The sequence below is a fragment of the Herbiconiux sp. 320_LB genome (genome assembly GCF_059691755.1).
Window position 1 is genome coordinate 597495 of the sequence record NZ_JCAWAD010000002.1, and the last position, 56992, is coordinate 654486.

Consider the following 56992-nt stretch of genomic DNA (forward strand, 5'->3'; position numbering starts at 1 on the left):
CGCCGGGTCGACGGCGACGGCGGTGCGGGGCGACAGCCCCGGCGCCTGGGCGGCCGGAACCGGCAGGCGCACGATCAGCGCGCCCGGGTCGACCCCGAAGCGGCCGGTCTTCGTCTCGCCGACCGGGTCGCCGTCGAGCTCGGCGAGAACCGGCTGGTCGAGCTCGAACTCGAACTCCCGGCCCGACCACTGCTTGAGCGAGGCCAGCCCGTTGCGGTTGCGGGTGGCGACGTCGATCGCCACGCCGAGCCAGCCCGCCACGACGTTGGGCCGCAGCATCACGAGCTCGAGGTCGCCGTCGTCGAGCACGGCGCCGGTGGCGAGCTCGATGTTCGCGACCACCGAGCTGCAGTTGCAGGCGAGCACCATCAGGCAGTTGGTCGGCTCCTCCGCGGCGCCGTCGATGGTGAGCGTCGCGTCGAAGCCGCCCTTGAAAAGGGCGGGCGCTCCGGCGGCGACGTAGGCACCCCAGCCGACCTTCTTCTTCAGCTCGTCGTCGGTGTTGTCCATGATCTGGGCGTCGAGGCCGACTCCGCCCATCACGACGAAGACGCGCTCCTCGCCGTCGTCGAAGGTGGCGGTGCCGACGTCGATCGCGCGGTCCTGGCCGAGCAGCGCGATCTCCACGGCGTCGTCGAGGTCGTTGAGCGGGATGCCGAGGTTGCGTGCGAGGAGGTTGCCGGTTCCGCTCGGCAGCAGTCCGTAGGGCACTCCGGTGCCGCGCAGCACGGCGGCGACCGCCCGCACCGTGCCGTCCCCGCCCATCGCGCAGACGACGTCCGCACCCGCATCCACCGCCGCTTCGGCGGCTGCGGTGCCGGAGTCCTCGACGCTGGTCTCGAACCAGAGCGGCTCGGCCCAACCGGCGCGCGAGGCGCCCGTGGCGACGGTCGCCTTGACCGCCTCCACGTCGGTGAACTTGCTCGGGTTGATCACGACGGCGACGGTGCGCCGATCGGAGGGGGCCTGGCTGGGGCTGGCGTCGTGGGTCATGGTCGTACTCTCTGCTGTCGGAAGCCTGGATGCAAGGGCGTGGCCGCCACCCCGTGGGGAGGTGACGGCCACTGGGGGTCGAGCCCGGTCAGTTCTTGAACGCGTCCTTCACGTTCTCGCCGGCCTGCTTCACGTCGGACTTGGCCTGGTCGGCCTTGCCCTCGGCGACGAGCTCGTCGTTGTTGGTGACCTTGCCGACGGCCTCCTTGGCCTTGCCGGCGATGTCCTCGGCTGCGTTCTTGATCTTGTCTCCAGCGCTCATGATGAGCTCCTTCCTGTTCGTTATTCGGGGGGGATGGCCGCCGCGGATCACGGGGCCGTGTGGGTCTGAGTGGGGTGGAGCCGCCGCGTCACTGCAACCTCGTGGTCGCGGTCACCCGGGAGCGGAAGCCCCCGCTGATCTGCACGAGCGCCGGCAACGGCCGCCCGAGCAGGTCGTCGAGCGCGATCACGGCGTCCTCGACGATCCGGGCCGCATCCCGGGGCGAGACGCCTCGGCGGCAGGTCACCGAGATCTTGAGCACCGGGGTGCGCTTCACCCTGTAGGTCGACACATGCGAAGCGACGAACTCCGGCCGGGCCGAGATGGCCTCCTCGAGCGCCTGCTCGGCGACCGCGGACTCGACCACGGTGGTGCCGTGCTCGCTGGTGCGCTCGGTCACGGCGATCGAGGTGCGGCCTCGGCCCTGCCGGGCGATGAAGACCACGAGCACCACGACCGCGATCACGAGCAGCACCAGCACGGCCGGCATGATCCAGCTCACGCCCGTGTCGCCGAGCGGGGTCTGCTCCAGCCAGTCCGAGACCTGGGCCGCGACGGCGCCGGTCGCTCCGGACCAGGCGTCGCGCACGACGGGGATCAGCACGGCGGCGACCGCCGCGGCGCCCACGACCAGGAGCACGAGGCCGATCACCAGCACGAACAGGCGGTTCGCCGCGCGATTGGTGCTGTTCATGCGCCGATCCTCCCGCTCTCGTCGATCCGGATCCGTGCCGACACCGGCGGCCGCAACCCGTAGCCCTCGAGCTGGCGGGTCACCGCCTCCTGCACGACCGAGCGGTCGACCGGGATGCCGGAGGTCGGCGTGAGGTGCACGACCGCCTGGCGGTGCGTCACCGAGACGGAGGCGTTGTCGGGGTCGACGTCGCCGGCGAGCGAGGCGTGCCGGGCGAGGGCCGAGGCGATCACCTCGTTGTCGACGACCACGGCGGTGCGTTCCGCCGAGAGCAGGTGCCGGGCACGACGACCGGGCGAGACTGCCGCGATCACCAGCACGAGCCCGATCACGGCGACCAGGATGCCGGCGGTCGCCACGATCCCGGCCGGTGCGTCGACGAGACCGAGCGCCCCGGCGAACATGTCGGCGGGCGCCACCAGCAGCGGCGGCACGCCGAGCAGGGCGAGCACGATCTCGGTGCCGACCCAGGCGAGGGCGAGGATGACGATCACGGCGAGCACGATCGCGAGGAGCGAGCGCGGCGAGTGGGTCTCCCGTCGCGCGATCCTGCGGTAGAGACCGGGGAAGGATGCCGCCGCCGGGGAATCGGGCCGCCCGGCGACGGAGTCGGTGCCCGCATCCGGAGCCGCCACGGGCGGGGTGAGTGTCGTGGTCATCGGACTCTCTCCTCCTTCTGGATGTCGGCGGCGGACAGCCGCACGGTGACCCGGCCGACGGCCGAGCCGGTGAGCAGGGTGACGCGATCGCGGATGGTCTCCTGCGCCCGCGCGGCCCGCGCGACGATCGAGCCGCCGGAGCGCTCGACCACACCGGGCACCGCCGCGGTCACCGCACCGGGCACCGCACCGGGCGCGGCTGCGGCCCGGTCTCGGTGCACCCGATCGAGCGAGACGACGCGGATGGGGGTGGTGACGGTCAGGGCCAGCAGGCCCTGCGCGTCGGCCAGCTCCACGGCGACCCGGGAGGCGTCCACGCCGAGCGCGTCGGCCGTGACCGCCCGGACCACCCGGTGGAGCGCACGGGAGGTGATGCGGTTGCGGCCGGCCGCGACGGCTGTCGTCGCGGCGGTCGTCATGACGAGGTCCGCTTCCCGCGGAAGACGTCGACGAGGGCCGAGACGCTGAGCTTGCCCTCGATGATCCGGCCGATCAGCGCCCCGATCGCCATGGCGATCGCGACGAAGAAGAACGGCCAGAAGCCGAGGACCACCCAGGTGAGGGCGAGGACCGCCCCGACGAGGATCCCGGTACGGGTGGCTGACGTGGTCACTGGACCCGAGCCTCGGGGGTCTCGTCGTCGCTGGGCAGGTGCACGTCGTTGACGGTCACGTTGACCTCGGTCACCTCGAGGCCGACGATGGTCTCGACGGCCTGGATGACGCCGAGGCGCACGCCGTCCGCGACGTCCTGCAGCGGCATGGGGTACTCCGCCACGATCGTGACGTCGACGGCGACCTGGGTCTCGCCGACCTCGACGCTGATGCCCTGGCTCTGGTCGGTGCCGGCGACGGCCTCGCGGATGGCGCCGAACGCGCGAGCGGCTCCGCCGCCGAGGGCGTAGACGCCTCGAGCCTCACGGGCTGCGATGCCGGCGACCTTCGCGACGACGCCGTCGTTGATGACGGTCCTGCCGAGCGGGGTGATGTCGTCGACGACGCCGGATGCGGTGCTGGTGGTCTGGGTGGCCATTGTCGAACTCCTTCGGGGTTGGCCCGGAGATCCGGGGGGTGCTGCGTTCTTACTGATGAGACGTCGGTGGTCGCCGATTCGTCACACCCGGCCCGAAGTTTTTTTCCAGAAGATCGCGACCCGGTTGTTCAGATCACCATACTTCTAGTCTGTCTAAATAAAACAGACGCGAATTACCGAATTCCGGCGGCGCTATCCGCGGTTGCCGAGGAGGTCGACGGCGGCCGCCCGGCCCTCGTCCGTGAACTCGTAGACCCGGCGTCGGTGGAGCTGCGTGGTGACCGACTCCTCCCAGACCGAGCTGATCCAGCCCTGCCGCTCGAGCCGCTCGAGGATGGGGTAGATGGTTCCCGAGGGGCGCCCGGAGCGCTTCATGAGGTCGAGTCCGAACACGGGCCCGGAGCTCTCGAGGATCGCCCGGAGCACGTCGACGGTGGGGGCGGTCACCCGCTTCAGCGGCTGCATGCCTCCCACCGTACCCACAGCATCCCGATCCCGCCGGGCTGTGGACTCCGCGCCCGGGATTGCTTAGCCTCTGAACACGTCCGAACACGTCCAGAGAGCGAGGTGGTCACGGTGAGGAAGCCGACGGAGACCAGCGTCATCGAGTACGACCGATCGGGTGCGGCCGAGGTGCTCTCCGCCCGGTCGCGACCGCTGGCCCCACCCGGGCCGGGCGAGGTCACCGTCGAGGTGGTCTGCGCGGGCATCAGCCACATCGACGGCTTCATCCGCAGCGGGCGCGAGGTCGCCTGGGAGGCCGAGCCGTTCCCCCGGGGATCCGGCAGCGACTTCGCCGGGATCGTGGTGGAGTCCGCCGATCCGCGGTTCCCGCGCGGCGCCGACGTGGTGGGCCACGTGCGCTCCGGCGCCCAGGCCACCTACCTCACCGTCCCGGCGGCGGCGCTCGTGACGAAGCCGAAGTCCGTCACCTGGGAGACCGCGGGCGGCGCCTTTCTCGCCGGGGTGACGGCGCTCGACACCCTCGACGAGCTGAGGATCGGCGCCGGCGACACCGTCGTGATCTCCGCGGCCGCGGGCGGCGTCGGCAGCATCGAGGCCCAGCTGGCGCGCCATCGCGGTGCGACGGTGATCGGCACCTGCGGCGACCGCAACTTCGACTACCTGCGTCAGCTGCGGATCATCCCGGTGCGCTACGGGGAGGGCATCGCCGACCGCATCCGCGCCGTGGCGCCGAACGGGGTGACGGCCTTCATCGACAACTTCGGGCAGGACGGGCACGAGCTGGCCCGCGCCCTCGGGGTGCCCGAGTCGCGCTACCGCTCGAGCGCCGACCGGCGGGAGGTCGAGCTGCGACTGCTGCAGGACGACCCGGAGTCGATCGCCCACGGCACGAAGCAGCTCGAGACGCTGATGGAGCTGGCCTCGACCCAGGCGTTCCACCTGCTCATCTCCGGCTTCTACCCGATGGAGGACGTCGCACTGGCCTACGCCGACCTCGAGAAGCTGCACTCGCGCGGCAAGGTCGTGCTCGGCACGCATCCGGTCTCGACCTACCGCATCCAGAAGGCCCGCGACGTCGCCGATCAGCGCGCCTGACGACGAACAGCCCGACGCCGAACAGCCCGACCACCAACAGCCCGACGACGAGAGCGGGCCCGGCAGCACGCCGGACCCGCTCGGGTCGTTCAGCTCGGGTCGGCCCTGAGGCCGCCTTCGAGGGGATCAGGCCTGGCCGATCCCCACCTCTTCGGGCGCGACGTCCGCACCCGGCGCGGAGGGCTCCAGGGCCGCGGCGACCCGCGCCGACAGGTCGGCGTCGACGTTCGCCCAGTACTGCAGCACCCGCTCGCGCAACGACGGGATCGTGACCTTCGAGACGTGCCCGGCGATGTTCTGCACCAGACGCTCGCGGGCGGCGTCGTCGAGCACCTCGCGCACGAGGGTGCCGGCCTGGCCGAAGTCGTCGTCCTCCGGATGCAGGGTCGCGGCCGCGCGCACGAGCTCGCCGTCCGACTCCCATCCGGAGTCGTCGCCGTGACGTGCCGGGTCGGCGTGCGGTCCGCCGAACGAGTTCGGGGCGTAGACCGGCTGCGACGCATCCTTGAACCCGAACCGCATGGCGCCGTCCTTGGAGTAGCTGTTCTCCTTCAGCGGCGCGTTCACCGGCAGCTGCGCGTGATTGGTGCCGACGCGGTAGCGGTGCGCATCCGCGTAGCTGAAGATGCGGGCGAGCAGCATCTTGTCCGGCGAGGCCGCGATTCCGGGCACGAAGTTCGAGGGGGCGAAGGTGGCCTGCTCGATCTGCGCGAAGTAGTTCTCCGGGTTGCGGTTGAGGGTCATGGTGCCGACCTCGATCAGCGGGTAGTCGCCGTGCGGCCACACCTTGGTGAGGTCGAAGGGGTTGAACCGGTAGGTCGCGGCGTCGGCGTAGGGCATGATCTGCACCGAGAGGGTCCAGGTCGGGAAGTCGCCGCGCGCGATCGCCTCGGAGAGGTCGCGGATGTGGAAGTCCGCATCCTCGCCGGCGATCTGGTCGGCATCGGCCTGCGACAGGATCTCGATGCCCTGGTTGGTCTTGAAGTGGTACTTGACCCAGAACTTCTCGCCCTGGGCGTTGATCCACTGGTAGGTGTGCGAGCCGAAGCCGTCCATGTGACGCCAGGATGCGGGCAGGCCGCGGTCGCCCATCAGCCAGGTCACCTGGTGCGCGCTCTCGGGCGACAGCGTCCAGAAGTCCCACTGCATGTCGTGGTCACGCAGGTGCGACCCCGGCAGACGCTTCTGCGACCGGATGAAGTCGGGGAACTTGATGCCGTCGCGGATGAAGAAGACGGGGGTGTTGTTGCCCACGAGGTCGTAGTTGCCCTCGTCGGTGTAGAACTTCAGCGCGAAGCCGCGGGGGTCGCGCCAGGTGTCGGGCGAGCCCTGCTCGCCGGCGACGGTCGAGAACCGGGCCAGCATGTCGACGGTCGCGCCGGGCTGGAACAGCGCGGCGCGGGTGTAGGCGCTCACGTCTCCGGTGGTCTCGAAGGTGCCGAACGCTCCGCCGCCCTTCGCGTGCACGACGCGCTCCGGGACCCGCTCGCGGTTGAACTGCGCGAGCTTCTCGACGAGGTAGTGGTCGTGGAGGGCGATCGCACCGTCGGGGCCGACGCTCTGCGAGTGGTCGTCGCTGGCGACGGGGGCACCGGAATTGGTGGTCGTGAAGTTCTGGTCGGTCATGTTCTCCTGTTTTCCATGGGGGTGTTCAGGTCGTCGATCGCGCGGCGAGGCACTCGGGGCACAGGCCCCAGAAGGTGACCTCCGCCGTCGTGATCTCGAAGCCGCCGGTCGAGGCCGGTGCGAGGCACGGCGCAGAGCCGTGCACGCAGTCGACGTCGGCCACGGCACCGCAGCGGGTGCAGACCACGTGGTGGTGGTTGTCACCGGTCCGTCGCTCGTACCGGGCGGGAGACCCCGCCGGTTCGATGCGGCGGAGGAGCCCGGCATCCGTCAGCGCGTTCAGCACGGCGTAGGTCGCCGGCAGCGAGAAGCCGGGGAACTCGGCCGCGGCGAGCCGGTGCACCTCGTCGGTGTCCGCGTGCGGGTGGTGCTCGAGCGCTCGCAGCACCGCCAACCGCTGGCCGGTGACCCGCAGACCGGCTTCCCGGATGCGTGACTCCAGCTCGATGGTCATGAGACGACCGTAGCCGGTAATCATGAACAGTTCATGATTACCGGCTACGTGCGCGTGTCGTGCGCTACCCGTGGTGGTGAACGATCGGATCAGCTCCGATCGGTTCGGATCAGCTGCAGGCCTTCAGGCTCGCCACCTCCGGGGAGAGGGTCTCGGCCCCACCCAGGAGCACGACGTCGGTCGCGCCGAGCGCCTTGATCTGGTCGATCGTCGCCTGCGGCACGCAGGTGCCCGGAACGGTGAACAGCGGCGACCCCAGTCGGGCGGCCAGCGCCGAGCCGGCCAGCGCGTCGGGGAAGGTGATCCCCGTCGCCAGCAGCACGGTGTCGGCCTGATCGAAGTAGAACCCGTTTAGCACGCGCGAGGTGTCGTACCGGTCGGTTCCGCCGAGGCGGGTGGCGCCGGCGATCCCGTTCGCGTCGGCGAGGATGCCGTCCGAGACCGAGTTCACGCCACCGGCGATCGCGATGCTCTCGGGCAAGAGCGCGTCGACGGCCGCCTCGGTGGCGTCGTCCAGGGCCTGCGCCGAGCCGTCGACCAGGATGACCGGGCCGTCGGCGCCGATCGCGGCACCCGCCGACAGCGCGTCGGCGAAGTTGCCGCCCGAGGCGAGCACCACGCTTCCGGCTCCGCTCGGGAACGCCGTGGCGGCGACCTTGCGGGCGGTGTCGTAGCGGTCGACGCCCTGGATGCGGGTGACGTCCGCGACCTGCTTCAGCGAGGCCTCCACCGTGGTCGAGACCGAGACCGGCCCACCCACGATGACGATCTTCGTCGGGTCGAGTCGCTCCAGCTCCTCCTTCACCGAGGCCGGCAGCTCGCCGCCCTGGGTGAGCAGGATCGGAGCGCCGTCCTTCGCGGCGGCCGGGGTGGCCGACAGCGCGTCGGGGAACACCTCGCCCGAGACGATGTAGACGGTGCCGGACCCGTCGGGCCAGCCCTGCTGCGAGGCCTGGACCGAGCTGTCGTAGCGGTTCTCACCCGACACGCGGTCGGTGGGGATGAACGGCTTCGTCGGGTCGACCGTGACGGCCACCCGCACCACCGTGCCGCTCGGCTTCGCCGTGAGCACCAGCACGCTCGACGCCGGGGCGTCACCCGGCACCGTCAGCGAGACCTTCGCGGCGCCGTTCGTGACCGTGATCGGCGCGAAGGTCGCGGCCGATCCCGTCCAGGACGCCTCGAGGGTGGTGTTCTGCGGGCTGCCCTGCGAGGTGAGGTCGAGCCCCGCCACGTCGAAGGACACGGTCGAGTTGGTCGCGACCGCAGCCGTCGGCAGGTTGGTGACCTGCACCGCGTGCCGGGCGAAGTCGGGCGTCAGGCCCGGATTCGCCTTGAGGTACGCGATCCACGCGTCCCGGTCGATCAGACCGGAGTCGCGGGCGTTCGAGCCCTTCGCCAGCTCGCGGAAGTTGTCGCCTCCCGAGGTGAGGAAGCTGAACGTCCCGATCCGGTAGCTGGCCGCGGGATCGATCGGCTGCCCGTCGACCCAGATGCCGGTGATGCGGTTGCCCGCGGTCGCCGCCGGGTCGAAGGTGTACTCGACGTTGTCCGAGAGACCGAGCTTCAGGAACGAGCGCGTCGGCACCGTGCCGTCGGCGTTCGTCTGCCACTGCTGCTCGAGCACGGTCTTGAACTGCGCGCCCGTGAGGCTCGTCGTCCAGAGGTTGTTCACGAACGGGAGCACCGCGTTGGCCTCGGCGTAGGTGATCGTGCCGTCCGGCGCGTAGGTCAGCTCGGCACGGAGACCGCCCGGGTTGACCACGCCGATCTGCGCGCCTCCGCGGTCGGCCGACGAGAGCGACGAGACCAGCGAGTCCGCGACCAGGTTGCCCAGCGTCGACTCGGAGCCGCGGTCGTCCCGCGTGCCGCCGACGTAGTGCCCGGCGGAGTAGCTCCCGCCGGTGAAGGCGGTCGTGATGTCGGCCGCGACCGACCCGACGGGCTGGCGGCCGATCACGTCGGCGGCGGCGATGGCCGCATCCGTGATCTGCTTGACCTCGGCCACGCGGGGGTAGGTCGCCACGAGGGTCGCGTCTGCCGTCGTCACGCGGGGCACGTTGCGAGCGGTGTAGCTCTGAACGTCACCCGTCGTGCCGTCGAGCGTGAGCACGACGTTGCCGATGTTCTCGCCGTACGAGCCGGTCTGCAGGATGGGACGCGTCTTGCCCTGCACACCCGGGATCGGGCCGTCCCACGCGTACTGCCTGTGCGTGTGGCCGGTGAAGATGGCGTCGACGGATGCGGCGGTCTTCGTCACGATGTCCGCGAACGCACCGCCCGCGGCGATCTCCTGGTCGAGCGTCGCCCCGTCGGGAGTGCCGAAGCCGGCGCCCTCGTGGTAGTTGGCGATCAGCACGTCGGCCTCGCCGTTGGCCTCGTCACCGTCGGTGAGCTGGGCGGCCACGCGGTTCACCGCGGCGACCGGGTCGCCGAAGTCGAGACTGGAGATGCGCTCCGGGGATACGAGCGTCGGGGTCTCCTGCGTGATGGCGCCGATGACGCCCACGCGGAGGCCGTCGACGACCTGGATCGAGTACTCGTCCAGCGCCGGGGTGGTCGTGCCCTTCAGGTACACGTTGGCACCCAGGTAGTCCCACTCGGCGTTGCGGTCCGAGTCCGGCCCGATGATGCGGTCGGTCAGGTCGGAGTAGCCCTGGTCGAACTCGTGGTTGCCCACGGCGCTCGCCTTGAGGTCGAGCGCGTTGAGCACGTCGATGGTGGGCTGGTCCTGCGCCGACGCGGAAGCGAAGAGCGAGGCTCCCACGTTGTCACCGGTCGAGACGAACAGCGAGTTCTCCTCGCCGCCCGCGGCACGGAGCTGCTCGATGGTTCCCGCGAACTTCACGGTGTTCGGGTCGATCCGGCCGTGGAAGTCGTTGATGTCGATCAGGTTGAGGTTGACGGTCGACGGCGCCGCGGCGATGTCGTAGCCGACGATCACCGGGTCGTGGTCGCTCGAGCGGTAGAAGCTCTCGTCGTAGAAGTTCGTCGCGTTGTAGTTGTAGCGGCTGTACTCCTTCGCGATCGACTCGCCCGAGTTGATGTTCCAGATGTCGACGCCCGTGATCTTCTTCTCGGCCGAGGGCGACGCGAAGACGTGGTCGAGCGAGCCGGAGGTGCCGGAGAACGAGTAGCTGTACTTGCCCGTCTTCGAGCCCTGGTCGACGTAGCCGGCATCCGTGATGACGACGGCCGGGTCTTCCTTCGTGTAGGCGTTGAAGTCGCCGATCAGGAAGACGTCGCTCGTGCCCAGCTGCGTCTGCAGCGAGTTCGAGAAGGAGACCAGCGCGTTCGCCTGCGCGACGCGCGAGGCGTTGGACGCGCCCTGCCCGTCACCGGTGTCGGCGTCGGCGCCGGTTCCGGAGCCCTTCGACTTGAAGTGGTTGACGATCGCGATGAACGAGGATCCGTCGGTCGAGCCGGCGGCCTTGAACTGCTGGGCGAGCGGCTGACGGGCGTTGGAGAACGCCGGGTCGATCAGCACCTCGGAGCCGCCGACCGGCTCCACGGCCGCCTTCTTGTAGATGAAGGCGGTGCGGATCACGTCCTGGCTCGAGAGCGGCGGCAGCTGGTCGGCCGCGGGCGAGGGCACGAAGGCCCAGACCTCGCTGCCGGCGGCGGCGTTCAGGGCGGTGACGAGCGTGCTGAGCGCGCTGTCGCGGTCCTTGCCGAACTTGACCGAGTTCTCGATCTCCTCGAGCGAGACGACCTCGGCGCCGAGGCCGTTGATCGCCGCGACGATCTTGGCCTGCTGGCGCGCCAGGTTCTCGGCGTTCGCCGCGCCTCGGGCGTCGCATCCGGTGTTCACCGTGATGTTGTTGCCGGCACGGTCGGTGTAGAACGAGCAGCCCGAGAGCTGGTCACCGGTGGTGGGGAAGTAGTTCAGCACGTTGAAGCCGGCGATCTGCACGGCGCCGCCGACCTCGGCCGGAGCCGCGTCCTGCGCATCGCTGAAGGTCGCCGGGGCGGTGCCGCCGACGGCGTACTGCGAGGTGGGCTGGAACTTCCAGGCACTGTTGCGGTAGTCGAGGACGACCGGGGCCGAGAAGGTCGCCTTCGCGCCCACCGTGATGTCCGGGTTCTCGGTCAGGTACGGCAGCGGGATGTTCTTGTTCGCCGTCGAGCCGAGGAAGTTGATGCTCGCGCCGTCGTCGAGGGTGACGGCCTTCGCGGCGTTGTCGGCCACGGCGGCGGTGTACTCGGCGGTGCCGGGGCGGGCGATCTCAGTCGGGGTGATCAGTGGCGCGTCACCGGCGGCGAGGCCGATCTCGGCGTACTGGTTCGTGGAGTAGGTGTTGCTCACCGTGTACGCACCCTGCGGGGCGACGAGCATGCTCTCGACGGTCTCGCGGGCGGCCTCGCCGAGCGGGAGGGTGAGCGAGACGGGCGTCACCGGGGCGACGGTCTCGGTCAGCTTCTCCAGGCCGGCGGCCGAGGTCACGTTGAACTCGGTCAGGCCCTGGAACTCGGAGATCGTGCCGGTCACCTTGACGTAGTCGCCGATTGTGACCGAGCCCGCGGTGCTGGCGGAGTAGACGAAGATCGCATCCGAGGCGGTGCGGCCGTCGACGGCGCCGCCGCCGGTGCCGGGGGTCTGGATGGTGTAGCCGTTGAAGCCGCCGGTCGCGTACGCGGCCGTGACGACACCGGTGGTGCTGACCGTCGCGGGCGTGGCCGTGGCGTAGGGCGAGGATGCGCCGGTGCCCTGGAGCTCGGCGATCGTGTGCGCCTCGCCCGCGGGCGGGTCGGTGGGGTCGGGATCCGGATCGGTCCCGCCACCGGCGCTCGCCTGCGGCGTGAGGGTGGTGGTGGTGCTGAAGTCGGCGGAGTTGTCGTCCGTGTCGCCGAAGTTCGTGCGCACGAGCGCGTTCGGAACGCCGTTGGCGCCCTCGACGGGCTCGACCGCGGTCTCGAAGGTGTTGGAGGTGCCGTAGCCGACGAGGTCGACGATGTCGGCGACGTTCGTGGCGGTGCCGACCGGCGGCGTCAGCGCCGTCGTGGTGTCGGCGAGGAAGAGTGTTCCGGTCGTGCCGGAGGGGTTCAGCTTCGAACCGAGGTCGATGTCCGGGGTCGGCAGGGCGGCGCCGACGGCGGTCGCGCCGCCGTTGCCGTCGATGGCGGCGAGGTAGTAGCCGCCGGCCTGGATCGAGCCGGTGAGGGCGCCGACGCCGTTCGCGGCACCGGTGCCGCCCGAGGAGCGGTACTGCAGCGACCAGCCGTCCAACGAGACGCTCGCGGTGCCCGGGTTGTAGAGCTCGACGAACTTCTTGTTGAAGAAGGCGTTGGCGCTGCCGCCCTTCGTGTACACCTCGTTGATGACCACGCCGGTACCGGTGACGGATGCGGATGCGGACGCGGCGACGCCGACGAGGGGGGCCGCGAAGAGAGCCCCTCCCATCACAGTCGCGAGGATCGCTTTCAACGATCTCGTGGCTTTTCGGGACATGACTCTCCTAGGACGAATGGCTCACACGGATCTGGCCATGCTAGGAGGGGAACGTGGCGAAAGAAAGACTGAACATTTCCATCAGGTTAACTTAGGATAACTGAAGGATTGTCACCCCCTCGGGGGACAAAAAGCCTATCGCCTACCTGTACCGACATGCAATCCTCACGGTGCCGTGTTCGGTCCCGCCGAGGCCGTTCCGAACGCGGCGTGCGCCACCGTCCCGCCGCTGAACGGCACGAGTCCGAGCCGCAGGGCGGTCACGAGGTACTGGGCGCTCGAGTCGCCGCTCGCCGGGATGTAGCTCGTCCCCGCGATCGGGTTCGGCTGGTCGGGCTGCACGTTCACGGCGAGCGACAGCACCTGCGGCAGCCGGCCGACGATTGTCCCCACCGCGGTGACGATCGGGGTGACCAGGCCCGCGAGCGTCGCCCCGAGTGTCGTGACCAGCGAGAGCACCGTCGTGGTGACGGCGTTGCCGAGCGGAGCCACGAGCCCGGTCGCGAGTCCGAGGATCGCGGTCGTGAGGGTCGCCACCGTGTTGCCCGCCCCGAGGATGCCCAGCAGGGTGGCGAGGAGGGTCCCGGTGACGAACTGGGGCGGGTCGACCGTGAAGGTCGCGGTTCCGTCGACGAGACCGCCGATCGTCGAGTTGAGGTGCAACCCGGTCGACACCAGCTGGATCCCGGCCACGTTGAGCCCCACCGCGAGATTCACCGACACGGTCGCCGCCCGGATCGCGTTCGTGATCGTGGTCGTCACCTGCGTCACGAAGGCGTCTAGCAGGGCGCCGACCCGCGTGACGATCGGATTGAGCACCGCCGCGTTCAGCACCAGCTCGGTGTTCGGCGGCAGATCGTTCAACCCACCGGCACCCCCCAGGATGGCGGCGAGGTCGGCGTCGATCCGGCCCGTCGCGAGATCCACCGACACGGTCCCGTCGGGGCTCGTCAGCTTCTGGGTGAGCAGGCTCGACACCGTCGTGGCGAGGTTGAGGTTGGACACCGTGACGTTCCCGGTGAGGTTCCCCACCGTGAGGCCCGGCACCAGCAGGTTGAGCTGCGCCCGGATGCGGTTCGAGAGCACGCCGTTCGTTCCGGTCAGACCGTCGAACGCCGACTGAATGGCGGGCAGGCCCGCCGAGACGCCGCTGACGAGGTCGCCGACCAGCGGACTGGTCAGCTGCACGCCGAGGCCGGCGATCCCGTAGTCGCGGGTCACCCCCGTGACCGAGCCGTCACCCCAGAGCGAGGAGCGCAGCGCCGCGCACCAGTCCAGCGACGAACTCGCGCCGACCGCACCCACCTGCGCCTTCGCATCCGTGATGCCCGTCACCGGGCCGAGGAGCGAGGTCAGGGAGATGGTCGCCGGCTGGGGCAGCTGGTCGTCGGGCGTCGAGGCCGAGACGAGCACCGCGCCCGAGTCGTTCACGAGACCGGATGCCCCCGTCGACGTACCGTAGCCCGAGACCTGCGCGTACTGGTTGACCGCACCGAGCGAGCCGATCGGGAGACCGACCTGAAGCCCGCTGAGGTTCAGCCCGGCGATCCCGCCGAGCGCGGAGATGTTCAGCGGGTTCGCGTAGGTCGAGGTCGGAGGCGCCGAGCCGAGGTTCTGCGCGTTCGTCGGGTCGACCGTCAGCGCTCCCGCGCCGTCCTGCGTCAGCGTCATGCCCGTGAGGGCGGCGACGTTGTCGAGGTTCGTGCCGAGCAGCGACCCGCTGAGGAAGCGGCCGAACCCGGTCGACGCGTATCCCTCATCGGTGCCGCAGTCGAAGGAGGAGGTGCCGACGTCGCCGTGCACCCACTCCTCGTCGGGCCAGGATGCGGTGGTCGCCCCGATCGTGGAGGGCACGAGGGCGACCGTCAGCGCGGTGGCGGTAAGGAGGCCTAGGGTGGTCGTGAGTCGTCGCATGTCAGTTGTCCTCGCCGCGTCGGATCGATCGTCTGTGCAGGCGCCCGGCGACCATTGCGAGGCCGAGCAGGCCGGCGGTCAGGGCGCCGAAGGCGAGCATCGCCGGGAAGCCGCCGTCCAGACCCGTGTTCGCGAGGGTGCCCTTGCGGGGCGTCACGGGTGTGATGGGGCGGTCGTCGATGGCGGTGGCAGTGAGTCCCACGCCCATCGTGCCGGTGAGCCCCATCAGGCTGTCGTCGGCCCGGGCCGCGGCGGAGTCCTCCACCGCGAGCGTCACGAGCAGGTGCTCGGGCGACCCCGCGGTCAGGGGTTGGAGCGTGAAGCTGGGGCTCGACGTGGCGTAGTCGTCGGCCGGCGTGGCCACGGCGATCCGCGCGTAGCCCTCCCGGCAGGTCGGGGCCGTCTGCGGGTCGGTCCAGGCGACCGAGCAGCGGTCGACCGTCATCGTGATGCCCCGGGGATGCTCGGTGACCGCGCCGTCCTTCCGCAGCTCGAGGCTGAGGGTGGCGCGCGTCGCGTCCTCGAGCCGTGCGTCCACCTGCCAGTAGGCGGGGTCACCGGGGCTGATGTCGAGGAATTTGGCAGGGTAGGGGTCGGCCGCCAGCACCAGGTGGCCGGGCGCGCCGGTCTCGGGGACGTCGACGAAGGCGGCCGTGGCCGCATCCGCCAGCACGAGCGAGCCCAGGGCCAGCGCGGCGACGGAGCCGAGGCCGATCAGCGCGGTCACGGCGCGGGAAGGCCGCCGGGCCGCTTCGGGATGGAGCATGTGATTCCCCTGTCGATGATTCTGTGCCGGTGGTGAGGCGGTGCCGGTGGTGAGACGGTTCCCGTGGTGAGGCAGTGCCGGTGGTCAGGCGTGCACGTGGTGAGCCGGTGTCAGTGCCGCGGCTTCGTGCGCCGGTCGCGGCGGGTGGGCCAGAACGCCCAGGCCGCGACGGCGGCGACGGCGACCGTGATCCCGACCATCGCGATCGGGCTCTTCAGCCAAGCGACCACCGTGCCGGCCCCCGGAACGGCGACGATCACCCGCCCCGCCTCGGCGACCACGTACTGCTCGCGGTCGGGCCGTTCGTTGTCGTCGCCCTTGAGGGTGAGCGAGCGCTGGTCGGCGCTCCCCGGCACCTCGTCGACGGCCACGATCCGGTGCGTGACCGGAGTTCCGCTCAGCGAACGGGGAATGGTCACCACGTCTCCCACCCGCAGCTCCGAGGCGGCGACGGTCTGGATGACGGCGCCGGTGCCGGTCGGCATCGTGGGAGCCATCGATCCGGTGACGAACACGATCACCGAGAGCGAGAACATCCACGACACCAGGAGCCAGACCACCGCGAGGATGCCGAAGGTTCCCACGGCCGTCACGGTCGCGTCGCGCAGCGACGGACGGTGCCGGACGGCCGTGGTCGTACTCGTGCTCATCTGTTCCCCCGCGGTGGTCTGGAGATCCGGTCGGTGCCGTCGGCGGATCAGTTCGCCTCGCCCGCGAAGTTCCAGGCCGGCGCTGCCGTCAGACCCATGTAGTCGTCGGCGTCCAAGCCGGCGGCGGGAACGAAGGGATCGGGCATCGAGACCTCGAAGCAGTAGTACTGGATGCTTCCGGCCGCGGGCGCGAGGGTCTGGGTGGCCGTGCCGCCCGCGCTTCCGAGCGCACCGTCGGCGATGACGGTCGGCGAACCGAGCCCGCCGGCGAACGCGGTGGCGTCGCAGGCCGCGATGGGTGTGGCACTCGTGGCCACCCGCACCTCGAGCGCATCGAAGAGCAGGTCGTCGGGGTCGTTGACCGCGATGCCCGCGGCCGGCACGGCCGGCTGGAGCTCGACGGTGCCGCCGAGCGAGGACGCCGTCGTGCGGAGCGACATCGCCGAGTAGACCGCGTCGCCGGGCGAGATGTCGAGGGCGTCGATCCCGAAGGTGATCTCGCCACCGGGGTTGGTGTCCTCGCTCACGAAGTCCGCGGGCACATCGAAGGGTGCCACCGTGTTCTGCTGCACCTCGAAGGTCGAGGTGCCGATGCCGGGTCCGCCGGCTCCGTCGCCGCCGAACACCCATTCGGAGTCGGTCCAGGCCGCGAGCGTCGCGCTGGCGCCGATCCCCAGCACGGCGCCGGCCGCGGCGAGAGCGAACACCTTGCGGCGGGTGCCGCCCTTGGTGCCGCTGGTCTTCTCCGTCGAAGCGTGAGATGTCATCTCGTTGTCCCCATTTCAGTCAGGTGCAGCCCGGGTCATCCAGCGGACCGCGATCCGATCGGATCTGCCTCCGCACGCTAGGGGCGGCGGGAACGCGTGCACCATGGGCGTCGACCGGCCTCGGTGGTTCCTCCGTGGTGGGGGTCTCGAGTCGTGCGGCTATCCCGGTACCGGACACCGTTGCGCGAGGCGGATCTCGGTAGTGCGGGGACGAGCGCTCGGCAGAAATCGGTAGTAGTCAACCGGGCGGGGAGCACCCGCTGAGTACCCGCCATGAGTAGATTGGAACCAGCCGCGGAGGGGGCGGACGACGCTGTACACCTTTCTCCAGGGCTTTTCGAATGTGAAGATGTGGTCGTGGGGGTCACAGATGACAGCACGGAGGGGCGGGATCCGACACGTCGGACCGGCTGAGAACTACAGGCCGAGCATGGTCGGCGTGGATGAGCGCGTCGAGGAGGTCGTCGCCCACCTGCGACGCGAGGGCAGCGTGACGCTCGCCGGAGCGCTCGGGTCGGGGAAGAGCTTCTTCGCCGCCGAGGTGGTGCGGCTGCTGCGGGCCCATCGACTCGACCCGGTGGTCGTCCGCGGCGCCACGGCCTTGACCCGGGTTCCGCTGGGTGCCCTGCGGGCGGCGGGCGACGAGCGCCTGAAGCCGCTCCTCTCCGAGCAGCCGGAGACCGGCGGCGACCCCGTGCTCATCGTCGTCGACGACGCTCAGGCGCTGGACACCTCCTCCCTGGACGCGATCGCCCGCGCCGTCTTCACCGGGTCGGCCCGCGTGCTCCTGGCGGTGGACGCCGATCCGTCGAAGGGGAACGCCCAGATCGTCGTCGACCTCTGGCTCGACGGCGCGGCCGCCCGCTTCGATCTCTCGCCGCTGGACCACGCCACCGCGGACGCCCTGATCAGCGCCTTCGTCGGTCCCGACTGCCTCGACACCGCCACCCGGGCCGCCCTGTTCACCCGCTCTCTCGGCTCCCGCCGGTTGCTGCACGAGCTCGCGCTCGACGCGGCGGCGGCCTCGGCGGCGGGGCGCGATCCCCTGGATCCGGCGCGCGAGCTGGCGCCCGGGTCGCGGCTGTCGGACGCCTTCTCGGTGACCCTCGGCGAGTGCACCGAAGAGGAGTGCCTGGCCTTGGCCGTGCTCGGCCGGCTGCGCGGGGTGGAGTACGCGACCGCCGCGCAGAACATCGATCCCGAGGTGCTGCAGTCGCTCATCCAGCGCCGCGCGATCTTCGCCGACTCGAACAACGCCCGCGGTCTGTACACCAACTCCGCCCTGGCCCGGGAGGCCGAACGCCGCGTGGCGCCGGAGAAGCTCGGGGCGGCGCTGGACGCGGTGGCGAACCGTGCGCTGGCCGCCGGCGCGCATCCGGCCGGCGACGTCGTCGACCGACTCGTGGCGAGCAAGTGGTACATCGCGAAGCCCACCGTGCCGTCGCCCGCCGAGGTCGACGCCGGCGTGCGCTGCCGGGTGCTCGCCAACGCGGCCCGCGCCGCGAACTCGCGGGGGCGCGCCGACCTCGCGCTGGCGTACGTGAACCTCGGCCGCCAGAACGACGGCTGCGCGACGCTGCACATCGAGGCCTCCCGCGCGTACGCGCGCCTGGGGCGGTGGCCCGAGGCCTACCAGGAGCTCACGGTGCACGACCCCGCGACGATGCCCGCCGCCGACCTGCGCCGGCTCATCCGCTGGTGGGGCACGCTGTCGTCGTGGATGCCCCAGGGTCGCCGACTCGACGAGATCGAGGAGTGGCTCGACGCGGCGGGCGTCACCGACCCCACGATCCGCTGCGAGGTCGACGTGCACCGCGCCGAGACGGCGTGCCTCGAGATGGACTGGTTCCACGCGGTCGAGCACGCCGCGAAGGTGCTCGCCGTGCCGGGCGCCGGGCCCCTCGCGCGAGCACGGGCCGGGGTGCTGGCCGGGTTCGCCGAATCCGAGCTGGGCCGGCTCAACGCCGGCGCCGCGAGCTTCGCGCAGGCCGAACGGGCCAATCGCGACCCGATCACCGGAAAGCCGGTCTCGCTGCTCGCGGAGCTGTCCATCCTCTGCTTCGAGTCGATGACGATCATCCTCGGCGGCGTCGCCACCCCCGGGCTGGCCGACCGGCTCCGCGCGGCGACCCTGCAGGCGGCGCAGCGCGACGACCGCACCGGGCTCGCCATGGTCGGTATCGCGGCCGGCGTGCTGCACGGGGTCGGCACCGGCGACGGGGCGCGGGCCGAGACCGAGCTCGCGGCGTCGTTGCGCCGGTTCGAACGGGTCGAGTTCGCCCTCTGGCGGCCACTGGTCGTCCACTCCCGGATCGCGGCACTGACCCAGATCGGTGAGCTGGCGGCCGCCCGGGCGTTCCTGGACGAGGTCGATCCCGGCCTGATGGCCGCGCACCGGCTCTACCGGGTCTCGGGTCTCATCGTCGAGTCGCAGTTGCGGGCCGCCGAGGGCGACCTCGCCGCCGCGGAGGAGGCGGCCTCACGGGCCCTCGCCGAGCGCGAGGCGGCAGGCGGGCTGCTGCCGGGGTCGATCGACATCAGGCGCCTGACGAACCTGGTCGCCGCACGGGCGGTGGTGCCGATGGAGACCTACGCGCCCCCCGGCATCCTCCGGGCCGACCTCCAGCCGACCTCGGGGCACCGGGCCGATCGGCGTTCGGACGTGCGCGGGCTCGCCCGGCGGGGCGGCGAGGTTCCGGATGCGGAGGAGCGGTCGACGGAGCCGGCCGGGGTGCGCCGGCGCCCCGCCGAGCGGATGTTCGGAGGCGAGTCGCGGTTCCCCGCCGGGCCCTCGGGTGGGCTCTCGGCCGGGTTCCCGGCCGGGCTCTCGGCCGGGCTGGAGCCGCGCCGCGGGCCGCAGCGGCACCGGGACGACGACTCCGACGACGGCGGTCGCGACTCGCGGGATGATTCCGCCGGTGCCGGACTCGACGAGCTGACCGACCGGGAGCACGAGGTCGCGCTCCTGGTCTCCCGGCAGCTGACGAACAAGGAGATCGCCCGGCAGCTGTTCCTCTCGGTGCGCACGGTCGAGTCGCACGTCTACACGGCGCGGGGCAAGGTGGGCGCGCGCACCCGCCGCGAGCTGGGCCGGCTGGTGGCCGAGGCCGACGGCGGCCCGACCGACAGCCGCGGCCGGCGCCTGGCGTAGAATGGCGGGGTCCGTCCCGCCCCGACCGCAGGAGCACCACGTGCCGAAGATCGTCGTCGACGTCATGCCCAAAGCCGAACTCCTCGACCCGCAGGGGAAGGCCGTCGCCGGCGCCCTGGCCCGGCTCGGTCGCTCGGAGTTCAGCTCCGTGCGAGTCGGCAAGCGCTTCGAACTGACCGTCGAGGGCGCCGTCGACGCCGAGGTGCTCGCGGCCGTTCGCGAGATCGCCGACGACCTGCTGTCGAACTCGGTGATCGAGGATGTGGTGAACATCACCGTCGTCGACGAGGCCGGCGAGCACAGCGCCGCCTCCGCATCCGGAGTGCTCGCGTGACCCGGGTCGGCGTCGTCACCTTCCCCGGCTCCCTCGACGACCGGGACGCCCAGCGCGCCGTGCGCTTCGCCGGCGCCGAGCCCGTCGCCCTCTGGCACGGCGATCACGACCTGCAGGGCGTCGACGCGATCGTGCTCCCCGGTGGCTTCAGCTACGGCGACTACCTGCGCTGCGGCGCGATCGCCTCGCACTCCCCCATCATGCGCGAGGTCGTCTCGGCCGCCGAGCGCGGTGTGCCGGTGCTCGGCATCTGCAACGGCTTCCAGATGCTGACCGAGGCGCACCTGCTGCCCGGCGGCCTGATCCGCAACGACCACGGCAGCTTCGTCTGCCGCGACCAGGTGCTCCGGGTCGAGAACGCCTCCACGGCGTGGACGAACGGGTACACGGTCGGCCAGGAGATCACGATCCCGCTGAAGAACGGCGAGGGCGGCTACATCGCCTCGGCCGAGACTCTCGCGCGGCTCGACGGCGAGGGCCTCGTGGCCTTCCGCTACGTCGGCGTCAACCCGAACGGCTCGCTCGACGACATCGCCGGCATCACGAACGCGCGCGGCAACGTGGTGGGCCTGATGCCGCATCCCGAGCACGCGGTCGAGGCCGGCTTCGGCCCCGACACCGCCGCGGCGATGCGCTCGGGAGTCGACGGGCTGACGATGTTCCGGTCGGCGCTGGAAAGTGTGCTGGCTGCCTGACGAGAATCGGTTTGACCCCTGTGCCATTTCGGGGGCGCGAGTAGGTTTCTTCGCATGAACGGTGCGGTTGAGGTTCGGGTGGCCGACATCACTACGGTGGCGGCGGATGCGGTGGTGAACGCCGCGAACAGCTCGCTGCTGGGTGGGGGCGGCGTCGACGGGGCGATCCACCGCGCGGGCGGGCCCGAGATCCTCGCCGCGTGCCGGGAGCTGCGGCGCACCGTGCTGCCGGACGGGCTTCCCGCGGGAGACGCCGTCGCCACCACCGCCGGACGACTCCCGGCGCGCTGGGTCGTGCACACCGTCGGGCCGGTGTACTCGGCCCGGGAGGACCGGTCGGCCGTGCTCGCCTCGGCCTACCGACGCTCGCTCGAGGTGGCAGGCGAGCTGGGCGCCGCATCCGTCGTCTTCCCCTCGATCAGCGCCGGGGTCTACGGCTGGCCGCATGCCGACGCCGCCCGGATCGCGATCGAGACGGTGCGGGCCGTGCCCTTCGCCGGCACGGTCGCGTTCGCGCTCACGGCGACGATGCTGCCGCACTTCGAGCGGGCTCTCGCCGAGTCGCTCTGACAGGCGCTGCTCAGGGCAGGCGGTGGCCCGCCGCCGTGAACAGGCGGTACCACTCGGGCCGGGTCAGCCGCAGGTCGGCTCCGGCCGCGGCCTCGCGCACCCGCGCGGGACTCGTCGTGCCGAGCACGACCTGGATGCCGGCCGGGTGCCGGGTGATCCAGGCCAGAGCGATCGCCGTCGGCGTCACCCCGTACGCCGCGGCGAGCTCGTCGAGCACGTCGTTCAGCTCGCCGTAGTGCTCGCGGTCGCCGAGGAACACCCCGGGGAACCGTCCGCTCTGGAACGGCGACCACGCCTGCAGCGTGATGCCCTCGACCCGGCAGTAGTCGAGCAACCCGTTGTCGCGGTCGACCGACTGCGGGTCGTCGGCCATGTTCGCCGCCACCCCCGCCGCGATCAGCGGTGCGTGCGTGATGCTCAACTGCACCTGGTCGACCACCAGGGGCTGCCGCACCGATCGCGCCAGCAGGTCGATCTGGCCCGGCGTGTGGTTCGAGACGCCGAACGCCGAGACCAGGCCCGACTCGTGCAGGGTGTCGAAGGCGGCGGCGACCTCGTCCGGCTCGACCAGCGCATCCGGCCGGTGCAGCAGCAGGAGGTCGAGGTGGTCGAGCCCGAGCGCCGCGATCGAGGCCTCGGCGCTGGAGACGATGTGCTCGGCCGAGAAGTCGAAGTAGCCCTCGCGGATGCCGACCTTCGACTGGATCATCACCTGCTCCCGCTCCGCCGGGGAGAAACGGATCGCCCCGCCGAAGCGGGCCTCACAGGCGTGCGGCGATCCGCCGTAGATGTCCGCGTGGTCGAAGACGGTGATCCCGGTGTCCCGGGCGGTGCGCACCAGCGTGCGGATCTCCTCGTCCTCGAGCTCGCCGATCCGCATCATGCCGAGGATCACGTTGGAGGCGGGGAGGTCGGTGCGCGGGAGGGTGAACTGCTTCATCCCCCGATCTTCGCAGGGTCTGGAGCCTCGAGAACGCCCGGACCGCATCCGTTAACGTTCAGACGGCATAATGCCCTCATGGCCAAGAAGACGAAGACCGCGTTGAAGGAGCTGACGAAGGCTCTCGAGAACCACGTCGAGGTGCTCAAGGACTCCAAGAGCAGCCGGAGCAAGCGCGAGCGTGCGACCGCGAAGGTGCGCGCCGCCGCCATTAACTACTCCTCGGTGCTGAACTCCCGTACCGGCAGCCAGAGCCCGTTCATCGACATCCCCGACCCCGCGCTCGACCCGACGACGGTGGCGTCGCTGAAGGCCGAGAAGGAGGCGCTCGAAGCGCGCCGGAAGGCCAAGCACTCGCGCGACGAGGGCTGAGCCCGCCGGTCGCCCGTTCCGGAGGCCGCACGCGCTGAACGCTGCCCGCCCCGGCGCCCTTCCCCTCAGACGGCGGTGCCGCCGATGTTCACGAGCCAGTGGATGCCGAACCGGTCGGTGAGCTGACCGAAGCTGTCCCCCCACGGCGCCTTCTCCAGCGGCAGCGTGATCTCGCCGCCCTCGGCGAGCGCGTCGAACCAGCCGTGCAGCGCATCCTCGTCGTCGCCGCTGAGTGAGACCGAGATGTTGTCGCCCACGGTGTACGGCATCGAGGAGGGCACGTCCGACCCCATCAGGATGAGACCCGTCGGCGTGACGAGCTGGGCGTGCATGATCAGATCGGCCTCGCCCGGCTCGGCCGGCATGTCGAACTCCGCGAAGGTGCTGCTGGTCAGCCGGCCGCCGAAGACCGATTCGTAGAACTCCATCGCCTCCTTGGCCTGGCCACGGAAACTGAGATAGGGGTTCAGGTTGATGCTCATGGCGCCTCCTCGGGCGGTCGGTCGGGGTCTCCCGTTGGCAGCACCGTAACAGAGGATGTGAACGCTGTACACATCCAGTGGCCGACCTCGGTGGTCGACCCGTACCGATCAGCCGATGCAGGCGCCCGAGGCCACCGGCTCGCTCGCCGAGAGCTGGCCCAGCACCGGGGCGATCTCGTCGAGGGTCATGGCGTAGCCGGTCTCGCCGTCGATCGTCGAGCGGGCGAAGACCACGCCGACCACGTCGCCGTTCGCGTCGAAGAGCGGGCCGCCCGAGTTGCCCGGCCGCACGATCGATCGCAGGGAGTAGATCTCGCGGGTCACCGCATCCTGTTCGTAGATGTCGCGGCCCATCGCATCCACCACCTCGCGCACGCGGGCGGAGCCCAGGGTGTAGGCGCCGTTCTCCGGGTAGCCCGCGACGGCGGCCGGGTCGCCCGCCGCCAACTCCGTGCCGAGCGGCAGCGGGTCGACGCCGAGGCCCGGCACCTCGAGCACGGCGAGGTCGCGGGCCGGGTCGAAGACCACGAGCTCGGCGGGGAGCAGTTCACCCTGGCCGCCGCGCTGCACGTAGAGCTGGGCGGATCCGGCGACGACGTGCGCGTTGGTGACGACCCGCTCGCCGGCGGCGACCCAGCCGCTGCCCTCCGAGTCCGACCCACATCCGGGGGCGGAGGAGAGGATGCGCACGACCCCGCCGGCCGCGGCGTTCACCGCGGCCGGCACGTTCGGGTCGGGCGCCGGTGCATCCTGGATCGCCTCGTCGCCGAACGCGAACACCTGCGGGAAACCGGAGTCGCCGAGGGTCGCCTCGAGCGTGCCGAGCGCGGTCGTCGCGGGCACCGGGGCGATCGCGTCGAGGGTCGCGACGACCTTCGAGGAGGCGACGAGCTGGGTGACGGGGACGAGCCCGGTGGTCTGCAGGAACCCTGCCACGAGCCAGACCACGACGGCCCAGGTGAGCAGGCCCAGGATGGCGCCGCCGAGCGAGTCGAGGCCGCGGGCGACGCGGATCACGCCGATCACCCGGCGGAGGAGGCCCGCCACGAGGCTGAGCACCGTGATCGCGAAGGCCATGCTGAGCAGCAGCACGGCGCCGGTCGCGACGGCCCGCTGCACCGGGTTTCCCCAGCCCAGACCGGCGAGCCACTCGACGATCGAGGGGGCGATCCACGAGGCGAGGAAGGCACCCGCGACGATGCCGACGAGCGAGGCGGCCGTCAGGAGCGCGCCACGGCGCCAGCCCCCGAAGACGGCGGCGACCGCGATGACGATCAAGACGATGTCGACGATGAGTTCCATGTGCCGCTCATGCTACGGAGGCCGGATCACGGCGACCTGGGAGACAGGTGTCGCGAGTAGAGTGACCCCCACCCGAACGTGATCGAAAGAGGCAGTTGTGGCCGAGAACCTGAACGACATCCCCCTGACCACCATCGACGGGAGCACGACCACCCTCGCGGAGTACGGCCCCGTCACGCTGATCGTGAACGTGGCGTCGCGCTGCGGGCTCGCGCCGCAGTACGAGAAGCTCGAGGAGCTGCAGAAGACCTACGGCGACCGCGGCTTCACGGTGCTGGGCTTCCCCAGCAACCAGTTCCTGCAGGAGCTCTCGGACACCGACAAGATCAAGGAGTACTGCTCGATGACCTGGGGCGTGACCTTCCCGATGTTTGACAAGGTCAAGGTCAACGGCAAGTCGGCCCACCCGCTCTACGCCGAGCTGACCAAGACGCCGGATGCGTCGGGCAAGGCCGGGCGGGTCAAGTGGAACTTCGAGAAGTTCGTCGTCACGCCCGCCGGCGTCCACCGCTTCCGCCCCACGGTGCAGCCCGACGACCCGGAGATCGTGGCCCTGATCGAGTCCTCCCTCCCCGCCTGACTTTTTTTCGAGCATTGCTCGATTAATCCTCACCGGTGAGCTAGCCTGAAGCTGCCTTCGGGGCCGCTGTGGCGGGGAAGGCCGATGGGGAGGTCGTCGCATGCGTGCGGAACGACGAAGTGCAGGCAGCTCGGGTGGATCGACAGGACGATCGGTACGACGGTCCGGAGGACGGTCCGGTCACCGGCGACGGTGCGCCGCGGTGTTCACGGCCGGGGTCGCCCTGGCGGTGTCGCTCGCGGCCGGCGGTGCCGCGAATGCGGATCCGGATGCGGGAGGCGCGCCTTCGCCCGGTCCCGTTCCGGCGTCAGCGCCGGCGCCTGCGCCTGCGCCTGCGCCAGCTCCCGTGCCGGAGCCTGCCCCCGCGTCACCGCCGGGTGAGCGGATCGTCGCGTCCGTGACGCGGGTGGCGGGGAGCGATCGGTACGAGGTGGCGGCGCGGACCGCTCGACTGACCAGGCCGACGGGGGCGTCGGTCGTGTACGTGGCGTCGGGCGCCAACTTCCCCGACGCACTCAGCGCCGGGCCCGCGGCGATGGCCGCCGGCGGGGCCCTCGTGCTCGTGCCGACCGACACGGTGCCGGCGTCGGTGCTCGACACGCTCCGGTTCCTCGATCCCACCAGCCTGGTGATCGTCGGCGGCCCGCTGACGGTTCCGGATGCGGTGGTCGCCCAGGTGACGGCCGCGGCCGGCCGGGCGTCGGTCACCCGCATCTCCGGCGTCGACCGCTACGCCGTCAGCCGGGCGATCGCGGCACGGGCGTTCCCGGCCGGAGCCGCGACCGCGTTCGTCGCGACCGGGACATCATTTCCGGACGCCCTCTCGGCGGGCGCCCCGGCCGGCATGGCCTTCTCGCCGCTCGTGCTCGTCAACGGCGCGCTCGGCACGGTCGACACCCCCACCTGGGACACCTTCCGCCGGCTCGGCACGTCCTCGATCGCGATCGTCGGCGGCCCCGCCTCGGTGCCGACGTCGCTCGAGAACGAACTGACCGGCGTCGCCGACGTGACCCGGCTCGCCGGCGCCGACCGCTACGCCGCCTCGGTCGCCGTCAACGACGCCCTCCTCTCCGACTTCAGCACCGTGTACCTCGCCACCGGCGCGACCTTCCCCGACGCACTTGCCGGTGGTGTGCTCGCGGGCACGCAACGGCATCCGCTCTATCTGGTGCCCGGCACCTGCATCCCGAACCCGGTGCTGCAGCGGCTGGCCGACCGGGGCACCAGTCGCGTCATCCTGCTCGGCGGCCCCGCCTCCCTCTCCCCCGCGGTGGAGGCGCTCACCCCCTGCCCCTGACGCCGACTGACAGCGGACGCTCGGGGATCGGCGGGTAGAGTGACGCCGATGAGCGACAGCGTAGAGGCGCGCACGGACGACGGCGTCCGGCAGCCTGGATTCTCCGAACGACCGGCCGGTTTCGACGGGATCGTCGCACGGCTCCGCGCGGCCGGATGCGTGTTCGCCGAGGACGAGGCGGCCCTGATCCTCGAGGCCGCCGGCGACGACCACGCCGCCCGCGAGCGCCTGGTCTCGGCGCGCGTCGCCGGCACCCCGCTCGAGCACGCCCTGGGCTGGGCCGAGTTCGCCGGGATGCGCGTGGCCGTCGGGTCGGGCGTCTTCGTCCCGCGCCGGCGCACCGAGCTGCTGGTACGACAGGCACGCGAGGTGACCGCGCCGGGCGCCGTGGTGCTCGACCTGTGCTGCGGCTCGGGTGCGGTCGGGGCCGCCCTGGCCGCCGCCGCGATCGCCCCAGCACCAGCGGCCTCGGATGCGGCGCCGGCGGCCGAGGCACTGGAGGTCTGGGCGAGCGACATCGACCCCACCGCCGTGCGGAGCGCCCGCCTCAACCTGCCGGCCGATCGGGTGCTCCAGGGCGACCTGTACGACGCGCTGCCGGAGACGCTCCGCGGCCGGATCGACGTCATCGTCGTCAACGCTCCGTACGTGCCGACCGAGGCGATCGCCACGATGCCTCCCGAGGCGCGGCTGTACGAGGCGACGATCGCGCTCGACGGCGGCGACGACGGGCTCGACGTGCAGCGCCGGGTGATCGCCGAGGCGGGCGAGTGGCTCGCGCCCGGCGGGCACCTCCTGATCGAGACCAGCGAGCTGCAGGCGGCCGAGACCGCCGCCCTGTTCGAGGCCGCGGGCTTCGCCGCCGAGACCCTCCGCGACGACGAGATCGACGCGACCGTGGTCTCCGGCACCCTCCGCTAGGTCGCACGCGAGCCCCGCCTAGCTCGTCGAGAAGTCAGAAAGACGTCCAAACCCGAGGGTTTGGACGTCTTTGCGACTTCTCGGCGCTACGAGCTCGAGCCCGAGGGGCAGCAGGGGTGGGCGGGGCCGGAGCCCCGCCCACCTCCCGCTACGCGGTGCGGCGGCGGCGCAGGTAGAGGAACGTCCCTCCGACCGCGATCAGCAGCAGCGACCCCAGGCCGAGCGACCCGAGCACCGAGCCGTCGGTACCGGTGTTGCTCAGCTTGCCGGTCACGGAGGCATCCGTCGCCCCGGTCGACCCCGAGCTGCCGTCACCGGGCAGCTGCGGCGCGAGCACCTGGAAGGCCAGCGACACCGGCACCTGCGAGGTCGCCCCCGTGGCCACGATGGTGTGCCCGCCGACCTCGACCTGCGGCACCGTGAAGGTGAGGCTGAATGCCCCGCGGTCGCTCGCGGTCGCGGTTCCGACCGTCACCGGGTCGGAGTTGAACTGCACGGTGATCTGCTCGCCGGGAGCGTAGCCCTCGCCCAGCACCGTCACGAGGTCGCCGGGGCGGCCCGAGTCGGAGTCGGCGTGCAGCTGCGGCGTGTAGACCGGGGTGACGACCGGCGGCACGACGTTGATCGTCGCCGTGGCCGGCATCTTCGACTCGGCGCCCGTGGCCACGATCGGGTAGATCGCGGGCACCGTGTCCGAGGGCACGGTGAGCGTCGTCTGGATGTGTCCGGCACCGTCGGCCTGGATGGTCGCCGTCACCGGGGTGGGCGTCTGCAGCTCGACCGAGACCGACTCGTTCGCCTTGTAGCCGTCTCCCGAGACCGTGACGTCAGTTCCGGCCAGCACGTCGTCGGCCGGGTCGACCGTCAGCGTGGTGGCGTAGACCGGGGCCGCCGCGATGGTCGCGGTGAGCGCGAGCTGCTCGGTGTGGTCGGCGGTCGCGACCGTGACCGACACCGGGAAGCTCCCGGCGGCGGCGTAGGTGTGGCTGCCGGTCACCGTGAGCACGGCCGGATCCGTGGCCGACGGGGTGACCGTCGCATCCTCGGTCACGGTGCCGTCGCCCCACTGGACGCGCACGATCGGCTTCACGTCGGCGGTCTTCATGGTCACCGTCGCGAGCTCGGCCGAGACCGGCTCACCCGCGGTGCCCGCGACGTCCTTGCCGACCTCCGTGGTGTAGCCGAGGTCGGCCTGCACCCCGTCGGATGCGATCGCGAAGATGTGCACGCGACCGGTCACGCCACCCTCGCCGGGCTGCAGCGGGAGCGTGATGCTCGCCACCGTCTTGCCCGTGGGGATGGTGTACGGCACCGTCGAGAAGAGGTACGGCGCAGCGCCGTTCCGCGACCCGCCGACCAGACGGTAGTCCGACTTCACGACCTCGATGTTGCCGTAGGGAGCCGTGGCACCCTGCTGGCCGCCCTTGGTCCAGTCCGAGAACTGCAGCGGGATGACCGCGGTCGTCTCGTCGGTGAAGGTCACCGTCGCGGTGGTGTCCTGGTTCTTCTCCGTCGCAGCGCCGATGAAGGACATCTGCTCCGCGCCCTCGCCGAGGTCGACCGCGATGGTCTGGCCCGATCCGGTGGCGTTGTCGGGAGCGCCGACCGGGACGGCCGGGATGGTGAAGGAGAGGTCGGTGCCCGGGACGGTCATCGGCTGGCCGAAGGTGAGTCCACCGTCGATCAGGCCCTGCCTCGGGTACGAGATGCCCTTATAGTCGCAGTTGCCGCCGCCGATGCCGTCGTCACCGATGCAGACGTTGTCGTACGCGGCGCGCAGACCCCCCTGCTCCTGGTAGTCGACGGTGATGGTGGCGAGAGCCGTGAAGGTCGAGACGCCGTCCGCCACGGTGACGGTGGCCTGGTAGACCCCCGGCTGCGTGTAGGCGTGGCGACCCGAGACCGGGTAGTTGCCGAGCGTCGCCGCGGCGATCGCGGCCTGCTCCGGCGCCGAACCGTCTCCCCAGTTCACCGTGGCCGAGTAGCCGTCCGCGACGCCTCCGGAGAGGATGCCGAGGGCGAAGTCGGTGGTGGTGCCGGTGGAGGTGGTCAGGCCCTCGGCGGGGCTGAAGGTCAGCTCGTTCGCCTCGGATCCGGTTCCGTCGGTGAGCAGCTCGAACTCGGCCAGCGCGACCGCTCCGGCCGATCCGCCCGCCGTGACCGAGATCCGGAACTGCTGGTAGGCGCCCGGGTTCTCGATCTTGAACGGAACGGTCTGGTTGCGGTTGGCGAAGGCGACGCCCGACTGCGAGTCGACCTGGGTCCAGGTCACTCCGTCGTTGCTGCCCTCCAGCGTCCAGGCCGAGGGATCGGTCGCGGCGGTGCCGGCACCCGAGGTCAGCGTGTAGAACGTCGGGCGCTGCTTGGCGCCCTTGTACGACACGGTCACCGAGGGCGTCGCCGAGGCGAACGTGACCTGGGTGCGCGAGGTGCCGTCGACCAGACCGGCGACGTTCTCGCCGCCGGCGCTCACCGCCGAGGCCAGCACGGGGCCGGTCGAGTCGACCAGCGGTGCGGCCACGGCCGAGCCGGTCGTCAGCGACGGCAGACCCGAGTTCTCGCCGGTGCCCCACGCCGAGGGCGAGGAGCCCATCGCGAAGTCGAGCGTCGCGCCGTCGGTGAGGATGCGGGAGTCGATCGAGGTGGTCGGGTGGTCTTCGCCGTTGACCTTGAGCGACTGCACGTAGATGTTCGACGTGCTGTTCTCCGGGGCGTTGATCACGAGCGACTTGCCGCCCGCGAGGTGCACGGTGGCCTTGGTGTAGAGCGGCGAGCCCAGTACGAGCTGGTCCGAACCGGTCTGCAGCGGGTAGAAGCCGAGCGCGTTGAAGATGTACCAGGCGCTCATCTCGCCGTTGTCCTCGTCGCCGGCGTAGCCCTGGCCGATCTCGCCGCCCGCGTACGAACGCTGCAGAGCCTCACGCACGATGGCCTGGGCCTTCGCGGGTGCGCCCGCCTCGTTGTACATGAACGGGATGTGGTGGCTCACCTGGTTGCTCACGCCCCACTGGCCGTAGCGGCCGTCGCGGGCCTCGACCATCTCGTGGATGGTGCCGAGGGTGGTCTCCGGGGTGGCGAAGAACTCGTCGAGCTTGTCCTCGAGGCCCTTCTGTCCGCCGTAGAGGTTGGCCAGACCGTTGGGGTCCTGCGGAGCGTGGAACGCGAAGTTCCAGCCGTTGGTCTCCGTGTAGGGCCCCCACCAGGTCTTCGGGTCGTAGTCACCGGGAGCGGTGGCGAAGGTGCCGTCGGCGTTACGGGCCTGGAAGAAGCCGCCGATCGAGGGATCGAACAGGTTCACGTAGCCGGTGGCGCGGTCGAGGTAGTACTCGCTGTCGGCCTTCAGCTGCTCGACCCGGTCCGCGGGGGTCCGCGGGTCGGCGGCGAGGGCTGCGGCCATGTTGCCGATGCCGAAGTCGTTGATGTACCCCTCCGCGGCCCACGACACGCTCTCGCCCTGCGAGGCCGGCGTGTAGCCGAGGAAGATCGACGTCGTCAGGCTCTTGCGGCCCACGCTGTCGTTGCTCGACGGGGTCGACGCGTTCTTGACGGCGGCGTCGTAGGTAGCGAGCGCATCCGGAAGCGGCACGTCGCGCAGGTAGCTGTCGGCGAAGGCCACGTCCGAGCTGGTGCCGGTCATGATGTTCGCGTAGCCGGGCGAGGACCAGCGGGCGATCCAGCCGCCGTCGCGGTACTGCTGCGTGAAGCCGTCGACGAGCTCGGCCGCGAGCTCCGGGTAGAGCATCGAGTAGGCGGGCCAGACCGTGCGGTAGGTGTCCCAGAACCCGTTGTTGACGTACATCTTCCCGTCCTTCACAGCGGCACCGGTGACGGTGGCCGTGCTGGCGGAGGTCTGTGCGCTGACCGGGCTGGCGTACTTGTACACGGGAGCGGCGGTGGTGCCGACGTTCTCGTGCTGCGCGTTCGGGTAGAGGTTGAGGCGGTACAGGTTGCTGTAGAGCGTCCGCAGCTCGGTCTCGGAAGCACCCTCGACCGAGATCACGCCGAGGCGGTCGTTCCAGGCCGAGCGGGCCGCGTCGTGCACGGCGTCGAACGACTGGGCGCCGACCTCGGCGGCGAGGTTCTTCGCCGCCTGGTCCAGACTCAGGTACGAGGTCGCGAAGCGCAGCTCCACGGTCTTGGAGCCCGAGGTGTCGAAGGTCGCGTACTTGGTCAGCTGGCGGCCGCCGGGAGCGGTGCCGGTCGAGGTGGGTGCGCGGTCGAACGCGCCGGAGACGAACATCCGGGTGCGGCCGGTGTCACCGGCGGCGCCGTTCTCGATCCAGCCGCTGACGGTGCCGTCGGCGTTGATCGTGAAGCTGCCCTCGTTCGCGTTTCCGTTGGGGGCGTCGAGCACGAGGCTGCCGGTGGCGCCGGTGAAGGTGAAGCGCTGCACGGCGGCGTGGTCGGTCGGGGTCATCTCGGCCTTCACCCCGTTGTCCAGGGTCACACCGTAGTAGTCCGGCTGAGCGGTCTCGTTCTCGTGGCCGAAGCTGCCGGCACGCTGGTGCCAGTCGCCCGCGGGCACTCCCGAGCCGGCGACCGGCATCACGGAGAACTGGTTGCGGTCGCCCATCCACGGGCTCGGCTCGTGCGAGACACCGAGGCCCTCGAAGCGGGTGCGGTTGGCGCTGGTGTTGTCCTGCTGCCAGGCGTACTCACGCGAGTTCGCGCCGGCGTTGGTCAGCGGCACCAGGAAGTTGAAGCCGTTCGGCATCGAGGTGATGGCCTCGTTCGACCCGCGCGAGAAGGCGCTGGAGGAGTTCGTGCCGCGCCGGGTGTCGACGTAGTGCGTGAGGCTCGAACCGTCGACCGTGGCGGGCTGCGCCTGGATGGCGATGTCGTCGAGGTACCCCGAGAACGCCGTGGCGGCCGAGCCGCCCGGGTTGTCGTAGCGGAACTGGATGGCCGAGACCGTCTTGCCCGCGGCGACCGGGCCGAGGTCGATCTGCACCTGGTTCCACTGGTTGGGGTAGAGCACCTTGCCCGCGCCCTGGCCCTCGGCCGTCGCGTCGATGCCGTAGACATCCGTCGGCGACAGGTCGGAGAGCTCGGTGCCGTCGGAGAAGCGCAGGTCGACGGCCGTGTAGGTCGAGGGGTACTGCAGGTCGTTGGCGGTGAGCTCGGGGAAGATCAGGTAGCTCAGGCGGGTGGTCTGGCCGACGGGGATGTTCACGTCGAACAGGCGGTTGGTGAAGGATGCGGCGCCGTCGGCGGTGTGGCTGCCGGCGAACCGGAGCGAGTGCGAGCCCGTCCAGCCCACGCGCGCCTTCATGTTGTAGCCCGTGGTCGGGCCGGCGCCGACGGTCGTGACGACCGGGGCGGCGGGGGCGTTCGGGTCCTTGGGCACGAGGAGGTCCCAGTCGGCGAGCTGGATGATGCCGCCGGAGTGGTTCGTGACGTTGTCGAGGCGGTAGTAGGTGTACGCCGTCGGGGTCGCGAAGGTGAAGGTCTTCTTCACGCCGCGCTCGGAGTCGGCCCAGGTCTGGTTCGACTGCGTGTCGAGAGTCGTCCAGGTGCTGCCGTCGTTGGATCCCTTGACCGTCCAGCTCTTCGGGTCGCGCTCCGGGGAGTCGTTGCCCGAGGTGAGCGTGTAGGTGACCGCGGCGGTGGAGGTGCGGAGCTGGTACTGCAGCCACGCGGTGCTGGTGAAGACCAGCCACTTGGTGGATGCATCCCCGTCGGCCGCCCAGATGGCCGCCTCGCCGGGGGCGTTCTGCCCGCTCGCGCTGACCGTCGCCACGTTCGGCAGCAGGCTGCCGCCGCCCGTGCCGTGCACGTTCTGCTGCAGCGGGGTGCCGTCGGCCGCGAGCTCGACCCGGCTGCCGAAGGGCGCCGTCTGGTCGGACTCGAAGGAGTTGGCGAAGTCGGTGGGCGCCGGCACGGCGGGTGCGGCGCTCGCGGCCGAGGCGCCCAGGGGGATCATGCCCGCGACGAGCGCGGCCGCGACCAGCGGCGCGCCCATCCGGCGCAGAAGCGCACCGCGTGGGCGGAGGGGACGGGGGGAAGAGTGGTGCTCCGGCATGCGGGGCCTTTCGACACTGAACGGCAGGGTGGTGGGCAGGCGCACGAAAGACGCCCGACGGAAAATCTAACCCGCCGGCCGGGGGTGTGTCAACGTTGTCACAGAGCGATCTCCGTAGGACCGAGCTATATCCTGACTCCCATGACCACCCCTCACAGCCGCGCTCGCCCCACGATGGGCGACGTCGCCGCTGCCGCGGGGGTGAGTCTCAAGACCGTCTCGCGGGTCGTGAACGGCGTCGGCTACGTCAGCGCCGAGACCCTCGCCTCCGTGCAGGCCGCCATCGACCAGCTCGGATTCCGGCGCAACGAGTTCGCCCGGCAGCTCCGCCAGGGCACCGCGGCGACGATCGGGCTGGTTCTGGAGGACGTCGCCGACCCGTTCTACTCCGTGCTCACCCGCGCGGTGGAGGACGTCGCGCTCGAGCAGGGCTACCTGCTGCTCTCGGCCTCCTCGGCCGAGGATCCGTCGCGCTCGCGCCGGATCGTGGAGTCGTTCAGCTCCCGCGGGGCCGACGGCATCATCCTCGCCCCGGCCCGCGGCACCGACCCGGAGTTCCTCCACGGCGAGATCGCGGCCGGCTGCTCGATGGTCTTCGTCGACCGGCCGGTGCCCGGCATCCCGGCCGACACCGTGCTCGCCGAGAACGTCGGCGGCGCCCGCGAGGGCACGGCCCACCTGATCGCCCACGGCCACCGCCGGATCGCCTTCTTCGGCGACCAAGAGTCGGTCTACACCGCCACCGAGCGGCTGGCCGGCTACCGGGCGGCGCTCGAGGAGGCGGGGATCGAGGCCGACGAGGCGATGGTCGTGCTCGCGGCGCCCCGCGAGGCGCCCGCCGAGCTGATCGACGCCGTGCTCGCCGACCCGAATCCGCCGACCGCGATCTTCGCCGGCAACAACCGCTGGAGCGTGCGCCTGCTGCGCCACCTCAAGGAGCGCGGCGCGCGGCCGCTGCCCGGCTTCGTCGGCTTCGACGACTTCGAGCTCGGCGACGTGCTCGATCCGGGGATCACGGTGGTCGCCCAGGATCCGGCGACCATGGGTCGCCTGGCGGCCGAGCTGCTGCTGCGCCGCGTGGCCGGCGAGGAGTCGCCGCACCAGCACATCCGGCTGCCGACCCCGCTGGTGGTACGGGGATCGGGCGAGCTGCCAGGGCCTTTCAGGCTCGGCTGACGCGGCGCTAGTTCTTGTAGGGCGACTTCACCATCTCGACGAGCGCCATCAGGCCGAGGATCCCGACTCCGAGCGTGAGCAGTCCGACGATGCCGATCAGCACTTCAGCCATGAGCGTTCTCCCTTTGGTCCGCGTGCGTCAAGGCTATCAACGAACCGTGGGCGAGGCCCACGGGTCGATCAGTACCTTGCCCTCGAGCTTGCCCGTCGCGAGCCGCTCGAGCTGCGCCGGCAGCTCCTCCAGCGGCAGCACGGCCTCGAGCAGCTCCGGCCCGACGACGCCCTCGGCGAGGATGTCCAGGGCCGGCGCCAGGTCGACGTCGCAGACATGGGCGAGGCTCGAGTCGATCGTGATCTCACGGAAGACGACCGAGTGCACGTCGAGCTCGGGCTTGGCCTTGGGCAGCCCGACCGCGAGCACGCGGCCGCCGTCCCGCACCAGCGAGACCGCCGTGGCGAGCTGACCGGGGGCGCCGCTGGCCTCGATCACCACGTCGGGCTTCGCGCCGCCGAGCGCCTGGGCGATCTCGGCCGCGAGGTCGTCGCCCGGAGAGACGACGTGGTCGGCGCCGAACCGGCGCGCACGATCCTGCTTCGGGCCGGGGAACTCGACCACCACGGTCTCGACGTCGACGAGGTGCTGCAGCCCGGCGAGCACGAAGGAGGCGATGGCCCCGGCGCCGATGATCACGACCTTGTCGCCGTCCGTCGCTCCCGAGCGGCGGGCGGCGTGGATGCCCACGGCGAGCGGCTGGGCGAGCCCGGCGTGGTCGTCGCTCAGGCCCTCCGGGATGCGGGCGAGGATCTTGGCGGGCGCCGAGACGTAGCCGGCCATCCCGCCGTCGGTGCTGAGCCCGTAGGTCCAGTACCGGTCGCACATGTTGGTGCGGCCCTCGAGGCAGCGCGCGCACTCGCCGCACCAGACACCGGCGCCGCTCGCGACCCGGTCGCCGGGGGCGAAGCCGCTGTCCGCATCCGCCTCGACGACCTCGCCGATGAACTCGTGACCGAGCACCATCGGACCGACGTGACCGGTGACCCGGTGCGGGGTGTTCACGGGGAAGATCTTGGGGCCGACGGCCCACTCGGTCGCGTCCGTGCCGCAGAGGCCGGACCGGGTGATCCGGATCAGCACCTCGCCCGGAGCCCGTTCGGGCACCGGGACCTCGGTCACGCGGATGTCGTGGTCGGCGTGGTAGACCGCCGCCCGCATCGTGTCGGTCATCAGACGAGCACCTTCCGTCGACGGCGCGCCACCGAGTAGAACACGGCGGCGACCAGGATGAGCACGCCCTGGAAGATGTACTGCCACATCTGCGACAGCCCCAGGAACGTGGTGGCGTTGAGCACCTGGATCAGCAGGATCGAGCCGAACAGGCTTCCGACGAACGTGCCGCGTCCGCCGAGGAGCGAGGTGCCGCCCAGCACCACCGCGGTGATGCTGGAGAGCGTGTAGCTGACGCCCTGCGCGGGATCGCCGACCCCGATCTGGGTCATCAGCACGATCGCGCCGCAGAAGGCGAGCACGGAGGTGGCCATGTAGGCGAACACGACCGTGCGATCGATGTTGACGCCGATCCGGCGCGCGGCCTCCTCGTTCGAGCCGGTGGCCCGGAGCCGCCAGCCCCACTTGCGCTTGCGGAGGGCCAGCTCGAGCAGCACCGTGAACACGACCAGCACGATGAAGATCAGCGGGATCGGGCCGACCCGGGTGGTCACCAGGTTCGTGAACGAGGTCGCGATGTAGCCGCCGGGCGAGTCGCGGAGCAGGAAGCTGAGCCCCTGCAGCGCGATGTACAGCGTCAGCGTCGCCGCGATCGCGGTGAACTTGCCGAACCGGATCAGGGATCCGTTGATCAACCCGGTCGCGATCGCGAGCACGAACATCAGCAGGATGCCGAGCCCCATCACCCCGAACGGCTTGTCGTCGTTCACGAAGAACGAGCCGACCACCACCAGGAAGCCGGCGAGCGGCCCGACCGAGAGGTCGATGCCCCCGATCAGAAGCGAGATGGTCTGGCCGAGGGCGATGAAGCCGAGCGCGCTGACGAGCATCAGCACCGAGAAGATGTTGAAGTCCGAGAGATAGCGCGCGTTCTGGCTGAAGATGAAGGCGCCGAGCACGACGATCACGCCGACCAGCAGCGCCGAGGGCGCGTAGTCGCCCTGGATGAAGCGGCGCACCGGCGTGGAGCGCGCGATCTTCTCGGTGGCGAGCTGGGTGTTCGCGGTGTGCGCGGTCGAGGTGACGGCCGACTGCACGATCCGCGTCTCGGTGATGTCGTCGCCGAGCAGGGTGCCGACGGCGTTGCCGCGCGACATCACGACCACCTGGTCGCACAGGCCCTCGAGCTCCTTGGCGTCCGAGGAGGCGACGACGACCGGGATGCCGCTGGCCGAGACCTCGCGCAGGATCTTGTAGATCTCCAGTCGCGCCCCGACGTCCACGCCCTGGGTCGGTTCGTCGGCGATCATGATCGAGGGCTCGGAGAGCAGCGCCCGGGCCATGACGACCTTCTGCTGGTTGCCGCCGGAGAGCGAGGAGACCACCGCATCCATCGACGAGGCCTTGACCGCGAGCGAGTCGAGGGTCGACCCGACGGTCGTGACCTCGCGGTCGCGGTTGAGCAGCGCCCAGCGCTTGAACCGCTTGAGGGCGGCGACCGCGGCGTTCTCGCGCACGGTCAGCGTCATCATCAGCCCCTCGGTGTGCCGGTCGGCCGGCATGTAGGCCGCGTGACCGAGGAGGCCGGAGCTCGTGAGCTCCTTGCCGTTGACGACGATCCGGCCCTCGAAGGAGTCGAGCCCGGCGAGCGCGCGGAGCAGTTCGCTCTGCCCGTTGCCGACGACCCCGGCGATGCCGAGGATCTCACCGCGCTTGACCGCCGCGCTGACGTCGACGAAGCCGTCGCCGGAGATGCCGTCGATCACCAGGTTGATGTCGTCGGCGTCGGTCGCGGTGTACTTCGGCGGGAAGGTCGACTCCATCTGACGACCGATGATCATCGTCAGGAGCTCGTCGTCGGTGACCTCGTCGACCCGGGCGACCCCGCGGAGCCGCCCGTCGCGGAGCACGGTCACCCGGTCGGCGAGCTGGCGCACCTCCGCCATCCGGTGCGTGATGTAGACCACCGCGGTGCCGGCCGCGACGGCCTCGCGCACCCGGGCGAACAGCAGGTCGACCGAGTCCTGGCCGAGCGGCGCCGTGGGCTCGTCGAGCACCAGCACCCGCGGCTCGAGGGCGAGCGCCTTCGTGATCTCCAGCAGGTGCTTCTGCGCGACGCTCAGCGTCTCGACCCGATCGCCGACGTGGGCGGTGAGGCCCGACGCCCGGATGAGCGAGGTCGCGTACTCGTCGATCGGGCCCTTGCCCTCGAAGACCGAGCGCGGGAGGGCCACCCGGAGGTTCTCCAGGATCGTCATGTCCGGGAGGACCGCCGGGTGCTGGTGCACGATGGCGATGCCGAGCCTCGCCGCGAGGGCGGGGCTCAGCGACTCGATCGGGTCGCCGTTGACGCGGATGGTGCCGCCGTCCGGCTGGACGGTGCCGGAAGCGACGTTCATGAGCGTCGACTTCCCGGCACCGTTCTCGCCGAGCAGGGCGTGCACCTCTCCCGGCAGCACGTCCAACGAGACGTCGGTGAGTGCTGCGACGCCGGAGTACGACTTCGAGATGCCGGTCAGCGACAGGACGGCGACGGTGGTGTCGACGTCTTCGAGTTGTGAGTCCACGGTGTGCCCTCTACTGGTGGGTGGAGCGCCGGCAGGGCCGGCGGGTGACGGATCGAGGCGCGTGCTACTTCAGCAGCGCAGCCTGGTCCTCGGGCGACATCTCGGCCGAGAGGAAGATGTCTCCCGGCAGGTCGGGGCGGCACTCGACCTTGTTCGGGGTGCCCGAGACCGAGTCCTCGAAGACGGGGGCGTCGAAGACCGTGGTGTCCGGCAGCACGCCGCCGGTGGCCTTGGCCACGGCGTACTGCACCGCGAGACGCACGTTGTCGTTACCGGTCGCGACCGTCATCATCTTGAAGTCGGGGTTCGCGGCCTGGTTGTCGGTCCAGAAGCAGCCGAGCACGTTGCCGTCGGAGGTCACCAGCGCCGGGATGCTGCGGCCGCTCTTGGTGAACTCGGGTAGCGCACCGACCAGCGACGGGCCGAAGTCGGAGACGATCACGTCGATCTGCGGGTTCTTCGCGATCGCGCTCGTCAGCACCTGCTGCGTCAGCGCCGGGTCCCAGTTGGTGGGCTCGAAGGGGGTCTCGCCGATGAACTCGTACTCACCACCGGTGCCGAGCACCGAGTTCATGCCGGTCAGCTCGTCCTCGCCCTGGCTGTTGCCCTTGGGGCCGGAGACGAAGAGGATCTTCGCGCCGTCGGGGAAGTTGGTCTTGATCCACTTGCCCCAGTTCTCGCCGTCGGTGGTGAAGTCCGCACCGATCCAGGCGTCGTAGTCCACGCCGTCCTTGCCGCCCGGGTTCACGCGGTAGGGAACCGTGACGACCCCGGCCTGGTAGGCGCTGCGGAGGGCGGGCAGCATGGCCTCGCCCGCATCCGGGAACACGACGAGGGCGTTGACGCCCTTGGCGACCATGCCCTGGATGTCGGCGATCGACTTCTGGGTGTCGCCCTGACCGTCGGCGTACTCGTAGCCGGTGACGCTCGGGCACTTCTTGACCTCGTCGGCGCCGGCGGCCGTGGTGATCTTGCGCCAGCTGTTGCCGCCGAAGCCGTCGAGCAGGCCCAGGGTGATCTGGTTGGGTCCGCACCAGCTGGGGGCGCCGGCGACCGGGGCTCCGGTGGCGGGGGCGCCGTTGGAGGAGGGGGCGCCCGAACTGCAGGCGGTCAGCGCAAGGGCGCTGACTCCGAGGGCCGCGGCCGCCAGGACGATTCTTTTGCGGATTGCCATGAGTGGTTCCTCTCACATGGGCGGCGCCTCTGCCGCCCATCATTCGGGTTGTTCAGGTGTGTTCGGGGGTGGGTTCTGAAGCCGGGTCAGGTGGCCGCGCTGACGCGCCGCCGCCCCGCCAACCGGGCACGGAGGCCGGCCCAGTTGATCGTGTAGAGGCCGACGCCGACCGCGAGGGCCGCCGCCTGGATGATGGAGCGCACCGCGAAGGGCACGCCCGCAGCGAGCACGAACTGGTCGAGCTGGCTGAGGAACAGGGCCGCCACGACTGTGGCGAGCGGGAAACCGCGCCCGCCGAGGAGCGAGGTGCCACCGAGCACGACCACCGCGACGGCCGGGATCAGGTAGGTGTTGCCCTGGAAGGCGGTCGGCTGCGCGGTGATCCCCGCGAGCAGGATGCCGGCCAGGCAGTAGAGCAGCTGCGCCCAGACGTAGGCCGTCGCCTGGTGCGTCCTGACCCGGAGCCCCGTGGCGCGCGCGGCGACCGGGTTGGCGCCGACGGCCTCGAAACGCCGACCGGCGACCGTCTTCTTGACGAGCACGGTGACCAGCACGAAGGCGGCGAGGGCGAAGAAGACCGAGTTCGGGATGCCGAAGCTGAGCCCGCCGGCGATGTCGCGCAGCAGGCGGGTCGTCGTGGTCGGGCTGCCGCCGGAGATGCCGAGCACCACCGCGTACAGCAGGGCGTTGGTGCCCAGGGTCGCGATGATCGCGTTGAGCTTGAGCCAGCCGATCAGGGCGCCGTTCAGGATGCCGGCGAGCGCCGCGAGACCGAGGGCCAGGGCGACGGCCGGGAGCAGCAGGCTGTTGTCGCCGTTCGGGATGCGGCTGACGACCACGATCGACAGCGACACCGCGCCGGGGATCGACAGGTCGATGCCGCCCTGCTGCACGACCAGCATCTGGCCGAGACCGACGCAGGTCAGCACGGCGAAGAAGGGGAGCATCCCGAGCACCGCGCCCTGCGAGACGCTGGAGGGGGCGAAGACCGCGCTGAGGATGAACAGGGCCACCACGGCGATGCCGACGGTGACCAGTCCACGGGAGATCGTGAACCGGGAGCTCTTCAATCCGGTCGTCATCCGCTCCGTCGCGCTCATGCTCTCTCCAGTGGTAGATCTGGGTGTCGTCCTCGACCCCGTCGTTGAGTATAGCTTTACAGCAGCCGCCAGGTGTTCACAACAGCTTTTGGTAACTATTCGGTCAAAACGCCTGTTCCGCGCGGATGTTCGGAGAACACGCAACGGATTGTAAAGCAAAAGTGTACATTTGCTCTGAACAGCTCGACGAAAGGGACGATGATGTCAACAGACGGATCCGGGCGCCGCGCCCTTGTGGTGGGATCGACGGGGATCGCCGGTCAGGCGCTCTGCCGCCGGCTCCTCGACGCCGGCTTCGAGACCTACGGGGTCTCGCGGTCGCTCGCCACCCCGGTGGAGGGGGTGAACCCCATCGCGGCCGACCTCCTCGACGCCGACGGGCTCACGGCGGCGCTGGCCGAGGTGCGGCCGAACCTGGTCTTCATCACCGCGTGGATGCGCCAGCCCAGCGAGGCGGAGAACATCGAGATCAACAGCGCGATCGTGCGCAACAGCATCTCCGCGGCCGCCGCGGGAGGGGCGCTGGAGCACGTCGCCCTGCTCACCGGCCTCAAGCACTACCTCGGCCCGTTCGACAACTACGCCACCGGCGTGATGGCCGACACCCCGTTCAGCGAGGAGGAGGCGCGGCTGGACAGCCCCAACTTCTACTACGCCCAGGAGGACGAGCTGTTCGCGGCGGCCAAGCGCCACGGCTTCACCTGGAGCGTGCACCGCGCCCACACCGTCTTCGGCTTCGCGGTCGGCAACGCCATGAACATGGCTCTGACCCTGACGGTCTACGCGACCATCTGCGCGCGCACCGGCGAGCCGTTCCGGTTCCCCGGTTCCGAGACGCAGTGGAACGGCGTCACCGACGTCACCGACTCCGACCTCCTCGCCGAGCAGCTGCTCTGGGCGGCGACCGATCCCGCCGGGCGGGACCAGGCCTTCAACATCGCCAACGGCGACGTCTTCCGCTGGCGCTCGCTCTGGCCCAAGATCGCCGAGCACTTCGGCGTCGACTGGGTCGGGTTCGAGGACGAGCCCGCGCCGCTGGAGGGCCGGATGGGCCACGCGGCCGCCGAATGGGAGGCCATCGCCGCCGAGAACGGGCTGGTCGAGAGCGACGTGAACCGGCTCGCGAGCTGGTGGCACACCGACGGCGACCTCGGCCGCAACCTCGAGTGCTTCACCAGCATGAACAAGAGCCGGGAGGCGGGGTTCCTCGGCTTCCGCACGACCCCGTCGAGCTTCTTCGACAAGGTCGACCGCTACCGCGCGGCCCGCATCATCCCCTGACGACGAATCCCGGCCGACGACGACGAAGCCCGGCTCTCCGAGGCGGAGGGCCGGGCTTGTCGTTCGGGTCCGGGCGGGGAGTCCCTCCCGCCCGGACGTCGGTCACGCCAGCACTTCACCCCCGGTGACGGGGGCGATCAGATGGCGCGGGGCGGGGAGCTCTGCCAGCCAGAGCGCCGCCCAGCCCAAGTCGGTCGGGCGCCCGAGCCGCCCAGCCGGGATCTTGCTCGAGCGCTCGCGGAGGATGGTGTCGTAGTCGACGCCTCGACCCTCGGCCATCCCCTCGAACGCCGAGCGGAGCAGCGGCGTCTCCGTCGCGCCGGGGCAGAGGATGCGGATGCGCGGGCCGCCTCCGAGCGCCTTCCTGCCGCGGGCCCAGCCGACCAGGGCGAACTTCGAGGCGCAGTAGGCGCCGTTGTTCGCCTCGCCGTAGAGGCCGGCCTGGCTCGAGATCGCGACGAAGCTGCCGTCCCGTTCCTCCAGCAGCGGCGCGAGCGCGTCGTAGAGCCCGAGGAACGACAGGGTGTTGATCTGCATCACGCGGTCGGAGTAGGCCCGGTCGACCTCGTCGAGCGGCCGGGCCGCGGCGATGCCGTGGGCCGCCACGACGGCGTCGACTCCCTCCTCGCGGCACCGCTCGGCGATGCGCTCCAGGTGCGCGGGGTCGTTGAGATCGCCCTCCAGGTCGACGGGCCCGGCCGCGGAGGCGCGGAGATCCTGCGTCAGCACGGAGTGCCCCGCCGCCAGGAAGGCGTCGACGATCGCAGAGCCGATCCCGCCGGCCGCGCCGGTCACCAGTGCCTTCATCGTGCCGTCTCCCTGAGGTCGTAGGTGGTGCCGCGGGAGAACCGTCCGTCCTCCCCGGCGAGGTACTCGAGGGTGCGCAGCCGCGCGGCGTCCTGGCCGGCCGTCGAGACGACGATGTTGATCGCCGGGCAGGTCGCATCCTTCTCGAGCGTGAAGGACTGCACCAGACCGCGGACCGCCTCGATGAAGGCCTCGGTCGACGCGGCGGAGTCGGGAGACGCCTCGACGAGCACGTCGACCACGGCCGCGCCGTCGGGCGCCCGGCGGGCGGCGTCGGTGAGGAACGCGATCACGTCGTACACCCCCTCGGTCAGGAGCGTCGCGCGCTCGGCCGCGCCGTTCGTGTCGCGCAGCACGATCTCGCACCGCACGAGCGCGGCCGGATCGGTCGAAACCACCTGGTCTGTCATCGCTGCCTGGTCTGTCATCGCTGCCTGGTCTGTCATCGCTGTCCGATCCGTCATCGTTTCCTCCAGGAGAAGGTGCCGCGGCTGAGCACCACGTCGGCCACGGTCGCGGCCGCCAGGATGATCCCCGTGACGATCTGCTTGGCCTCGGTCGGCAGCCCGAGGAGATCCATGCCGTTGCTGATGCTGCCGATCAGGAGCGCACCGAGCAGCGCCGACCACACGGTGCCCTTGCCGCCGAAGAGACTGGTGCCGCCGATCACCGCGGCGGCGATCGCCTCGAGCAGCAGCGTGCCGCCGCCGGACTGCACCGAGACGCCGAGCAACCGGCTGGCGGCGAAGACCCCGCCGAGGGCCGAGAAGAAGCCGGCGAACGCGAAGGCCCACAGGATCGTCTTGCCCACCGGGATCCCGGCACGACGGGCCGCCTCGCGGTTGCCGCCGACCGCGTAGAGGCGGATCCCGAAGCGCGTCTGCGTGGTGATGTAGGCGAACAGGCCCACCGTCCCGACCAGGATCGCGAACATCAGCGGCACCCCGCGGTGCAGGTTCATCACCAGCACGATCGCCACGGCGAGCACGATCACCGCGGCGATCGGGATGACGGCCGCCCTGACGAACGAGGTCGGCAGACCCAGCCGCATCCGTCGTCGCCACCGCAGGAGGTAGAAGGCGCCGGCGAGCACGATCGCGATGAGGCAGACCAGCCAGCCCAGGGGCGCGGACAGGTAGGTGCCGGCGATCAGCTTGAGCGGGTCGTTGGCGAGGCTGATCTGACCGGAGTCGGGCAGCGAGGCCAGCAGGATGCCGCCGAGCGCCAGCGACCCGGCGAGCGTGACGATGAAGGAGGGTGCGCCGTAGAGCACGATCACCGCCTGCGCCAGGGCCCAGGCCACGCCGAACACCAGCGCGACCACCACCGCGAGGATCGGGTTCCAGCCCGCGTTCACCGCGAGATTGCCCGCGATGGATGCGGCGACCCCGCTGAGCGCGGCGACCGAGAGGTCGATCTCGCCGAGCAGCAGCACGAAGACGAGCCCGAGGGCGATCGTCGCGGTCACCGCCGTCTGCAGGGTCAGGTTGGACAGGTTCACCGGCGACAGGAACAGCGGGTTCTGGATCGCGAAGAAGATCCAGACCAGTACCAGCACCACGAGCACCGGGCCCAGCCGGAACCGGCTGGCGGTGGACTTGAACCGCTCGCTCCGGGAGACCGCGGGTGGCAGCGCCGTCGAGGCCGTCACCGGCGCGGACGGGGTATCGACATCGACGTTCACAGGATGACGCTCTCTTGTTGGGATGCCCCGGTGATGGCGTCGACGACGTCGTTGCCGGAGTACTGGTCGCGGAGGAAGGTGCGGGTCTTGCGCCCGAGCCGCAGCACCTCGACCCGATCGGCGAGGTAGCGGACGTCCTGCATGTCGTGCGAGATCACCATGACCGCGAGCCCCTGGTCGCGCAGCCGTTGGAGCAGGTTGCGCACCTGCTCCTTCTGCGTGACGCCGAGGGCCGCGGTCGGCTCGTCCAGCAGCACGACCTCGGGGGTGCTGAGGATGCTGCGGCAGATCGCGATGCCCTGCCGCTGTCCCCCGCTCAGCTGCGAGATCGGTGCGCTCAGGTCTTTGATCTTGACCCCGAGGTTCGCGAGGACCTCGTTCGCGCGCTGCTCCATCTGGTCCCACGACAGCTGGAACAGGGACGAGGTGCGCCCGCCGAGCTCGCGGCCGAGAAACAGGTTCTGCACGGTGTCGAGGTTGTCGCAGAGGGCGAGATCCTGGTACACCGTCTGGATCCCCGCCTCCGCGGCGTCCTGCGGACCGGTGAAGCGCACCGGCGCACCGTTCCGCAGGATCTCGCCGTGGTCGGGGGCGTAGATGCCGGACAGCACCTTCGTCAGCGTCGACTTCCCGGCACCGTTGTCGCCCACGAGGGCGGTGATCTCGCCCTTGTAGAGAGAGAGGTCGATGTCCGAGAGCGCCTGGACGCCGCCGAAGTGCTTCGAGATGCCGCGGAGTTCGAGCACCGGGCCGGTCGGGCGTGATGTTTCCGTCACTGGTTCCTCCTGGTCGTTCCTGTGGACGGCGGGGCGGGGGGATCCGGGTGGGCGGGTCAGCCGGCGTCGCAGAACGCGACGCCCGTCAGACCGTCGCAGATCTCCTGCTTCGTGTAGAGCCCCGCGTCGATGACCGTCTGCATGTTCTCGGCGTCGATGCTCTCGACGTCGAGGTAGGCGGCCGGCACCTGCTCGGCGTTGTTGTCGAAGGTCGCGTTGACCAGGCCGGCGGGCGGGTCCGACTTCATCAGCGCCGCCACCATGAGCTCGGCGGCCGACTTGCCCTCGACCGCGTAGTTCTTGAACACGGTGTCCTTCTGCTTGCCCTGCAGGATGTACTTCAGGCCGTCGAGGTTCGCGTCCTGCCCGCCGTAGACCGGAACCGTGCCGCCGAGGTTCTGGCCCTCCAGCGCCGCGATGGCACCCGAGGCCGTTCCGTCGTTGGAGACGAGGATGGCGTCGATCTGGTTCTGGGTCTTCGTGAGGCACTGCTCGACGATCTTCTGGGCGTTGGCGGGATCCCAGCCGGCGGCGTAGTCCTCGCAGACCACCTGCACCTTCCCATCGGCGACGAGCTTGTCGATGGTCTCGTCCTGGCCCGCCTTGACCTGGGTGGTGTAGTTGTCGCCGTTGTTGCCGTAGACCCGGGCCACCTTGACCGGCGAGGCCGAGGGGAGGTTGGCGCCGAAGTAGGTGCCCTGCGCCTCGCCCACCTTCAGCGGGTCGAAGATCACCTGGAACGCGACGCTGCCGTCGAGGGCCTCGTGCTCGTAGCCGATGACCGGGATCGAGGCGTCGGAGGCCTTGGCCAGCACCGATCCGGAGAGCGCCGGGTCGGCCGAGACGAAGACCAGTCCCTTCGTGCCCTGGCTGATCGCGGTCTCGGCCTGGGTGAGCTGACGCGCGGCGTCGCCCTCGGCGTTCTGCACGTCGACCGTGACGCCCGGGGCGAGCTCCTTCATGGCTGCGACGAACGCGGGGCCGTCGTGCTCGACGAACCGGGTCGTCGTGGTGTTCGGCAGCAGCAGCGTCACGGTGCCCGTGAGCTCCTCGGCCGAGGCCGCAGCCGGTTGCTGGGCCGCCTGGTCGGCACCCGTGGTGCATCCGGTCAGGGCGGCGACCGCGCCGATTGCGACGGCGGCAAGCCAGATCTTCGTCCGCATGACTATCTCCTCATTGAGTAGTTGTGGATGAGCGCCACGGTTCGCAGCAGGGCAAAACGTTTAGTGGCGCTTAAATTGTTCGTTAATACTTACCGAACGCTCAGGTTTAATCAACTGACGTTTTATAACGGTGAACGAACGATCGTGCTTGAGCGTCGGGGCGACCGGGACGGATCAGCGGTTCCGGGCGGTCCAGTCGAGGAGGCGGTCGAGGGGCCAGGTGGTCACGATCCGATCGGCGGGCACCCCGGCGGCCGCCGCCCGGGCCGCACCGAGGTCGAGGAAGGCCAGGTGCCCGGGGGCGTGCGCATCCGAGTCGATGCTGAACAGGCAGCCGGCGTCGAGGGCCATCTGGATCAGGTCGTCCGGCGGATCCTGCCGCTCGGGGCGGGAGTTGATCTCGACCGCCACCCGGTTCGCGGCGCAGGCGGCGAACACGGCGGCGGCGTCGAACTCGCTCTGCGGCCGGGTGCCCCGCGAGCCCTCGACCAGGCGGCCGGTGACGTGGCCGAGCACGTCGGTGTGGGGGTCGTCGACGGCGGCGAGCATCCGTCTGGTCATCGTGGCCCGGTCGCTCCGGAGCTTCGAGTGCACGCTCGCGACGACCACGTCGAGGCGGTCGAGCAGGCCGGGCTGCTGGTCGAGCCCGCCGTCTTCGAGGATGTCGACCTCGATGCCCGGGAGCAGCCGGAAGGGCGCCGCGTCGGTGGCTGCCGCGTCGGTATCCCCTGCATCAGTGCCCCCCGCGTCGGCGCCCGCCGCGATCGCCTCGTTCAGCGCCGCCACGACCCCGAGCTGCTGCTCGAGCCGCTCGGCGGTGAGCCCGTGCGCGATCTTGAGGTTCGGCGAGTGGTCGGTCAAGGCGAGGTACTCGTGGCCGAGGGCGAGGGCGGCGTCGGCCATGCTCCGGATGTCGGTGGTGCCGTCGGACCAGTCGCTGTGCGCGTGCAGGTCGCCGCGCAGAAGCGCCCGCAGCTCGGCGCCGGCCGGGTCGATGCCCTCGCCGGCGCGGGCGCGGAGGTCGGCGAGGTAGTCGGGCACCCGGCCCGAGGCGGCCTGGGCGATGATCTCGTAGGTGCGGTCGCCGATGCCCTTGGTCGACTTGAGCCGCCCGTCGGCGAGCCGTGCGGCGAGCTCTTCGGCGTTCCACGCCTCGACGATCCCGGCGGCGCGCCGGAACGCCTTCGCCTTGAAGGCCGACGCCCGCTCGTTCTCGAGCCGGAACGCCACCTCGTTCAGCGCATCCAGCGGCTCCATGCCCACAACCTACCCCGGGGCGCGCGGCCCCGGGGAGGTCGGGATCGGGTCTCGGCTCAGCGGGCGAAGGGGGCGGGGGCCGTGAGCTCGATCTGGGCCTTGATGACGCCGCGCTGGGCGGCCGCCGTGGCCACCGCATCCGTCGCCTCGTCGACACCGAAGACGTGGGTGATCAGCGGCGAGAGGTCGATGCCGGTCGAGGCGAGGAAGCGGAGGGTCTGCGGCCAGACGCCGGGCGAACCGATCGAGCCTGAGATGCTGAGCTCCTTCGACTGGATCAGCCCGAGCTGGGCGGTCGCCGAGCGGCCGACGTCGATGCCGATGTAGGCGATGCGGCCGCGGAAGGCCGCGAGCTCGAGCGCGGTGGCCATCACCTCGGGGCGGCCGCTGGCCTCGACGACCACGTCGGCGCCGCGACCACCGGAGAGGCGGGCGAGCGTCTCCTCGATGGCGTCCGGATGCACGGCCTCGGTCGCGCCCAGCTGCACCGCGGTCGCGCGGCGCTCCTCCGAGGGCTCCACGACGATGGTCGTCGCGCCCATCGCCGCGGCTGCGGCGGTGACGGCGAGCCCGATGGGGCCGGCGCCCAGCACGACCAGCACGTCGCTGCCGTCGACGTTGCCGACCCGCAGCAGCGCGTAGTACGCGACGCTGAACGGCTCGACCAGCGCGCCGGCGGCCCAGTCCAGCTCCTCGGGCAGGCGGTGCAGCCACGCGGGCTTGGCCACGAAGTACTCGGCCGCGGCCCCGGAGATCGAGAAGCCGAAGTGGTCGTCGCCGATGACGCACTCGCCGACCACCCGGTCGCCCACGGCGAACTCGGTCACGGCCGAGCCGACCGCGGCGACCTCGCCCGACCACTCGTGGCCGGGGATCACGGGGTACTCGAACGGGATGATGTACCGACCCTCGAGCAGCTCGATGTCGGAGTGGCAGACGCCCACCCGACGGGAGGCGATCAGCACCTCGTCGGCGGCGATCTCGGGGACGTCGAGGTTCCGCACCTGTGCGGAATCCTCTTCGACGAACTGCAGTGCCTTCATGGCGCGGATCTCCTGTCTGGGTTCTGTCAGCGGGCCTGGATGAGGACTTTGACCTGGTCGCCGCGCGGCGAGAGCAGCGTCTCGAAGCCGGCGACGACCTCCGCCATCGGCACCTGGGCGGTGACGACCTTCTCGACGGGGTAGCGCCCGCGGGCGATCAGGTCGATGATGCGGGGCCAGTCGGTGACCGGGTAGCACCAGGTCCCGGCCAGGGTGATGTCGTGCTCGGAGAGCACCATCGGGTCGATCGACGCGGCCTTGGTGTGCAGTCCGGTCTGCGAGATGCGGCCCGCCGAGCGCACCGAGGCGATGGCAGCCTGCAGCGCGCGCTCGTTGCCGGAGCACTCGACCACCGCATCCACGCCGACGCCCTCGGTGGCGTCCTTCAGGTACGCCGCCACGTCGATCTTGGTCGGGTCGAGCACCTCGCCGACGTCGAGCGCCGCCGCGAGCTCGGCCCGGAACGGGTTGACCTCGGAGATGAAGACGTTCGCGCCGAGCGAGGCGGAGTAGAGGGCGGCCAGGGCGCCGATCGGGCCGGCGCCGGTGATCAGCACGGTGTCGCCGGGGCGCACGTGCGCGGTGTCGACGCCGTAGGCCGCGACGGCTCCCGGCTCGACCAGGGCGCCCTGCAGGTCGCTCATCGCGTCCGGCAGCGCGAACACGTGGGTCGCGGGCACGACGGCCAGTTCGGCGATGCCGCCCGAGGTGTAGCTGAGGCCGATGCAGCCCATGCGCTGGCAGAGGTGGTTGAGACCGCGGCGGCAGAAGTAGCACTCGCCGCAGGAGAGCAGCGGCATGACCGAGACCCGGTCTCCGGCCTTCACATTCGTGACGCCGGCTCCGACCTCGAGCACCTCGGCCGAGAACTCGTGCCCGAGGATCTGCGGGGCGGTCACCCCGGTGAGCGGATGCGGCGTGCTCGGGATGACGATGGGCCCCATCGCGTACTCGTGCAGGTCGGTGCCGCAGACACCGCACCAGAACGGACGCAGCAGCACCTCGCCGGCACCCGGCCCCGTGGGATCCGGGACCTCTTCGACCCTGATGTCGTGGGCGGCGTGGAAGACGGCTGCTCTCATCCCTTGCTCCTTTGCACGGTTCCTAAGTTCATTCTCACTGTACACATTTTGACCGGGCTTGGCACATTCGCTGGCGGAGAGGGCCATGCATCCCGCACTCTGTTCAGTAGAACTATTCACACACGACAGAGGAGCAGACGATGACGTTCGTTCTCGAGGGCATCCATCACGTCGGGATCACGGTGCGCGATCTCGAGGTCTCGCGGGAGTGGTACTCCCGCATGTTCGGCCTGACGCCCGGCCCGGTGAACGTCGGGGAGGGGCCCGAGCTCGAGCAGGGCGTGCAGGTTCCGGATGCGCACCTCACCTTCTCGATGATCCGTATCGGTTCGACCCGCATCGAGTTCCTGGAGTACCAGGAGCCCGTGGGCGACGACTTCGACCGGCGCAACTGCGACGTCGGCGCCTCGCACGTCTGCTTCGAGGTCTCGGACATCGACGCCGCCGTCGCCGACCTCACCGAGAAGGGCGCGGTGTTCAGCAGCGGGCCGATCGAGATCACCGAGGGCGCGCTGGCGGGCTCGAAGTGGGCGTACTTCCGCGACCCGGACGGGATCCAGCTCGAGGTGTGGCAGTCGCCGCGCTAGCCGAGCGCTTCGCGCAGGCGCGGCAGGTTGTGCAGCCCCGGCACCGCGGTGCCGGCCTCGATCTCCCGCGCCAGCGCGGTGACCGCGGCGTTCACCGGTGCGGCGCGGCCCTGCGCCTCCGCCGTGCGCACGACGTGACCGTTCAGCTCGGAGACCTCGCTGCGCCGCCCCTTCGTCCAGTCCTGCAGCACCGTCGTCGTGGTGTGCGGCAGGATGAAGCCCCCGTAGAGCGTGTCGAGCAGGGTGTCGACGACCTGCTCCGGGTGCCGCACGTCGTCCGGGGTCAGCCCGAAGATCGGCACCACCGTGGCGCCGTCGGCGAGAGCGGTGTCCAGCGCCTCCTGTCCTGAGGCGAGCATGAGCTCGCGCATGCCCGGGGTCGACTCAGCCTCGGCCATCGAGAGCCCGAGCGACGCGGTCGTGACCAGCGTCGTGGCGTTGCTGACCAGCTTCATCCATTTGGCCGACCGGATGTCGTCGACGACGTCGACCCGCCCGCTGCGCGCCAGCACCTCGGCCACCTCGGGGGCCCGTGCCGCCGTCGCGGGCGACGTGCCGCCGAGCGCGAACCAGCTGCGGCTCGCATCCGAGTGCCGCTCGACGATCCCCGGCTCGAACATCGTCGACGAGATCTCGATCACGCAGCCGAGCGTGCGCTCCGGCCCCACGACCGAAGCGATCGCATCCAGGGTCATCCCGTTCTGCACGCCGACGAGCAGCCCGCCGGGTCGGAGCAGGGGCTCGATCAGGTGCGCGGCCCAGACCGAGTCGTAGGCCTTGACCAGCAGGAGCACGAGATCGAAGGGCTGCCGCAGCTCGGCCACCTGGCACAGGTGCAGCACCTCGACCGGGGTCACCTCGCTGCCCGCGGTGGTGCGCACCTCGACGCCGCGCGAGCGCATCGCCTCGACGTGCTCGGGCCACTGCTCGATGAGGGTGACGTCCAGCCCGGCGCGGGTGAGGTCGGCGCCGATCGAGGCGCCGTTCGCTCCGGCGCCGAGAACCGCGATCCTCACGAGGCCGGGTCGTACTCGTAGTCGACGACCGCGCGGTTGGCGACGTACCGGCCGGCTTCCGCCGCCGCGGCCCGGTGATCCGGATGCGCCTGGTACGCCTCGAGGTCGGCCACGGTGCGGTGCTCGGAGACGAGCACGACCGGCCAGTGCCCGTCCACCCGCCCCAGGTCGGCCTGCACCGTGAGGGCGACGACGACGTCCAGCGCGATCAGGGGCTCGAGCACCGCCTTCATCTCGGCCACGTCCTCGCGGATCTGATCGGGGTGGGAGGCCTTGAGGTCGAACGCGACGATGTGCCGGATCATGACGGCTCCACCACCTTCCGCCGGGTCACCTCGGCGATCGAGGCCCAGTCGAGATCGCCCTGGCCCTCGGCGAGCGCTGCCTCGAACACCTCGCGCAGCACGTTCTCCGACGGGAACGAGACGCCGGACGCCTCGGCCGCGTCGAGCGCGAGCCGGAGGTCTTTGAACCCGAGCTCGGTCGTGAACAGCGCCGGCGAGTAGGTGCTCGTCGCGATCAAGTTGCCGTAGCCCGAGTAGACCGGGCCGGGGAACAGGCTGTCGCCGAGCAGCTCGACGAACATCCCGGTGTCGACGCCGCGGGTCTCGAGCAGGGTGATCGACTCGGCGAGCGCCTGCAGGGCGTGGATGATCAGGTAGTTCATCCCGATCTTCACGACGTTGGCGGTTGAGGGGTCGGCGCCGAAGTCCCAGACCCGGCGGCCGATCGTCTCGAGCACGGGTCGCACCCGGGCCACCAGCTCGGGGTCGCCGGCGACCAGCACGCTGAGCGATCCGGATGCGGCGACCGTCGGCCGGCCGAGCACCGGAGCGGAGACGTAGCCCACGCCCGCGGCGGCGTGCCGCTCGGCGAGGGTGGTCGCGGCCGAGGCGCTGATGGTCGCCATGTTGACGTGCACCGCGCCGGCCGGAGCCGACGCGAGGGTCTCCTCGTCGAAGACGTCGAAGACCGCCGCCTCGTTCGAGAGCATCGAGATGACGGTCCCGGTGCCGAACGCCTCGGCGACCGAGCCGGCGCGCGAGGCACCGCTCTCGACCACGGCGTCGACCGCTTCGGGCGACCGGTTCCAGACCGCGAGGTCGTGGCCGGTCTCGAGCAGGTGGCCGGCCATCGCGGCCCCCATCGAGCCGAGACCGACGAAGCCGAGGGTGCTCATGCGCCGGGCTCGCCCCGCCCAGCGGCCGTGTTCAGGTGCGACTGCGCATCCCGCAGCGTCGGCAGCGCGCCGCCGACCGTGAAGTACCGCTTGCCGGCGACCAGCAGGTCTTCGGCGGGGAACTTCGTGATCACCTGGCAGCCGTCGGCGGTCACGATGACCTCCTCCTCGATGCGCGCGGCACCGATGCCGTCGGCCGAGGGCCAGTAGGTCTCGAGGGCGAAGACCATGCCCTCCTTGAGCTCCTCGGGGTGGTCGAGCGAGACCAGGCGCGAGAAGATCGGCTTCTCCCAGATCGACAGGCCCACGCCGTGCCCGTACTGCAGGGCGAACGCGGCCTCCTCGTCGGGGAACCCGAACTCCTGCGCCGTGGGCCAGACCTTGACGATGTCGGCGGTCGTGGCGCCGGGGCGCACCAGGGCGATCGCCCGGTCCATGTACTCGCGCGCCCGCTTGTAGGCGTCGTTCTGCGCCGAGCTCGCGGAGCCGACCGCGAAGGTGCGGTAGTAGCAGGTGCGGTAGCCGTTGAAGCTGTGCAGGATGTCGAAGAAGGCCGGGTCGCCGGGGCGGATCAGCCGGTCGGAGAAGACGTGCGGATGCGGCGAGCAGCGCTCACCGGAGATCGCGTTGACGCCCTCGACGTACTCGGAGCCGAGGTCGTAGAGCTTCTTGGAGACCAGGCCGACGCACTCGTTCTCCTTGACGCCGGGCTTCAGGAACTCGTAGAGGTCTTCGTAGGCCGCATCCACCATCGAGGCCGCCTGCGTGAGCAGCGAGATCTCGTCGGCGGTCTTGATGCGGCGGGCCTCCATGAACACCTGCTGGCCGTCGACGACCTGGATGCCGAGCTTCTGCAGCGCGAACAGCACCGGCAGCTCGATCACGTCGACACCCAGGGGCTCGTTGGCGACCCCGAACTTCTCGAGCTCGCGCTTGATCTTCTCGGCGACGCGCTCGGCGATCTCGGCGTCGGGGCTGAAGGCACCGCGGAGCGTCGAGATGCCGGCGCGCGAGCCGCCCTCCAGGCGCGGACGGACCGCGCCGTGGTGCGGGGCGTGCGGGTCGGCGTCGGCCTCGGCGGTCGTCGTGTCGAGCCAGGGGTTGAACAGGGCGTGGTGCTTGGCTGCCGAACCGAAGTCCCACATGATCGGGTCGCTGTTGCGGGTCAGCAGGCTGAACCGGATCAGTTTGTCCATCGCCCAGGTGCCGATGTGGGTCGAGGTCATGTAGCGGATGTTCGAGAAGTCGAACGCGAGCAGCGCCCCGACGTCGGAGCGGTCGAGCTCGGCCTTCAGCCGCTCGAGCCGTTCGCTGCGGAGGCGGTCGAAGTCGACGCGCTGCTCCCAGTCGACGGCGTTGGTGCCCCGGGTGGCTGTCGCCATGGTGGCGCTCGGGCCGGATTGCGTGGTCATACGAGGACCATCCCTCCATCGATCATGATCACCTGGGCCGTGAGGTAGTCCGAGTCGGACGAGGCCAGGTACAACGCGGTGCCGACGATGTCGTCGACCTTGGCCGTGCGGCCGCGGATGATGCCGCTCGCGAACTCGTCCATCGCGGACGTGCCCTTCTCCACCTCGCCGATGTCGACCAGGTCGGCGTCGAGCTTGACCCAGAGCGGGGTCTGGACGACGCCGGGCGCGAAGGCGTTGACCGTGACGTCGTGCTCGGCGAGCGCCTTGGCGGCGGACTGGGTGAGCGAGATGACGGCCGACTTGGCGGCCGAGTACGGCGCGAACGCGGGGAAGCCCTCGCGGCCGGCCATGGAGGTGGTGTTGATGATCTTGCCGCCGCCGCCCTGGGCGATGAACTGCTTGGCCGCCTCCTGGGTGCCGATCAGCACGCCGAGCGCGTTGACCTCCATGATGGAGCGCCAGTTCTCCTCGGTGACGTCGAGGAACTGCATCGGCACGTTGAAGCCGGCGTTGTTGAACCAGACGTCGATGCGGCCGAACTCCTCGACGGCGCGCTCGACCACGGCGCGCACGTCGTCGCGCACCGACACGTTCGCGCGCACACCGATGGCGCGCTGTCCCGAACCCTGCAGCTTCTCGGCCGCCGCGGTCGCGGCCTCCTCGTTCAGATCGGCGATCACGATCGCCGCGCCTTCCCCGGCGAGGGCGTTCGCGATGCCCAGCCCCATCCCGCTGGCAGCGCCCGTGACGACGACCACCTTGTCCTTCATACGATTCGCCATTGATTCGTCCCTTTCGGCATGTTCAGTCGTGCTTGCCAGTGTGTTCAGCATAGCAACACACTTCGCCCGGATGGCCCTACAAAATTAGAGAGACGGATGAGAGGGGTTCGTATACTCTTGCTGCACAAGACGTCCGACCTCAGGAGCGCTGAACAGAGGGTGCCGAGGCGGACTCGACGCAAGGAGTTGGACCATCACCGACGACATCGGGCCCCGCCTGCGCGCTGCGCGCATCGCCAAGGGCATCAGCCTCAGGAGTGTGGCCACCGCACTCGGTGTATCCGCCAGTCTCATCTCCCAGGTCGAGACCGGGAAGACCCAGCCCTCGGTGAGCACGCTCTACGCGCTGGTCAACCACCTCGGCATCTCCTTCGACGACCTGATGGCCGGCAGTGCGCACGGTTCGGCCGCTCCGGCCGAGGCGGCGCCGGCCGCCGACTCCGGTCGCGCCCCGCGCTCGCTCCCCTCGGCCGAGCCGTGGCCCGCGGGGGTCCCCGTGCAGCGTGGCGACGAGAACCCGGTGCTCGAGATGGAGAACGGGGTGCGCTGGGAGCGGCTCGCCGCGAGCCGCGACGGTTCGGTCGATCCGCTGCTGGTCACCTACGACCCCGGGGCGTCGAGCTCCATCGAGGGCCGGATGATGCGGCACAGCGGGATCGAGTACGCCTACCTGCTCTCGGGCGAGCTGACCGTGCGGCTCGACTTCGACACGTTCATCCTGCGCCCCGGCGATTCACTGAGCTTCGAGTCGGTGCGGCCGCACATGTACGTCAACGAGGGCAGCGTTCCGGCGAAGGGGCTGTGGTTCGTGGTGGGCCGCCGCGAGTTCTCGAACGAGATGCCCGACTCCGGTCAGCCCGAGCGCGCGACCGGCAACCTCAGCTCGGCCGTCGACGTGCTCCAGGCCATGGACCGCCTGGCCTGACCTCACCGCCGTCCGAACGGGCTGCTGAGAAGCGTCACACGTGCATATTGCACACATGAGCCTCCTCAGCAGCCCGTTCGTGCACCCGACGCAACAGGCCGTACTCGACGACCCGAGGTGAGACCGCCGCCGCGCAGCGACGGCGGCCTCACATGTCGCCCGCGCCGGGCAGGGACCGGCGCGGCAACTAGAGCAGTATGCTCAGCGGGTTCTCGATCCGGGATGTGAAGGCCGCCAGCCACCGCGCCGCGAGGGCACCGTCGACCGCCCGGTGGTCGACCGAGAGCGTGCAGCGCATCACCGTCGCGACGCGGATCTCGCCGTCGACCACGACCGCCTGCTCGGTCGCCGCGCCGACGGCGAGGATGCCGGACTGCGGCGGGTTCAGGATCGCCGAGAACTCCAGCGTGCCGTACATGCCGAGGTTCGAGACCGAGAAGCTGCCGCCCTCCAACTCGTGCTGCTTGAGCTTCTTCTCCTTGGCCCGGCCGACCAGTTCGCCGATCGACGCGCTGACCGCGCTGAGGCTCTTGGTGTCCACGCCGCGCACGACCGGGGTGACGAGTCCGCCCTCGGTCGCCACGGCAACCGCGATGTCGACGGCGCGGTGCATCCGCATGCCCTCGTCGCTCCAGGTGACGTTGGCCTCGGGCACCTCGGCGAACGCCGCGGCCACCGCCTTGACGACGAAGTCGTTGATCGAGACCCGCACGCCCGAGGTCGCGTTGACCTGCTTGCGCAGCGCGATCAGGTCGTCGACCCGGCACTCCGTCGTGAGGTAGAAGTGCGGAACGGTCGCCTTGCTCTCGGTGAGACGGCGGGCGATCGCCTTGCGCATGCCGCTGTGGGGCACGAGGTCCCACTCGGCGGAGGCGTCGGGCGCACTCGCCGAGGCGGCGGGCCGGGCCGGAGCGGTCGAGGAGGATGCCGGGGCTGCGGAATCGGCGGACGCCGGTGCTGCCGCTGCGGATGCCGGAGCGGCCGTCGGGGCGGCCGGCGCTGCTGCCTGCTGCGCCGCGGGCTGCGCGTTCTCGATGTCCCGGCGCACGATGCGCCCGTCGGGACCGGTGCCGGCGATGGAGGCGGGGTCGATCCCCTTCTCCTTCGCGAGCTTGCGCGCGATCGGGCTGACGAACAGTCGCGAGCCGCCCTCGGCCGAGGCCGATGTCGATGCCGGGGCCGGGGCCGACGCCGATGCGGGCGCGGCGGCGGGCTCAGACGACGACGCACCGGTGGCGGCCGCATCCGTCGCGTTCGACACGTCGGGAACGGCGGCCTGCTCGGCCTCCACCTGCGATGCCGCTTCGACGACCGGAGTCG

50 protein-coding genes (2 of these 50 only partly in view) are annotated in these 56992 nt (G+C 70.7%); 13 read left to right on the plus strand and 37 right to left on the minus strand.

Going from position 1 to position 56992, the window contains the following annotated elements:
* From AC59HU_RS06845 to AC59HU_RS06880, 8 genes are all read right to left on the minus strand, one after another.
* On the minus strand, positions 1–993 hold the 5' portion of the coding sequence (locus tag AC59HU_RS06845; protein WP_497222627.1) for a diacylglycerol/lipid kinase family protein. Its footprint begins 9 nt before the window's first position; only the first 993 of its 1002 coding nucleotides appear in the window; its start codon is at positions 991–993; its stop codon lies off the left edge, out of view.
* 88 nt (positions 994–1081) lie between these two features.
* A complete protein-coding gene (locus AC59HU_RS06850) occupies positions 1082–1255 on the minus strand; it encodes a CsbD family protein (RefSeq protein WP_497222628.1) in 174 nt (57 codons plus the stop codon).
* An 88-nt stretch (positions 1256–1343) separates the two neighbouring features.
* Positions 1344–1949, minus strand: coding sequence for a hypothetical protein (locus AC59HU_RS06855; RefSeq protein ID WP_497222629.1), 606 nt, complete (start codon positions 1947–1949; stop codon positions 1344–1346).
* Positions 1946–2608 carry a hypothetical protein gene (locus AC59HU_RS06860; protein ID WP_497222630.1) on the minus strand — a complete coding sequence of 221 codons (663 nt, stop codon included), beginning with the start codon at positions 2606–2608 and terminating at the stop codon, positions 1946–1948. Before AC59HU_RS06860 ends, AC59HU_RS06855 begins: the two co-directional genes overlap by 4 nt.
* Positions 2605–3027: a hypothetical protein gene (locus AC59HU_RS06865; RefSeq protein WP_497222631.1), complete on the minus strand. Its 423-nt coding sequence runs from the start codon at positions 3025–3027 to the stop codon at positions 2605–2607. Before AC59HU_RS06865 ends, AC59HU_RS06860 begins: the two co-directional genes overlap by 4 nt.
* Positions 3024–3221, minus strand: a complete 198-nt coding sequence (locus tag AC59HU_RS06870; RefSeq protein WP_497222632.1) for a DUF2273 domain-containing protein — start codon at positions 3219–3221, stop codon at positions 3024–3026. Before AC59HU_RS06870 ends, AC59HU_RS06865 begins: the two co-directional genes overlap by 4 nt.
* Positions 3218–3640: an Asp23/Gls24 family envelope stress response protein gene (locus AC59HU_RS06875; protein WP_497222633.1), complete on the minus strand. Its 423-nt coding sequence runs from the start codon at positions 3638–3640 to the stop codon at positions 3218–3220. Before AC59HU_RS06875 ends, AC59HU_RS06870 begins: the two co-directional genes overlap by 4 nt.
* 192 nt (positions 3641–3832) lie before the next feature.
* Positions 3833–4105 carry a PadR family transcriptional regulator gene (locus AC59HU_RS06880; protein ID WP_497222634.1) on the minus strand — a complete coding sequence of 91 codons (273 nt, stop codon included), beginning with the start codon at positions 4103–4105 and terminating at the stop codon, positions 3833–3835.
* A 111-nt stretch (positions 4106–4216) separates the two neighbouring features.
* On the opposite strand from AC59HU_RS06880, the gene AC59HU_RS06885 reads away from it, so the two are divergent.
* Entirely contained in the window at positions 4217–5200 is a 984-nt protein-coding gene (locus AC59HU_RS06885) for an NADP-dependent oxidoreductase (protein WP_497222635.1), read from the plus strand.
* Between the two features lie 126 nt (positions 5201–5326).
* Here AC59HU_RS06885 and AC59HU_RS06890 read toward each other — a convergent pair whose 3' ends face one another.
* From AC59HU_RS06890 to AC59HU_RS06920, 7 genes are all read right to left on the minus strand, one after another.
* The gene (locus AC59HU_RS06890; RefSeq protein ID WP_497222636.1) at positions 5327–6826 is read right to left on the minus strand and encodes a catalase; all 1500 of its coding nucleotides are present in this window, start codon (positions 6824–6826) and stop codon (positions 5327–5329) included.
* A gap of 25 nt (positions 6827–6851) precedes the next feature.
* Positions 6852–7280, minus strand: a complete 429-nt coding sequence (locus AC59HU_RS06895) for a Fur family transcriptional regulator (RefSeq protein WP_497222637.1) — start codon at positions 7278–7280, stop codon at positions 6852–6854.
* Between the two features lie 109 nt (positions 7281–7389).
* Positions 7390–12681, minus strand: coding sequence for an ExeM/NucH family extracellular endonuclease (locus AC59HU_RS06900; RefSeq protein WP_497222638.1), 5292 nt, complete (start codon positions 12679–12681; stop codon positions 7390–7392).
* Between the two features lie 213 nt (positions 12682–12894).
* Positions 12895–14643 (minus strand): choice-of-anchor G family protein, encoded by a 1749-nt coding sequence (locus tag AC59HU_RS06905; RefSeq protein ID WP_497222639.1) that lies wholly within the window; start codon positions 14641–14643, stop codon positions 12895–12897.
* Between the two features lies 1 nt (position 14644).
* Entirely contained in the window at positions 14645–15409 is a 765-nt protein-coding gene (locus AC59HU_RS06910) for a hypothetical protein (protein WP_497222640.1), read from the minus strand.
* A gap of 110 nt (positions 15410–15519) precedes the next feature.
* Positions 15520–16059: a signal peptidase I gene (locus AC59HU_RS06915; RefSeq protein WP_497222641.1), complete on the minus strand. Its 540-nt coding sequence runs from the start codon at positions 16057–16059 to the stop codon at positions 15520–15522.
* Between the two features lie 47 nt (positions 16060–16106).
* Entirely contained in the window at positions 16107–16826 is a 720-nt protein-coding gene (locus tag AC59HU_RS06920; RefSeq protein WP_497222642.1) for a SipW-dependent-type signal peptide-containing protein, read from the minus strand.
* A gap of 439 nt (positions 16827–17265) precedes the next feature.
* Between AC59HU_RS06920 and AC59HU_RS06925 the strand changes: the two genes are divergently transcribed.
* Genes AC59HU_RS06925 through AC59HU_RS06940 form a run of 4 tightly spaced genes read left to right on the plus strand, consistent with a single transcriptional unit; the run spans position 17266 to position 21576 of the window.
* A complete protein-coding gene (locus AC59HU_RS06925; RefSeq protein WP_497222643.1) occupies positions 17266–19977 on the plus strand; it encodes a helix-turn-helix transcriptional regulator in 2712 nt (903 codons plus the stop codon).
* A gap of 40 nt (positions 19978–20017) precedes the next feature.
* On the plus strand, positions 20018–20311 hold the full coding sequence (purS, locus tag AC59HU_RS06930) for a phosphoribosylformylglycinamidine synthase subunit PurS (RefSeq protein WP_497222644.1): 294 nt from the start codon (positions 20018–20020) through the stop codon (positions 20309–20311).
* Positions 20308–21006, plus strand: coding sequence for a phosphoribosylformylglycinamidine synthase subunit PurQ (gene purQ, locus AC59HU_RS06935; RefSeq protein ID WP_497222645.1), 699 nt, complete (start codon positions 20308–20310; stop codon positions 21004–21006). Before purS ends, purQ begins: the two co-directional genes overlap by 4 nt.
* Positions 21007–21060: 54 nt before the next feature.
* Entirely contained in the window at positions 21061–21576 is a 516-nt protein-coding gene (locus AC59HU_RS06940) for an O-acetyl-ADP-ribose deacetylase (RefSeq protein ID WP_497222646.1), read from the plus strand.
* A 10-nt stretch (positions 21577–21586) separates the two neighbouring features.
* On the opposite strand, the gene AC59HU_RS06945 is transcribed toward AC59HU_RS06940, so the two are convergent.
* Complete coding sequence (locus tag AC59HU_RS06945; protein ID WP_497222647.1) at positions 21587–22516, minus strand: aldo/keto reductase; 930 nt, start codon at positions 22514–22516, stop codon at positions 21587–21589.
* A gap of 78 nt (positions 22517–22594) precedes the next feature.
* Between AC59HU_RS06945 and AC59HU_RS06950 the strand changes: the two genes are divergently transcribed.
* Positions 22595–22888, plus strand: coding sequence for a hypothetical protein (locus tag AC59HU_RS06950; RefSeq protein WP_497222648.1), 294 nt, complete (start codon positions 22595–22597; stop codon positions 22886–22888).
* Between the two features lie 65 nt (positions 22889–22953).
* On the opposite strand, the gene AC59HU_RS06955 is transcribed toward AC59HU_RS06950, so the two are convergent.
* Together AC59HU_RS06955 and AC59HU_RS06960 are read right to left on the minus strand one after the other, a co-directional pair.
* Positions 22954–23370: a VOC family protein gene (locus AC59HU_RS06955; protein WP_497222649.1), complete on the minus strand. Its 417-nt coding sequence runs from the start codon at positions 23368–23370 to the stop codon at positions 22954–22956.
* Positions 23371–23478: 108 nt separating this feature from the next.
* On the minus strand, positions 23479–24672 hold the full coding sequence (locus tag AC59HU_RS06960) for a MarP family serine protease (protein ID WP_497222650.1): 1194 nt from the start codon (positions 24670–24672) through the stop codon (positions 23479–23481).
* Between the two features lie 97 nt (positions 24673–24769).
* Here AC59HU_RS06960 and AC59HU_RS06965 point away from each other — a divergent pair, with 97 nt between their 5' ends.
* The 3 genes from AC59HU_RS06965 to AC59HU_RS06975 all read left to right on the plus strand — a co-directional run bounded on the left by AC59HU_RS06965 (position 24770) and on the right by AC59HU_RS06975 (position 27470).
* Positions 24770–25252, plus strand: a complete 483-nt coding sequence (locus AC59HU_RS06965) for a glutathione peroxidase (protein ID WP_497222651.1) — start codon at positions 24770–24772, stop codon at positions 25250–25252.
* 397 nt (positions 25253–25649) lie between these two features.
* Positions 25650–26549, plus strand: coding sequence for a cell wall-binding repeat-containing protein (locus tag AC59HU_RS06970; RefSeq protein ID WP_497222652.1), 900 nt, complete (start codon positions 25650–25652; stop codon positions 26547–26549).
* 48 nt (positions 26550–26597) lie between these two features.
* Positions 26598–27470 carry a putative protein N(5)-glutamine methyltransferase gene (locus AC59HU_RS06975; protein ID WP_497222653.1) on the plus strand — a complete coding sequence of 291 codons (873 nt, stop codon included), beginning with the start codon at positions 26598–26600 and terminating at the stop codon, positions 27468–27470.
* Between the two features lie 148 nt (positions 27471–27618).
* On the opposite strand, the gene AC59HU_RS06980 is transcribed toward AC59HU_RS06975, so the two are convergent.
* Positions 27619–33432, minus strand: coding sequence for a GH92 family glycosyl hydrolase (locus AC59HU_RS06980; protein ID WP_497222654.1), 5814 nt, complete (start codon positions 33430–33432; stop codon positions 27619–27621).
* A gap of 201 nt (positions 33433–33633) precedes the next feature.
* Between AC59HU_RS06980 and AC59HU_RS06985 the strand changes: the two genes are divergently transcribed.
* On the plus strand, positions 33634–34668 hold the full coding sequence (locus tag AC59HU_RS06985) for a LacI family DNA-binding transcriptional regulator (RefSeq protein WP_497222655.1): 1035 nt from the start codon (positions 33634–33636) through the stop codon (positions 34666–34668).
* 148 nt (positions 34669–34816) lie between these two features.
* On the opposite strand, the gene AC59HU_RS06990 is transcribed toward AC59HU_RS06985, so the two are convergent.
* The 4 genes from AC59HU_RS06990 to AC59HU_RS07005 all read right to left on the minus strand — a co-directional run bounded on the left by AC59HU_RS06990 (position 34817) and on the right by AC59HU_RS07005 (position 40674).
* Positions 34817–35893, minus strand: a complete 1077-nt coding sequence (locus AC59HU_RS06990) for a zinc-dependent alcohol dehydrogenase (RefSeq protein ID WP_497222656.1) — start codon at positions 35891–35893, stop codon at positions 34817–34819.
* Positions 35893–38400 (minus strand): ATP-binding cassette domain-containing protein, encoded by a 2508-nt coding sequence (locus AC59HU_RS06995; protein ID WP_497222657.1) that lies wholly within the window; start codon positions 38398–38400, stop codon positions 35893–35895. Before AC59HU_RS06995 ends, AC59HU_RS06990 begins: the two co-directional genes overlap by 1 nt.
* 64 nt (positions 38401–38464) lie before the next feature.
* On the minus strand, positions 38465–39574 hold the full coding sequence (locus AC59HU_RS07000; RefSeq protein ID WP_497222658.1) for a substrate-binding domain-containing protein: 1110 nt from the start codon (positions 39572–39574) through the stop codon (positions 38465–38467).
* Positions 39575–39660: 86 nt separating this feature from the next.
* A complete protein-coding gene (locus AC59HU_RS07005) occupies positions 39661–40674 on the minus strand; it encodes an ABC transporter permease (RefSeq protein WP_497222659.1) in 1014 nt (337 codons plus the stop codon).
* Between the two features lie 201 nt (positions 40675–40875).
* Between AC59HU_RS07005 and AC59HU_RS07010 the strand changes: the two genes are divergently transcribed.
* Entirely contained in the window at positions 40876–41955 is a 1080-nt protein-coding gene (locus tag AC59HU_RS07010) for an SDR family oxidoreductase (protein ID WP_497222660.1), read from the plus strand.
* Positions 41956–42057: 102 nt separating this feature from the next.
* On the opposite strand, the gene AC59HU_RS07015 is transcribed toward AC59HU_RS07010, so the two are convergent.
* From AC59HU_RS07015 to AC59HU_RS07050, 8 genes are all read right to left on the minus strand, one after another.
* Entirely contained in the window at positions 42058–42762 is a 705-nt protein-coding gene (locus tag AC59HU_RS07015; protein ID WP_497222661.1) for an SDR family NAD(P)-dependent oxidoreductase, read from the minus strand.
* Positions 42759–43172, minus strand: a complete 414-nt coding sequence (locus tag AC59HU_RS07020; RefSeq protein WP_497222662.1) for a hypothetical protein — start codon at positions 43170–43172, stop codon at positions 42759–42761. Before AC59HU_RS07020 ends, AC59HU_RS07015 begins: the two co-directional genes overlap by 4 nt.
* 50 nt (positions 43173–43222) lie before the next feature.
* On the minus strand, positions 43223–44446 hold the full coding sequence (locus AC59HU_RS07025; RefSeq protein WP_497222663.1) for a sugar ABC transporter permease: 1224 nt from the start codon (positions 44444–44446) through the stop codon (positions 43223–43225).
* Positions 44443–45222: an ATP-binding cassette domain-containing protein gene (locus AC59HU_RS07030; protein WP_497222664.1), complete on the minus strand. Its 780-nt coding sequence runs from the start codon at positions 45220–45222 to the stop codon at positions 44443–44445. Before AC59HU_RS07030 ends, AC59HU_RS07025 begins: the two co-directional genes overlap by 4 nt.
* A gap of 56 nt (positions 45223–45278) precedes the next feature.
* A complete protein-coding gene (locus AC59HU_RS07035; RefSeq protein WP_497222665.1) occupies positions 45279–46385 on the minus strand; it encodes a sugar ABC transporter substrate-binding protein in 1107 nt (368 codons plus the stop codon).
* Positions 46386–46559: 174 nt separating this feature from the next.
* On the minus strand, positions 46560–47642 hold the full coding sequence (locus AC59HU_RS07040; RefSeq protein ID WP_497222666.1) for a PHP domain-containing protein: 1083 nt from the start codon (positions 47640–47642) through the stop codon (positions 46560–46562).
* 56 nt (positions 47643–47698) lie between these two features.
* The gene (locus tag AC59HU_RS07045) at positions 47699–48685 is read right to left on the minus strand and encodes a zinc-dependent alcohol dehydrogenase (RefSeq protein WP_497222667.1); all 987 of its coding nucleotides are present in this window, start codon (positions 48683–48685) and stop codon (positions 47699–47701) included.
* A gap of 26 nt (positions 48686–48711) precedes the next feature.
* Positions 48712–49767 carry a 2,3-butanediol dehydrogenase gene (locus AC59HU_RS07050; RefSeq protein ID WP_497222668.1) on the minus strand — a complete coding sequence of 352 codons (1056 nt, stop codon included), beginning with the start codon at positions 49765–49767 and terminating at the stop codon, positions 48712–48714.
* Positions 49768–49907: 140 nt separating this feature from the next.
* Here AC59HU_RS07050 and AC59HU_RS07055 point away from each other — a divergent pair, with 140 nt between their 5' ends.
* The gene (locus AC59HU_RS07055; protein WP_497222669.1) at positions 49908–50354 is read left to right on the plus strand and encodes a VOC family protein; all 447 of its coding nucleotides are present in this window, start codon (positions 49908–49910) and stop codon (positions 50352–50354) included.
* On the opposite strand, the gene AC59HU_RS07060 is transcribed toward AC59HU_RS07055, so the two are convergent.
* Genes AC59HU_RS07060 through AC59HU_RS07080 form a run of 5 tightly spaced genes read right to left on the minus strand, consistent with a single transcriptional unit; the run spans position 50351 to position 54747 of the window.
* Positions 50351–51370: a ketopantoate reductase family protein gene (locus AC59HU_RS07060; RefSeq protein ID WP_497222670.1), complete on the minus strand. Its 1020-nt coding sequence runs from the start codon at positions 51368–51370 to the stop codon at positions 50351–50353. The genes AC59HU_RS07055 and AC59HU_RS07060 overlap by 4 nt on opposite strands.
* Positions 51367–51675, minus strand: a complete 309-nt coding sequence (locus AC59HU_RS07065) for a Dabb family protein (protein ID WP_497222671.1) — start codon at positions 51673–51675, stop codon at positions 51367–51369. Before AC59HU_RS07065 ends, AC59HU_RS07060 begins: the two co-directional genes overlap by 4 nt.
* A complete protein-coding gene (locus tag AC59HU_RS07070; RefSeq protein ID WP_497222672.1) occupies positions 51672–52550 on the minus strand; it encodes an NAD(P)-dependent oxidoreductase in 879 nt (292 codons plus the stop codon). Before AC59HU_RS07070 ends, AC59HU_RS07065 begins: the two co-directional genes overlap by 4 nt.
* A complete protein-coding gene (locus tag AC59HU_RS07075; RefSeq protein ID WP_497222673.1) occupies positions 52547–53962 on the minus strand; it encodes a M24 family metallopeptidase in 1416 nt (471 codons plus the stop codon). Before AC59HU_RS07075 ends, AC59HU_RS07070 begins: the two co-directional genes overlap by 4 nt.
* Positions 53959–54747, minus strand: a complete 789-nt coding sequence (locus AC59HU_RS07080) for an SDR family NAD(P)-dependent oxidoreductase (protein ID WP_497222674.1) — start codon at positions 54745–54747, stop codon at positions 53959–53961. Before AC59HU_RS07080 ends, AC59HU_RS07075 begins: the two co-directional genes overlap by 4 nt.
* A gap of 217 nt (positions 54748–54964) precedes the next feature.
* Here AC59HU_RS07080 and AC59HU_RS07085 point away from each other — a divergent pair, with 217 nt between their 5' ends.
* Positions 54965–55672 (plus strand): helix-turn-helix domain-containing protein, encoded by a 708-nt coding sequence (locus tag AC59HU_RS07085; protein WP_497222856.1) that lies wholly within the window; start codon positions 54965–54967, stop codon positions 55670–55672.
* Between the two features lie 187 nt (positions 55673–55859).
* Here AC59HU_RS07085 and AC59HU_RS07090 read toward each other — a convergent pair whose 3' ends face one another.
* On the minus strand, positions 55860–56992 hold the 3' portion of the coding sequence (locus tag AC59HU_RS07090) for a 2-oxo acid dehydrogenase subunit E2 (protein ID WP_497222675.1). It continues 436 nt past the right edge of the window; the window shows 1133 of its 1569 coding nt (coding positions 437–1569); its start codon lies beyond the right edge, outside the window; its stop codon occupies positions 55860–55862.

Coding starts and splice junctions, on each gene's coding strand:
- AC59HU_RS06850 (WP_497222628.1), bottom strand. CDS start 1,255: ATGAGCGCTGGAGACAAGATCAAGAACGCAGCCGAGGACATCGCCGGC.
- AC59HU_RS06855 (WP_497222629.1), bottom strand. CDS start 1,949: ATGAACAGCACCAATCGCGCGGCGAACCGCCTGTTCGTGCTGGTGATC.
- AC59HU_RS06860 (WP_497222630.1), bottom strand. CDS start 2,608: ATGACCACGACACTCACCCCGCCCGTGGCGGCTCCGGATGCGGGCACC.
- AC59HU_RS06865 (WP_497222631.1), bottom strand. CDS start 3,027: ATGACGACCGCCGCGACGACAGCCGTCGCGGCCGGCCGCAACCGCATC.
- AC59HU_RS06875 (WP_497222633.1), bottom strand. CDS start 3,640: ATGGCCACCCAGACCACCAGCACCGCATCCGGCGTCGTCGACGACATC.
- AC59HU_RS06880 (WP_497222634.1), bottom strand. CDS start 4,105: ATGCAGCCGCTGAAGCGGGTGACCGCCCCCACCGTCGACGTGCTCCGG.
- AC59HU_RS06890 (WP_497222636.1), bottom strand. CDS start 6,826: ATGACCGACCAGAACTTCACGACCACCAATTCCGGTGCCCCCGTCGCC.
- AC59HU_RS06895 (WP_497222637.1), bottom strand. CDS start 7,280: ATGACCATCGAGCTGGAGTCACGCATCCGGGAAGCCGGTCTGCGGGTC.
- AC59HU_RS06900 (WP_497222638.1), bottom strand. CDS start 12,681: ATGGGAGGGGCTCTCTTCGCGGCCCCCCTCGTCGGCGTCGCCGCGTCC.
- AC59HU_RS06905 (WP_497222639.1), bottom strand. CDS start 14,643: ATGCGACGACTCACGACCACCCTAGGCCTCCTTACCGCCACCGCGCTG.
- AC59HU_RS06910 (WP_497222640.1), bottom strand. CDS start 15,409: ATGCTCCATCCCGAAGCGGCCCGGCGGCCTTCCCGCGCCGTGACCGCG.
- AC59HU_RS06915 (WP_497222641.1), bottom strand. CDS start 16,059: ATGAGCACGAGTACGACCACGGCCGTCCGGCACCGTCCGTCGCTGCGC.
- AC59HU_RS06920 (WP_497222642.1), bottom strand. CDS start 16,826: ATGACATCTCACGCTTCGACGGAGAAGACCAGCGGCACCAAGGGCGGC.
- AC59HU_RS06940 (WP_497222646.1), top strand. CDS start 21,061: ATGAACGGTGCGGTTGAGGTTCGGGTGGCCGACATCACTACGGTGGCG.
- AC59HU_RS06945 (WP_497222647.1), bottom strand. CDS start 22,516: ATGAAGCAGTTCACCCTCCCGCGCACCGACCTCCCCGCCTCCAACGTG.
- AC59HU_RS06950 (WP_497222648.1), top strand. CDS start 22,595: ATGGCCAAGAAGACGAAGACCGCGTTGAAGGAGCTGACGAAGGCTCTC.
- AC59HU_RS06955 (WP_497222649.1), bottom strand. CDS start 23,370: ATGAGCATCAACCTGAACCCCTATCTCAGTTTCCGTGGCCAGGCCAAG.
- AC59HU_RS06960 (WP_497222650.1), bottom strand. CDS start 24,672: ATGGAACTCATCGTCGACATCGTCTTGATCGTCATCGCGGTCGCCGCC.
- AC59HU_RS06975 (WP_497222653.1), top strand. CDS start 26,598: ATGAGCGACAGCGTAGAGGCGCGCACGGACGACGGCGTCCGGCAGCCT.
- AC59HU_RS06980 (WP_497222654.1), bottom strand. CDS start 33,432: ATGGGCGCGCCGCTGGTCGCGGCCGCGCTCGTCGCGGGCATGATCCCC.
- AC59HU_RS06985 (WP_497222655.1), top strand. CDS start 33,634: ATGACCACCCCTCACAGCCGCGCTCGCCCCACGATGGGCGACGTCGCC.
- AC59HU_RS06990 (WP_497222656.1), bottom strand. CDS start 35,893: ATGACCGACACGATGCGGGCGGCGGTCTACCACGCCGACCACGACATC.
- AC59HU_RS07000 (WP_497222658.1), bottom strand. CDS start 39,574: ATGGCAATCCGCAAAAGAATCGTCCTGGCGGCCGCGGCCCTCGGAGTC.
- AC59HU_RS07005 (WP_497222659.1), bottom strand. CDS start 40,674: ATGAGCGCGACGGAGCGGATGACGACCGGATTGAAGAGCTCCCGGTTC.
- AC59HU_RS07010 (WP_497222660.1), top strand. CDS start 40,876: ATGTCAACAGACGGATCCGGGCGCCGCGCCCTTGTGGTGGGATCGACG.
- AC59HU_RS07015 (WP_497222661.1), bottom strand. CDS start 42,762: ATGAAGGCACTGGTGACCGGCGCGGCCGGCGGGATCGGCTCTGCGATC.
- AC59HU_RS07020 (WP_497222662.1), bottom strand. CDS start 43,172: ATGACAGACCAGGTGGTTTCGACCGATCCGGCCGCGCTCGTGCGGTGC.
- AC59HU_RS07035 (WP_497222665.1), bottom strand. CDS start 46,385: ATGCGGACGAAGATCTGGCTTGCCGCCGTCGCAATCGGCGCGGTCGCC.
- AC59HU_RS07040 (WP_497222666.1), bottom strand. CDS start 47,642: ATGGAGCCGCTGGATGCGCTGAACGAGGTGGCGTTCCGGCTCGAGAAC.
- AC59HU_RS07045 (WP_497222667.1), bottom strand. CDS start 48,685: ATGAAGGCACTGCAGTTCGTCGAAGAGGATTCCGCACAGGTGCGGAAC.
- AC59HU_RS07050 (WP_497222668.1), bottom strand. CDS start 49,767: ATGAGAGCAGCCGTCTTCCACGCCGCCCACGACATCAGGGTCGAAGAG.
- AC59HU_RS07055 (WP_497222669.1), top strand. CDS start 49,908: ATGACGTTCGTTCTCGAGGGCATCCATCACGTCGGGATCACGGTGCGC.
- AC59HU_RS07065 (WP_497222671.1), bottom strand. CDS start 51,675: ATGATCCGGCACATCGTCGCGTTCGACCTCAAGGCCTCCCACCCCGAT.
- AC59HU_RS07070 (WP_497222672.1), bottom strand. CDS start 52,550: ATGAGCACCCTCGGCTTCGTCGGTCTCGGCTCGATGGGGGCCGCGATG.
- AC59HU_RS07075 (WP_497222673.1), bottom strand. CDS start 53,962: ATGACCACGCAATCCGGCCCGAGCGCCACCATGGCGACAGCCACCCGG.
- AC59HU_RS07080 (WP_497222674.1), bottom strand. CDS start 54,747: ATGGCGAATCGTATGAAGGACAAGGTGGTCGTCGTCACGGGCGCTGCC.